Below are 55,450 nucleotides of genomic sequence, written 5' to 3'. Positions count from 1 at the left end.
CGTCGCATTGAAGCCGTGGCAGAGCAGGATGCCGGTCGGTCCTCCTGCGAGATAGAACGCTTCCGCTCCTTCGATGACGGGATAGGTCGTGTTGTGCATGTATGTTCCTCCTTGGGACTAGACTGACGCCTTAAAATAAAAAAGACTCCTTTTGGACGAAAAAAAGGAGTCGAAGCTCTTCTTCATCATCCAAAGCATACGCTTTGCTGGTCGGGAGCACCTTGCGGAATGCAGGTTGCCGTGGAGTCATGAAGCCAGGTCTCTCGTCCACTCTTGATAATATATAGGAATTGTCGGGATTGAAAATAGTATGGGAAGATGATACCAGTTCGGGGAGGAGGAAGTCAACTCCATGTCCGGCAAGCGAAGCCGAACAGTCGAACCAGACGGGCTTCAGGCAGGGCTGCCGTGAAAGCTTCCTTCTTCCCAGCATAATACCCACCTATTTTAAAAAGAGAGGAAATGGCGCGAATGCAAGCGATTTCGCAAGCTTGTTTTCTCAAAATAGTTTTGACAATATTGTAAATGTTCTGAAAAATAGAGAGGAACACATCTTTCATCATGCTAGAAAGTGGGGTCAGCACTTATGGATTTCGATAAGTTAATCGCGGACGTCTCCAACTTCGTTTGGGGACCGCCGCTCCTCGTCCTGATCGTCGGGACAGGGATCTATCTGACGGCACGGCTCGGGTTCATTCAGATCACGAAGCTGCCGTATGCTCTGAAGCTTGCCTTCTCGAAGCATCAGGACAAATCATCTGCAGGGGACATCAGTCATTTCCAGGCACTGATGACCGCACTCGCTGCGACCGTCGGTACGGGGAATATCGTCGGTGTCGCGACGGCAGTCGTGCTCGGGGGGCCGGGCGCCGTCGTCTGGATGTGGCTGTCCGGATTGTTCGGGATGGCGACGAAGTACGCGGAGGCGATCCTCGCCGTCAAGTACCGTGTCGTCGATGAGAAAGGACAGATGGCCGGGGGGCCGATGTACTATCTCGAACGGGGATTGAAACAGAAATGGCTCGCCGTCATGTTCGCCGTCTTCGCATCGGTCGCGGCGTTCGGAATCGGGAACGGGGTACAGACGAACTCGGTCGCGCTCGCGCTCAAGTCGACGTTCGACATCCCGCTCGTCGTCACGGCGATCACGCTCGTCATCCTGACGGGCGTCGTCATCATCGGCGGCGTCCACTCGATCGGACGCGTCGTCAGCTTCTTCGTTCCATTCATGATCATCTTCTACGTCGGAAGCGGTCTGCTCATCCTCGTGATGAACTACGACCTCATCCCGGGTGCGTTCGCGACGATCTTCTCGAGCACGTTCAGTGCGGAAGCGATCGCCGGCGGTGCGATCGGGGCAGCGATCCGTTACGGTGTCGCGCGAGGCGTCTTCTCGAACGAAGCGGGTCTCGGTTCGGCACCAATCGCAGCAGCTGCTGCGAAGACGGACTTTCCGGGACGCCAGGCGCTCGTGTCGATGACGCAAGTCTTCCTCGACACGCTCGTCGTCTGTTCGATCACGGGCATCACGCTCGTCATGGGGAAACAGTATGACAGCGGACTCGAAGGGGTAGAGTTGACGATGGCGACGTTCGAGATGTTCCTCGGACCTGCCGGCAAGTACATCATCACGATCGGACTCGTCATGTTCGCCTATTCGACCGTCCTCGGCTGGTCGTACTATGGCGAGAAGTCGATCTACTACCTGTTCGGTCAACGCTCGATCCTGCCTTACCGGATCGCGTTCGCACTCGTCGCGGGACTTGGCGCGATGACGACGAACCTCAACATGGTCTGGGCACTGTCTGACATCTTCAACGGCCTGATGGCCATCCCGAACTTGATCGGACTGGTCGGTCTGTCGGGCGTCGTCATCGCCGAGACAAGAATCTTCCGGGCACAGCTGAAGAAGGAAGAGGAAGAACGAAAACGCGTCTCCTGACGCAACCGGCCCCGTCGCATCCGTGCGCGGGGCTTTTTTGATGCGATGGGGAATGAAAAAGACTGCATGCTACGATGAATGAGGAGGGATGAAGATGACGAAATTGATATTGATCGAAGGGCTGCCGGGCGCGGGCAAGAGCACGATCTCAGAGGCGCTCGCGAGGCACTTGGCGAACGTCAGACACTATACGGAAGAGGCGCCGGATCACCCGGTCGACCTCGACGGCGTCGCCGTCCTGAGCCGGGAGGAGTGGGAAGCCGAAGAGCTTCCGGATTCGGCGATCCATGACGAAGGGAGTTACGGGCGCCTCGTCCGCTACGGTACGCTCGCTGAGGACCAGGCGAAACGGTTGTCGGAAAAGGACGCCTACAGCCTGCCGTTCGCGGCGCACGTCGAGCTGATGAAGGAACGATGGACGCGTTTCGCGGGTCGCGCCGCACAGGAGGAGGCGGTCTACCTGTTCGACTGCGCCTTCCTGCAGAACCCGCTGACGATCGGGATGATCTCGCAGGACGTCGAGGAGGAACTCGTCACGCGTTACATCGAGGACGTCAGCCGCCTGATCGAGGCGCTCGATCCCGTTCTCATATATATAGAAGAAAACGACGTCTCGGCCTCGTTCAGGCGCGCCTATGCAGAGCGGCCGGACGGGTGGAAACACGGCTTCGTCGACTACTACACGGGTCAGGCGTATGGCATCAAGCACGGGTTGACCGGGATCGAAGGGACGATCGCCGTGATGAAGGAGCGCAAGAAGCGGGAGCTCGCGCTGCTCGGGCGGCTCGGCGTCAAGTCGTTCCGGATCGTCAACGAGCGGGATGCGTCACCTGATGAACTTGCGTTGCGCATCGTGACGGACATCGGACTCAAGACCTCTGCTCAATGAGCAGGGGTCATTGTTTTGCAATCAGAAGCTGACAGAACGTTTACACTTCCTACAATTTCCCTTTACTTTCCTCCGCTAAAGTAAAAGACGGAAACGCCATTCACTTTAAGGGGGAAACAACCATGAACAAGAAGATGCTTAAAAAAGTCGTCCCGGTCGCCGCACTGTCGACGCTCGCGCTCAGCGCGATGATCGGAGCAGGTCAAGAGGCACCGGCTGAGGCAGGAGTGAAGGCGAAGAAAGGTCCTGAAATCCGCAACGTCATCTTCCTGATCGGTGACGGGATGGGCGTGTCGTACACGTCGGCTCACCGCTACATGACGGACGACGCGTCGACGAAGCACGTCGAGAAGACGGCGTTCGACCAGTACCTCGTCGGACAACAGATGACGTACCCGGAAGACCCGGCTCAGAACGTGACGGACTCGGCGTCAGCCGCGACGGCGATGGCGACGGGCGTCAAGACATACAACGCGGCAATCGCGGTCGACAACGACAAGACGCCGGTCAAGACGGTGCTCGAGGCGGCGAAGGAGAAGGGCAAGTCGACCGGTCTCGTCGCGACGTCGGAGATCACGCATGCGACACCGGCCTCGTTCGGTGCGCATGACGAGAGCCGCAAGAACATGAACGCGATCGCAGACGACTACTATAACGAACTCGTCAACGGCGGTCATAAGATCGACGTCATGCTCGGCGGGGGCAAGAGCAACTTCGTCCGGCCTGACGCGGATTTGACGAAGAAGTTCGCAGAGGACGGCTACAGCTACGTCACGGACAAGCAGTCGCTCCTGAAGGATAAGAACGAGCGTGTCCTCGGCTTGTTCGCGGACGGCGGCATGCCGAAGAAGATCGACCGCGAAGCATCGACGCCTTCGCTCGAAGAGATGACGAACTCCGCGCTCGACCGCCTGAAGACGAACAAAAAGGGCTTCTTCCTGATGGTCGAAGGCAGCCAGGTCGACTGGGCTGGGCATGACAACGACATCGTCGGCGCGATGAGCGAGATGGACGACTTCGAGAAGGCATTCAAGGCGGCGATCGCCTTCGCGAAGAAGGACAAGCACACGCTCGTCGTAGCGACGGCCGATCACTCGACAGGCGGCTACTCGATCGGTTCTGACGGCGTCTATAACTGGTTCGCGGGTCCCGTCCAGGCGGCGAAGAAGACACCGGACTTCATGGCCGATAAGATCGCGAAGGGCGCGGGCGTCGAGGAGACGCTGAAGACGTACATCGACCAGAACAAGCTCGCCCTGACGCAGGAAGAGATCGCATCCGTCGAGAAGGCGGCTGAGTCGAAGAAGGTACTCGATATCGATAACGCGATCGAAGCGATCTTCAACGAACGTTCACACACAGGCTGGACGACAGGCGGACACACAGGGGAGGACGTTCCGGTCTATGCATACGGACCGCAATCGGAACGCTTCGCAGGGCAGATGGACAACACGGACCACGCCCGCATCATCTTTGATCTGCTGAAAAAGTAAGGGGGATTTGACATGTTGAAACGGAAATGGCTCGGTCTCTCTGCACTCGCGCTCCTCTTGACGGGTTGCGCGGAGGAGCAGACGCGACCTGTCGCGAAGCAGGCGGAAGCGGCGCCGCTCGAGAAAAAGGACGTCTACGTCCCGAATCCGCAGGTGACGGACGATCGTAAGCTGCTGACTCCAGGTCAGTCGGTCGCGGACCGGAAAGGTGAGCTGACGCTGAAGAAGATCAATCAGACGGAACGAAAGATCACCGTCGGACCGGTCGAATTGACCGTCCATGACGAGAAGGTGTTCCATGCCCGGCCGGACTACGGGATGATCGATTTCTTCCACGGCTTCACGCACGACGAGTCGTTCGATGTCTGGAAGACGCGCGTCACCGTCCGCAACACGGGAGACGAGCCGGTCCGTTTCAACCCGGTCGCGCACGTGTTCCTCGGCAAGGAAGAGAAGACGCTCGAAGACGACATCTATCTCGAAGGACTCGGCAAGGAGCTCGCGCCGCACGAGAAGAGGACGGGCAACATCGGCTTCATCGTCGAGCAGGAACCGAAGACGGTCGAGTGGTGGACGAGCGACGCCGTCGACGGGTACAAGAAGAGCATCGAAAAAGGGAAACAGATTCCGGTGAAATGAAAAATTCCTCTCGAACGTCATGCGACGTAAGAGAGGAATTTTTTTGTTCATTCTGCCATTGCGTATGGTGCGTCTTCCTTCGGCGAAGGACCGTATGCGTTCGTCGAACGGTCGCCAGGCAAGCACATGAAGACGAGGACGACGATCCAGCCGACGAACGGGACGAGACCGATCAAGAGCCATGCCGCGCTGCGTCCCGTGTCATGGAGACGGCGGAACGAGAGGGCGAGCGAAGGCAGGAACGTTCCGAGCGCGTACAGCACTGAGAGCACAGGCGGAAGTTCGAGTGCGGTCTCGATTCCGGACAAGAAGAGTGTCACGAGCATCGAGATGAGTGTGAACATCCAGTATTCCTTGCGGCGTGCGCGTCCGCCGAAGCCGACGTAATTCTTGAGTACACTTAAATACCAATTCATGAAATGATTCCTCCAAATAAGTAAGTAACTGGATTATAGCACAGGAGGATTACCAAAATTCATTTTTTGTTGAATCGAATAGATGAAAAATCCATTATCTCAGTGCCGCCAGCCGACGAGACGACGGAAGGCCAGGAAGACCGGCCAGGCGAGAATCAGGACGGCGAGCCAGTAGAACATTTGCGTGATCATCCCTTGGAACGATGCGAAAAGGGAGACGAACGCGCCGAGCAACAGGACGGCGTAGAGCGAAAAAATCAGGACGATCGGCTTGCGCAATCGCGGGAAGACGGTGAAACGTCCTGTCATCTCGTTGTGGACGCGCGGGTAGAGATAGGCGGCGAGCAACGTCGCGACGAGCGTCAGACAGATGGCGTAGACGGCACTCGGTACCGTCGGGAAGTCCCTCTCGAAGATTGCCTGGTCGACGCCGAACAGAGTGAACAACGAGAACGTCGTCATCAGCGGCTCGACGAAGCGTTCGATCTGTTCATCCATCACGGAGTTGGGCTCGAGTCCTGCAGACACGACCGCAAAGATGACGCCGACCGTCAACAGGTTGAAGAAGACGAGGAACAGTCCGATCAGTAGCTGACCGATGACGTCGCCGGCGAGCGTCCCTGCAAGCAGGAACAGGCTGAAGACGGCGAGATCGAACAGGTAATGATAGGCGAACATCTCGGCGAGCTGAACTGGCGTCGTCCAGTCACCGAGCGGGATGTTGCCGATGACCTGGAGGAGGAAGGCCGAGACGCCGAGTCCGATCAACGGGATGACGAGGAGCAGACCTGCGCCGATCAGCCACTTGATGAAGAACAGGCTGCGGCGCGGGAACGGCAGTGCGTGCAACATTCCGCTCCGTCCGCTGCCGCGCTCCGCCCCGATCAGGAGGATGGAGAAGATCGCGATCAGGACGGCGGCGCCGCCCGTGAAGATCGGGTTGACGAGCACCTGGGTGATGAGATACGGTTCGGCGATCGCATCACCGTAGATTGATGAATCCTTCAGCGACTCGATCAGGTTGAAGGCGCCGAACCCGTAGGCGAAGACGGCGAGCAGGATGAAACCGATGATCGGGAAGACGGCTTGTTTCAGTTGATGGCGGAATAATTGCTTATACATCTTGATCCCCTCCGAATGTTCCTAGGAAATAGTCTTCGAGCTGGACTGGCAGCGGATCCTTCAGGAGCGGCTGCGTCTTCTCGAGATAGGCGGCGCCTGCTTCTGACAGGACGAGCACGTTCAGGACGCGTCCCGTCTGCCCGAGCACCTGGATGTCCTGATGGGCGAGCGCCGGGACTTCCTCATAGACGACCTGCCACTTCTGGATGCTCGACTTCGCATCCTCGAGCGTCTTCGGAGCTTTGACGACGTGGTGCTCGATCGTCATCACCCGGTCTGCGAGCGAGTCGAGTTCCTCGAGCTGGTGAGAGGCGATCAGGACGGCGGTCTGGCGCTCGGCGAGGAGCGAGACGAGCTGTTTGAGGTAGTCGCGCTTGTTGATCCGGTCGAGCCCGTCCGTCGGTTCGTCGAGCAACAGGACAGGGGCGTTCGTCGCGAAGGCGAGCTGGAGCAGGAAGAGCTGGGCTTGACCTTTCGACAGCGCCGTTACGCGGCGCGAACGGTCGAGGTTCGCAGAGCGACAGTAGTTCTCGATGTACGGACGGTCGAACGCCGGATAGAATGCCGCGTAGAAGCCGATCAGCTCGCCGAGCGACATCTGGCGATAATGGACGACCGAGTCCGGGACGAGGAAGATGTGACGTCGCGTCGCCGGCACATCATGAATCGACTCGCCCGCCCATTCGACACGTCCGCGCGTCGGCAGATACGTGCCGACGAGCGTCTTCAAGAGCGTCGTCTTGCCTGCCCCGTTCCGTCCGATCAAGGCCGTGATCGTCCCGGCCGGCAAGGTGAACGAGGCGTTCTCATAGATCATCTTCTGTCCAATTCGTTTCGTCAGGTGTTCAACGGTCAACATGTTTATGCTCCTCCTTGATTCGTTCCATCATCTGGCATAGCTCCTCGTCCGACACGTCGAGCTCTTTCGCGACGGCGCGGAGTTCGTACATCTTCTGCTTGAGCGCTTCTTCCCGCACGAGCGAAAGCGGCATGTCGGCGACGAACGAGCCCTTGCCACGCATCGTCGTAATGAAGCCGCGGCTCTCGAGCTCCTGATAGGCGCGCGCGACGGTGTTCGGATTGATGAACAGGCTGCCTGCGAGCTCGCGGACGGACGGCATCTGCTCGCCCGGACGTATCAGACCGCGGGCGATCGAACGGATGGTTTGTTCGATCAGCTGCTCATAGAGGGGAGAGGGACTTCGCGGATCGATGGTGAACATGGTGCATTCCTCCCTAAGTGTATTAATACGGTTGGTACATTCAGTATAATTCATTTACAGAACTTGTCAATCAGACTTAAGTCCGACGAAGGATAGGAAGGCGGACGGAGAGGCGTGTTTTTTGCTATACTTTTGGCAGAGTATATGTAGAGGAAGGAATGAAGCTCATCATGCTAGAGCGACTAAGTGCCCTCGAGGACCGATACGAGAAATTGAACGACCTCTTGTCGGATCCCGAGATCATCAACAACCCGAACCAATTACGCGAGTTCTCGAAGGAACAATCCCAGCTCGCTCCGACCGTCGAGGTCTACCGCGTCTATCGCGATCAGATGGAGGCGTATCAGGAGGCGCGCCAGATGCTGACCGACCCGGAGATGCGGGACCTCGCGAAGGAGGAGGTCGCCCATCTCGAGCCGGAGATCAAGGCGCTCGAGGCGAGGCTGAAGGCGCTCCTCCTTCCGAAGGACCCGAACGACGACAAGAACGTCATCGTCGAGATCCGAGGTGCTGCTGGAGGCGACGAGGCGGCGCTGTTCGCGTCCGATCTGTTCAAGATGTACGCGAAGTTCGCCGAGAAGCAGAACTGGAAGATCGAGGTCATCGAGGCGAGCCATACGGAGCTCGGCGGTTATAAGGAAATCATCTTCATCATCAAAGGGGCAGGCGCCTACTCGAAGCTGAAGTTCGAGAACGGGGCACACCGCGTCCAGCGCGTCCCGTCGACGGAGTCGGGCGGACGGATCCATACGTCGACTGCGACCGTCGCCGTCCTCCCGGAAGCAGAGGAGGTCGAGGTCGAGATCCACGACAAGGACGTCCGCGTCGACACGTTCACCTCGAGCGGACCGGGCGGGCAGTCGGTCAACACGACCCAGTCGGCCGTCCGCGTGACGCACGTGCCGACCGGAATCGTCGCGAGCTGTCAGGACGAGAAGTCGCAGATCAAGAACAAGGAGAAGGCGATGAAGGTCCTCCGGGCGCGCGTCTTTGACAAGATCCAGCGCGAGAGCCAGGCCGAGTACGATGAGAAGCGGAAGTCGGCCGTCGGGACGGGTGACCGTTCGGAGCGGATCCGGACATACAACTTCGCGCAGAACCGCGTGACGGATCATCGGATCGGTTTGACGATCCAGAAGCTCGACCGGATCCTGCAAGGGGAGATGGACGAGCTGATCGACGCGCTCGTCATGGAACATCAGGCGAGGGCATCGGAGGCGGCGAACTGATGCGGATCGCGAAACGACTGAACGAAGCACAGGCAAAATTTATCATGGCAGGACGGGAAGGCTCGAGTGCCGAATGGTTACTCATGCACGTCCTCGGCGTCGACCGGACGGGACTGCTCGTCCGCCTGTCGGACGAGCTGACGCCGGAGCAGGACCTGCTCTACAGCGAGTACCTGATGGCCCATCTGAACGGTGTGCCCGTCCAGCACCTGATCGGGACGGGTCCGTTCTACGGACGTGAGTTCGAGGTGACGCCCGCCGTCCTCATCCCGCGCCCCGAGACGGAGGAGCTGATCGAGTTCGTCGTCTCCCGCATTCAAGGGGAGACGTTCGAATCAGGGGAAATCGTCGACATCGGGACCGGCAGCGGAGCGATCTGTGTGACGCTGTCGCTCGAACTGAAGACGCCGGTGACGACGGTCGACATCTCGCCTGACGCGATCGCGGTCGCGAGGCGAAACGGCGAGCAGCTCGGAGCGGACGTGACGTTCCTCGAAGGGGACCTGCTCGCGCCGCTCTCGGACGAATCGGTCCGCGTCCTCGTCTCGAACCCGCCCTACATCGAGGAGGACGAACTGCTCAGCGAGGTCGTGTTCGACCATGAGCCGCACCTCGCGCTGTTCGGCGGGAAGGACGGCCTCGACTTCTATCGCCGTCTCGTCGAAGGCAGCGCGCGCGTCCTGAAACCGGACTGGCGTCTGATCGCCTTCGAAATCGGACACGCGCAAGGGCCGGACGTGCGATTGATGTTAAAAGAGCGTTATCCGGAGGCGGAAACGGGTATTTTAAAAGATATAAACGGGAAAGACCGTATCGTGTATGCGGAGCGAAAGGAATCGGACATGCAGACTGAGATGATCAACGAGAAGACGATGGACCGGGCAGTGAAGCTGCTCAAGGATGGGGAGGTGGTCGCCATCCCGACCGAGACCGTCTACGGGCTCGCGGGGGACGCGACGCGCGACGACGCTGTCGAACGCATATTCGAAGCGAAGGGTCGCCCTTCCGATAATCCTTTGATCGTCCACGTCGCCTCGATCGGACAGGCGGAGCAGTTCGCATCATTCGTCCCGGACGTCGCACGACGCCTGATGGAGGCGTTCTGGCCGGGACCGCTGACGATCATCTTGCCGTCCAGCGGCAAGGCGTCCGCCTTCGTCACGGCAGGGCTCGATACGATCGGCCTCCGGATGCCGGACCATCCGCTCGCGCTTCGACTGATCGAGGCGTCGGGACTTGGTCTCGCGGCACCGAGCGCCAACCGTTCAGGAAAGCCTTCCCCGACGTCGAGCGGACACGTCGCCCATGATCTGTCCGGGCGGATTGCCGGCATCGTCGACGGCGGAGAGACGGGAATCGGCGTCGAATCGACCGTCATCGACTGCACGGCGACACCTCCGGTCATCTTGCGGCCGGGCGGCGTGACGCGCGAACAGCTCGAAGCGGCGATCGGTCCGGTCGTACTCGATCCCGCCTTGAAGACGAGTGACGCCGCCCCGAAGGCGCCCGGGATGAAATATACCCATTACGCGCCGGAGGCGACGCTCTCGATCGTCGTCGGGGACCTCGCTTTCCTGCAAAAGACCATTGATGCGGCTCGCCAATCGGGATCAAAGACAGGTGTCATCCTCTTCGACGGCGAAGAAGTAGATGCTGACGTCCGCTGTTTCCTCGGGCACGACATGGAGACGGCAGCCCGGCGCCTTTACGATTGTTTACGACGCTTTGACCAAACGACGGTGGATCAGATTTTTGTACGAGACCTATCAGAGGAAGGTGTTGGGCTGGCAGTCCGCAATCGGCTCCACAAGGCAGCAGGTGGCCGGATCATTCGCCCGTCATGAAGGAGGAACCTGAGATGAGCACACGTCGCATTCTGTTTATCTGTACAGGAAATACGTGCCGCAGCCCGATGGCGATGGCACTTCTGCGTTCGAAGGTCGCGGAGCAGGAGTTCGACGTCCGCTCAGCCGGATTGCGCTCGATGCAGGGCTTCGACGCTTCAGAGAACGCGCTTCAGGTGCTCCGGGAACGGGGCATCGAGCTCGAACATTATACGCAAGTCTTCGACGACGTCCTCGGTCGCTGGTCGGACGTCATCCTGACGATGACCCGCGCCCATAAGCAGGAGGTCGGTGAACGATATCCGGAGCTGAAGGAGAGGACCTTCACGCTCTATGAGTACGTGACGGGACTCGAGCGCGACATCAACGATCCGTACGGCGGGTCGATGAACGTCTATCGCCAGGTCCGGAACGAACTCGAACCACTCGTCAACCGTCTTGTGTTAAAATTGACGCAGAACGGGAGCGGACGAAAGGCGTTAGACCGGAAGCTCCCGAAAAAACAACCAAGACAGACGGGAGAATAATTTTTATGAAAGTAGCAATCGGAGCAGACCACGGTGGATTCAAACTGAAGGCGGAGATCACGGATCTTCTGAACGAACTCGGCATCGACTTCACGGACTTCGGGACGTACTCGGCCGACTCGATCGACTATCCGGACGTCGCCATCCCAGTCGCTGAGGCGGTCGCGAACGGCGAGTTCGACCGCGGCATCCTCATCTGCGGCACGGGCATCGGCATCGGCATCGCGGCGAACAAGGTCAAGGGCATCCGCGCAGCACTCGTCCACGACACGTTCAGCGCGAAGGCGACACGCCAGCACAACGACTCGAACATCCTGACGATGGGCGAACGCGTCATCGGAGCGGGACTTGCGCGCGAGATCGCGCAGATCTGGCTCGAGACGGAGTTCGAGGGCGGACGCCATGAGAACCGGGTCTGCAAGATTTCGGACTATGAGGTGAGATGAATGGATCTCGAGCGGGTCAAACACGAGCTTGACGCGTCGCTCCAGGCGCTCGACGAACGTTTTCCGCTATCAGGCAAGCTCCTCGTCGTCGGCTGTTCGACGAGCGAGGTCATCGGCAAGCAAATCGGCAAGGCGGGGTCCCCTGAGGTCGCCTCAGTACTGTTCGACGTGCTCGAGGCGTTCAGCCGGAAGCGTCAGGTCGCGCTCGCCTTTCAAGGGTGCGAGCATATCAACCGCGCGTTGACGCTCGAACGCACGACGGCTGAGCGGCTCGGTCTCGATCCGGTCGGCGTCGTTCCGGTCCCGGAAGCAGGCGGGTCGATGGCGAGCGCGGCGTACAAGCGTCTCGAGGACCCGGTCGTCGTCGAATCGATCAAGGCGGATGCCGGCATCGACATCGGCGACACGTTCATCGGGATGCACTTGAAACCGGTCGCGGTACCTGTCCGCCTGCCTCACCGTGAAATCGGCGAGGCGCATGTGACGGCGGCGATCACGCGGCCGAAGCTGATCGGCGGCAGTCGTGCCAAATACGAATGATCACCAGAACGCACCCGTCCTCCTTCGTCTTGAAGGGAGTAGGGTGCGTTTTTACGTTCCATTTTTCCTGAGATTAACGGATACCGCATGAGGCAGCTTCATGTTACGATGAACGTATCGAAAACGAATGGGGGAATTGGGATGGAACAAACACCGCTTACGTATTTGAAACGACAGGACGAGGAACTCTTCTCGGCCATGCAGAAGGAACTCGGGCGCCAGCGCGACAACATCGAGCTGATCGCTTCTGAGAACTTCGTCTCACCGGCAGTCATGGAAGCGCAGGGAAGCGTCCTGACGAACAAGTACGCGGAAGGTTATCCGGGACGTCGCTACTACGGCGGATGTGAGTTCGTCGACCTCGCGGAGAACCTCGCGCGCGACCGTGCGAAGGAAATCTTCGGCGCGGAGCACGCGAACGTCCAGCCGCACTCGGGCGCACAGGCGAACATGGCGGTCTACTTCACGATCCTCGACCAGGGCGACACGGTCCTCGGGATGAACCTGTCGCACGGTGGCCACCTGACGCACGGCAGCCCGGTGAACTTCTCCGGTGTCCAGTACAACTTCGTCGAGTACGGCGTCGACAAAGAGACAGAGATGATCGACTATGACGTCGTCGCGAAGCTGGCTGAGGAACACAAACCGAAATTGATCGTCGCGGGCGCATCGGCGTATCCGCGCGTGATCGACTTCAAACGCTTCCGCGAGATCGCGGACAGCGTCGGTGCCTACCTGATGGTCGACATGGCCCACATCGCGGGTCTCGTCGCGGCCGGTCTCCATCCGAACCCGGTCGAGCACGCCCATTTCGTCACGACGACGACGCACAAGACGCTTCGCGGACCGCGCGGCGGGATGATCCTCTGCAAGGAGGAGCACGCGAAGGCGATCGACAAGTCGATCTTCCCCGGTATCCAGGGCGGGCCGCTCATGCACGTCATCGCGGCAAAGGCCGTCGCGTTCGGCGAGGCGCTCCGTCCGGACTTCAAGGACTACATCGCGCAGGTCATCGCGAACGCGAAGGTGCTCGGTGAGGAGCTGACGAAGCGCGGTCTCCGCATCGTCTCTGGCGGTACGGACAACCATCTTCTGCTCGTCGACCTCCAGCCGCTCGGCATCACGGGCAAGCTCGCGGAGCATGCGCTCGATGAGGCCGGCATCACGGTCAACAAGAACACGATCCCGTTCGACCCGGCAAGCCCGTTCGTCACGAGCGGCATCCGGATCGGGACGGCGGCGATGACGTCGCGCGGCTTCAAGGAAGCCGAGATGGTCGAGATCGCTGAGCTGATCGAGCTCGTCCTAAAGAACCCGGAGGACGAATCGACGCTCAAGAACGCGCACGGGCAGGTGCTCGCGCTGACGAAACGTTTCCCGCTCTACCCTGAGCGCGGCTGATAAGACTCTTCGTGTCCCGGGCGACCGGGGCACGTTTTTTTGAGGTGGGACGAATGGACAAACGATGGAAGTTACTGAAGGACGTGACGGGTGCGCTCAGGCAAGCGGGCATCCCGTACACGGTCGGCGGGAGCGCCTTGCTCGCGCTGCTCGGCCTGACGCAGGAGGTCAACGACTGGGACATCGCGACGGACGCCTATGCGCATGAAGTCGCCCGGGCGCTCGACGGCTTCGAGTTCAAGAAGGCTGAGAGCGGCGACGGGCCGTACGCGAGCCGTTACAAATGGGTGGTCACGGAAGACGGACATGCGCTCGAGCTGTTCGGACACTTTGCGATCAAGACGGACGAAGGCGTCTGTCACTTGCCGGCGCTCAACGGACCGGTCCGTGACGGCATCCAGTACGGGGCGCCGGAGGTCTGGTTCGTCGCCTACAGTCTGATCGGACGGACGGAGAAGGCGGCACTGCTCAAAGGTTGGCTCGCGCAAAACGGTGCTGACCAGGACATACTCGACCGGCTCAGGCAACAACCGCTCCCGCAAGCGATCCGGGCGGAACTCGACTTTGGAGGTGTGCGATGAAGATCTTGATCGCAGAGGACGACGCGATGATCCGGAACCTGATCGCTGACACGTTGACGGCAGCGGGCCACGCGGTCACGGCTGCACGGACAGGAAGCGAGGCGAGCCGTCTGATCGCGTCGGAGACGTTCGAGGCGGCCGTCCTCGATGTCATGTTGCCCGGGAAGGACGGGCTCGCGCTCTGTCAGGAGTTGCGAAAGACGCAGGAGATCCCGATCATCCTGCTGACCGCGCTCGGGGCGCTCGACGACAAGCGGGCCGGATTCGACATCGGCGCGGACGACTACATGACGAAACCATTTTTGCCGGAGGAGTTGCTCTTCCGCCTGCAGGCCGTCGCAAGGCGTTACCGGAAGGCGGCGCTCCCGGTCCTGTCGCTCGGCGGCGTGACGATCGACAAGACGAGCTATCTCGTCAAGCAGGCAGATCAAACGATCCGCCTTCCCCGCAAAGAGTTCGAGTTGCTCTATCAGCTCGCGAGCTTCCCGGGACGCGTGTTCAGCCGTGACGAGCTGATCGAGCGGATCTGGGGGATCGATTTCGAGGGGGACGACCGGACGATCGACGTCCACGTCAAGCGGCTGCGGGAGCGTTTCCTTGACGCCGGGTTCGAGATTTTGACGGTACGCGGGCTCGGCTACCGGCTGGAGGTGCGCTGATGCGGACGCTCTATACGAAGATCGTCGCGACGGTCAGTCTCCTCCTGCTCGTCTCGGCCCTGCTGTCGCTGCTCGTCAGCAACGTCATCTACTATCTCTACTGGCAACGTGAGTACAGCGCGAAGGTCGAGCGGACGGTCGACACGGCGATCTCTTACTATGAGGCGCATGGCGACAGCGAGCCGGACGCCTTCTACGAGATGCTCAGCCGGACCGGTTATCAGCTGCACGTCGAGGATGTGGAAGGGAGCGTCAAGCGGTTCGGCAATCCGTTCCGGGATGAGTCGATCGGACGGGACGTCGTCGAGCGGGTCAAGGGCGGCGAGCCGTACCACGGGATGCGTGACTACCCGTTCCATCTGTTCCTGCTCGGTTTGTTCGACAATGAGGTCATCAATACGTACGGTGTCGCGCTCGAGAACGAGCGCGGGACGGACGCCGTCTTCATCCGGCCGGACCTCAGCCGGCAGATTCGCGAGCTCCACTTGTTCGTCGGGCTGTTCCTCGCGCTGCTCGTCGTGATCAGCTTCCTCCTGCTCGTCTTCGCCGCGCGATACATCGTCAAACCGCTCAAGACGCTGACGAGCGCGACGAAGCGGATGACGGAAGGGGATTACACGGTCGAGCTGCCGACCCGGTCGCGCGATGAGATCGGTCAGCTGTCCCGCCAGTTCAACGAGATGGCGATTGCCGTCTCACGGACGGACGAGGAACGGAAGGCGTTCGTCGCGAACGTCTCGCACGAGTTCCAGTCGCCGCTCGCTTCCTTGAAAGGGTATGCGCGGAAACTTCGTCAGCCGCTCTCTGAAGCAGAGCGGGACCGGACGGCCTCGATCATCGAGCAGGAGGCGGACCGGATGTCCGAGCTGACGCGCCAGCTCCTGACACTCGCCCGTCTCGATGAGGGGGCGTCGGTCAAACGGACGCGCGTCCTGCTCGCCCCGTCGATCGAGCGGACGCTGATGAGTCTCGAATACGAGCTCGACGAGAAGGGGATCGCTGTCGTAAGCGGCGTCCCGAGCCATCTCGCGCTGTTCGCGGACGAGGCGCTGCTCGAGCAGGTGTGGCATAACGTCCTGCGGAACGCGATGCGGGCGTCGAGTCCCGGCAGTACCATCTGCGTCAAGGCGTCCGAGACGGTCCATGCGATCGAGGTCGAGATCCGCGACGAAGGCCACGGCATGTCGGATGAGACGAAGGAGCGCCTGTTCGAACGTTTCTATAAGGGTGACGTCTCGCGTGCCTCGGTCGGATCTGGGCTCGGTCTGTCGATCGTCGCCGAGATCCTCGTCCGGCTCGAGGCCTCGGTCGAGGTCGATTCCGTCCTCGGTCAAGGGACGGTGTTCCACTTCCGCTTCCCGAAAATCTGACCTTGTTCATATTCCGTTCATCTTTCGTCCCCATACTGAAAGACGAGAAATGAATGGAGGCGAAAATGATGAGACTCGGATGGCTTGAGCTCAGACGCTCGAAGAAACGATTCATGATGATTGGCGGTGTGACGACACTGATCCTGCTGCTCGTCTGGATGATCTCCGGACTCGCGGATGGGCTTGCCTATGACAATGGTTCCGTCTACCGGCTGATGCCTGACGCGAGGTTCACCCTCGAAGCGGACGCGAAGGGAGACGTCACCCGCTCCTTTCTGACGGATGACGCGCCGGCTGGGACGGAGAAGCTCGGGGCGCAGATGGTGACGCTCGAGACGCGTGACGGGACGAAGACGGACGCCGCGGTGTTCGCGCTCGCAGGCGGCTCCCGCTATGCGCCGAAAGAAGCAGCACGGCTTCGAAAAGGCGAGGTCCTCGTCGATACGAGCCTGCTCGCTGAAGGTGGTGCGAAGGTCGGCGACGCGGTCACCGACTTCCGGACGAAGCAGGAGTTTCGGATAACAGGGACCACGCCGGGCAGGTACAGCCACGCTCCGGTCCTCTGGATGACGTGGGAGACGTGGCAGGATTGGCAGGAGACGATCGGTGTCTCGTACGCCTCCGCCTTCATCGGTGAGAGCGGGAAGTATAGTCTACGGGACGTCATCGAGAGCGTGCCCGGCTATTCGGCGGAACAGAGCTCGTTTCAGATGATGCGGCTGTTCCTCGTCCTGATCGGGGCGCTCCTGTTGTCTGCCTTCTTCTACTTGACGACGATGGAGAAGCTGCCGCAGCTCGGTATCCTGAAGGCGATCGGACTACAGAATCGCCGGATGGGCGAGGCGCTCCTGCTGCAGGTTGTCTTCGTCGCCGCTGCGGCGGCCGTCTGCAGCTTTGCGCTCGCTCTCGTCCTGAAGAACATCCTCCCGGCGGACATCCCGTTCCGGCTTGAGGCGGGCGGCTTCCTTTACGCCGGGATTCTGCTGGCCTCGGCGTTGATCGGCGCCCTCTTCCCGCTCCGTCTGCTCGGGCGGGTCGAGCCGGCCGACGTGATCGGGGGTGTGCGCGGATGATCGAATTGACTGACATCACGAAACGATACGGCGAGACAGAGATCCTGAGCGGAATCTCATTGACGGCGAAAGCGGGCGAGATGACGGCGCTCGTCGGACCGAGCGGAAGCGGCAAGAGCACGCTGCTGCAGGTGATCGGTCTGCTCCAGCGGCAGACGTCCGGCAGTTTCCGGATCGACGGACGGGACACGGGCGACCTGTCGGAAGAGGAGCGCCGTAAATTGCGGCTCGCGTCGATCGGCTTCATCTTTCAGGAGGCCCATCTCGTCCCGTTCCTGACAGCGAAGGAGCAACTGATGCTCGTCGAGAGGGAGCATGGGGTGCGCGAGAGCCGGGCCGAACGGCTGCTTGAACAGTTCGGTCTCGCAGGACGGGCGGACCATCTGCCGGCAACACTTTCCGGCGGGCAGCGCCAGCGCGTCGCGATCGCCCGTGCGCTCGTCAACGAGCCGCGGCTGATCCTCGCTGACGAACCGACGGCGAGCCTCGACTACGCGAACGGGCGAAGCGTGATGGAGATGTTGCGCAGCGAGGCCGACACGGGGAAGAACGTCCTCTTGATCACACATGACGAGCGGATGCTCGATTTATGTGACAGCGTGTTCCGGCTCGAGGACGGCCGATTGAGAAAATGAGACGGGAGAGCCTCTTTCTGCTGAAAGGGGCTCTTCGTCGTGAAAATACTCCCATATGTTTGGAAATGGATGGAGTCGGACCTCTTTGAATTTGGTAAAATATGTACATGCAGATTTGAGGGGGATACATATGTTCAACAAGTTAGACTTTCGTAAAAAAATCGGCGCCCGCATCACGGTCGCCTTTCTCGCGACGATACTCGTCCTGACGAGTGCGCTCGCCTTCATGATGTACAGGGAGAGTCAAAACCTCTTCATGGGAAACCTCGGCAAGGAAAGCGAACGGACGATGGAGCAGGCGGTGAAACGGATCGACGTCGAGGCGTTCAAAGGAATCGAGACGACGTCCGACGCGGACGCCTCTTATGAAGAGATGCGGACGGAGCTGAACGAGCTGCGCGAGACGGTCGGAGCGAAGTATTTGTTCACGCTCAAGAAGACGGCTGACGGCAAATACATCTACGTCGTCGACGGGATGGACATGTCGGCTGAAGATGCTTCACAGATCGGTGACGAGGCGGAAGTCGACGCGGAAGCGCTGCGGGCGGTCTATGCCGGAGAGACGGTCATCGGGGAGACGATCGACGTCTCGGAGTGGGGTACGCTCCTGACGTCATACGCGCCGATCAAGGACGCAAGCGGCGAGGTCATCGGTGTCGTCGGTGTCGACGCCGACGTCAAGGCTGAGCATGCGGCCTTCGAGAAGATGAAGACCGATGTGCTCGTGATGACGCTCATCGCGATCCTGCTCGGCGCACTCATCGCGTGGCTCGTCTCGCGCAACATCTCGAAATCGATCAAAGGGACGACGCGGTTGATCGAGAAGATCGGCGCGCTCGACTTGTCGGATGATGAGGCATACGCACGCATCGCGAAGAATAAGGACGAGACCGGGACGATGGCAGCTTCACTCGGCGAGATGCGCGTGTCACTCGAAGGGATCGTCGGCAGCATGCGTTCCTCTTCAAGCGAGGTGAGCGGGCAGTCGGCAGGATTGCTTGAGGTCTCGAGACAGATGGAGGTCGCGACGACGACGATCTCGGAATCAGTCAAGGAAGTCACGGGCGGTGTCGTCGCGCAGGCAGAGGAGTTGACGACGATCTCCGAGATCCTCCGCCGCTTCAACGAGCAGATCGACCAGATGTCGTCCGAAATCAAGACGATCGACAGCGAGTCGAAACGGATCGAAGGACAGGCAGGCAAGGGCGAGGAGGACATGCGCAAGCTGACCGTCTCGGTCGAGGCGGCAGAACAGGCCTTCCGCGGGTTCTCAGGGAAGATCGGGATCCTCGAAGCGCGCCTGCTCGACATCCAGGCGATCACCGGCATCATCAACGGCATCTCGGACCAGACGACGCTCCTGTCCTTGAACGCCTCGATCGAATCGGCACGGGCCGGAGAAGCGGGACGGGCGTTCGCCGTCGTCGCAGAAGAGGTCAAGAAGCTCGCGGTCCAGTCGAAGCAGTCGGCGATCGAGATCGACGCACTCATCCGCGATGTCACGCTCGAGACGGCGGCGATGGTCGAGATGACCGGCCTGCTCGGAACGGAGCATGACAAGCAAGGTGCGGCGATCGACGCCGCGATCGACTCGTTCGGAGATATCCTGAACGGCATCAGCGGAATCGTTCCGCGGATCGAGGCGATCAGCGAGGCAGCCACGTCGGTCCGGACGGAGAAGGAGAACTTGAGCGAGAAGCTCGAGTCCGCCTCGATCGTCGCCGAGGAAGTCGCGGCCTCGTCCGAAGAGATCGCAGCATCGCTCGACGGTATGAGCTCGTCAAGCGGTGAAGTCGCGACCGCAGCCTCATCGCTCGCCGCGATGACGCAGGAGATGACGGGGCAGGTCGAGCTGTTCCGAGTTCACGAGGACGAAACGAAATAAGGAACCTGAAAGCGACGGAACGGATCAGAGATGATGCGGTCCGTCGTTTTCTCATACGCGATTTTCAGCGGACGATCGGCTGGTCGGCGGACATCCCTTCAAGTAAAGTAGGGGAGTAGGAAGATAAGGGGGCTGTTGACATGAGGAAGGAAATTTTGCTGGAACGGCTCGACCGGATCGGGGCGAGCCTCGAGGAGACGGGGGATGCCTTGCTTTTGCTCGGGCTCGGCTCGGTCGGGGCGGAACTTGCGCGCCTGGATGAATATTCGGATCTCGACTTCTTCGTCATCACGAAGACGGGGGCGAAGGCGAGGTTCATCGAGCGTCTCGACTGGCTCGAAGCCGTCCATCCGCTCGCGTATATATTCCGGAATACGGAAGACGGATACAAGATATTGTTTGCTGACGGCGTATACGGCGAATTCGCCGTGTTCGAGGCATCAGAGATGACGGACATCCTGTTTACGCCAGGTCGCATCGTCTGGAAGGATCCGGCATTCACCGACGAAAGGATCGCGTCGCCGGTCAAAGAGCCGGCTTCTCTGCGCCGGGATTCGCTCGATTTCGCAGTGAACGAGGCGCTGACCAACCTGTACGTCGGCCTGTGCCGGTATGCGCGGGGGGAGAAGCTGTCCGGCATGCGGTTCGTCGAAAGCCATGCGATCGACAACATCCTGTCCGTACTCCATCTCATCGAGCAGGAAGTCGCGTACTACCCGGACGTCTTCGGGAACGAGCGCAGACTCGAGAAACGGTTTCCGCAGTTCACGAGACGGATGGGGGCGATGCTGCAAGGGTACGGACAGGTCCCGGCTTCCGCGCTGAACATCCTCGCGTACCTCGAGGAATCCTATCCGCTGAACGCGGAGATGGGCAAGGAGATCAGAAGGATGGCCGAAACTTGCAGGCAACTCGATGAATCGTGAACAACGTTTCGAAAGTCGGCGCTCGCCGGCTTTTTTTTCTTGGTATACTAGTCCTTAGTGAAACGAGTGAAAGGAAGAGGGACATGGCGACATCGGTGAAAGAACTGGCGAACAAGGAAATCCGGGCGAACGACACGCGGCAGATCGTCGAGTGGCTCCGGAAAAAAGGAGAGACGAAGCGGGCGTATGCGAAGTATGCGGACGACTTCGAGGCGATCCTCATATTAGTAGAGGCAGGTTTCCATGAACAGGCGGACCAGCGCTTCGCTTCGTGGAAACAAGTCCCGCTGCCTGCGGAACTCCTCCGCTTCCGCCTCGCCGTCGCGACGCTTGCCGGAGGGAAGAAACGGGCGAAGCAACGCTTCAACGAGCTCCCGGCAGCAGCGAAGAACCATGCCCAGCTCGAGCCGTGGCGCAAATCGCTCAAGTCGAGCCCGCTTGCGTTCGCGGCGCTCGCCGCAGGTCTCCTCGCCGTCGGTCTGACGCAGGTCGACTGGTCGCAGGAGAAGGTGGCGACCCGGGTCGAGACGCCTGCCGAGAAGGATGACGTCGCGCAGAAGCTCGCCGCCCTCGAGAAGGAGGTCGAGCAGCTGAAGCAGGAGAACGACTCGCTGAAGGAAGAAGAGAAGCCTGCGCCGAAGCCGGTGAAGGAAGAGAAGCCGGTGAAGGAAGAGAAGCAGGAGACGAGTGAGGCATCCCCGAAACAGACGCTCGAATCGGCGATCGAAGCCGTCCAGTCGAAGGATTATGCGAAGGCGGACGGTCTGCTGACCGGGAAGGTGCTGACGAGTGACGAGACGGCCGGGATGGCACGGTTCTACCAGCTGATCGCGCGCGACAAGCTGAAGAAGACGAAACAGTCGGACTACGTCGCCTACCGAAACGACTTCCCGGAATCCGGCTATACGAGCGACGTCCTCTGGATGCAGGCCGTCCATGAGCAAAAGCAGGGAGCGGACTACAAAGCGACGCTCCGCGAGCTCGCGAAACAGCCGGATAACGAATGGTCGATCGCGGCGAAGGCGATCCTCGCCGGCAAGAGCACGCTCGGGGATTGAGTAAAAAAACAGTTCCCAAGCAACAGCATTTTAGAGTACAATGCGAAAAGAGATTTGAGAGGAGATGCATACCATGAGCAAAGTACACGTATTTGATCACCCGTTGATCCAGCACAAGATGACGATCATGCGCAAGGCAGAGACAGGCACGAAACAATTCCGGGAACTCGTCGACGAAGTGGCTTCATTGATGGCATACGAAATCACACGCGACCTTCCGCTTACGGACGTCGAGATCGAGACACCGGTCACGAAGACGACGCAGAAGATGATCGAAGGCAAGAAGCTCGGGATCGTCCCGATCCTTCGTGCAGGTCTTGGAATGGTCGACGGCATGCTCCGCATGATGCCGAACGTCAAGGTCGGACACATCGGTCTGTACCGTGACCCGGAGACGCTCGAGCCGACGGAATACTACTTGAAGCTCCCGACGGACGTCGCAGAACGCGATTTCGTCGTCGTCGATCCAATGCTCGCGACAGGCGGTTCTGCTGCTGACGCGATCTCCTCTTTGAAGAAACAAGGCGCACAAAGCATCAAGCTCGCTTGCCTCTGTGCGGCACCTGAAGGCGTGGCGCGCGTCCAGAAGGAACATCCGGACGTCGACATCTACCTCGCGGCGCTCGACGAGAAGCTCAACGACCATGGCTACATCGTCCCTGGCCTCGGCGACGCAGGCGACCGTCTCTTCGGAACGAAATGATATCCAGGCATCTCTCCTTCGACGGGGAGATGCTTTTTTTCGTTTCGCTGTGCTTTAATTGAGAAGAGATACGAAAAAAGAGGGGGATATCCATGCCAATCAAAGTCATGCCGATCTTCGGCACGCGTCCGGAAGCAGTCAAGATGGCGCCGCTCGTCAAGGTGCTGAAAGCGAACCCGGCGTTCGACGTCCACGTGACGATCACGGCGCAACACCGCCAGATGCTCGATCAGGTGCTCGAGCTGTTCGAGATCACGCCGGACACCGACCTGAACATCATGAAGGACCGCCAGACGCTCGCCGAGATCACGACGCGGGCGCTCTCGGGACTTGACGACGTGATGAAGAAAGTGAAGCCGGACCTCGTGCTCGTCCACGGTGACACGACGACGACGTTCGTCGGCAGCCTCGCCGCCTACTACAACCAGATCGCGGTCGGACACGTCGAGGCGGGTCTTCGGACGCATGACAAATACTCGCCGTTCCCGGAAGAGGTCAACCGGCAGCTGACGTCGGTCCTCGCCGACCTGCACTTCGCGCCGACGCCGCAGGCCGAGGAGAACCTCGCGATGGAACACCGGATGAAGGGAGTCTTCGTCACGGGAAACACGGCGATCGACGCGCTCCAGACGACCGTTCGCGCCGATTATACGCATCCGGTCCTCAACGCCATCGGCGATAGACGTCTCGTCCTGATGACGGCCCACCGACGCGAGAACCACGGGGAGAAGATGCGCGGCATGTTCCGGGCGATACGGCGTCTCGTTGACCGCCACGACGACATCCACGTCGTCTACCCCGTCCATTTGAATCCGGTCGTCCAGGAGGTTGCCCGGGAAATATTCGAGGGGATCGAGCGTGTGACGCTCATTCCGCCGCTCGACGTGTTCGATTTCCACAACTTCGCGAGTCGGGCCTATCTGATCATGACGGACTCAGGGGGCGTCCAGGAAGAGGCGCCATCGCTCGGCGTCCCGGTGCTCGTCCTGCGGGACACGACCGAGCGTCCGGAAGGGATCGCTGCCGGTACGCTCAAGCTCGCAGGAACGGATGAAGAGACGATCTATCGCCTCGCGGATGAACTGCTGACGGACGCGGACAAGCACGACCGGATGGCGAAGACGTCGAATCCATACGGGGACGGGAAGGCGTCGGAACGGATCGCCGGGGCGATCCTGCATCACTTCAATCAAGGAGCGGCACCGGACCGGTTCGAAGGGTGAGCTGAACGCACCGAGTGATCAAGAATGGAATTTTCGAACGGACTCCGTCTTGACGGGGTCCGTTCCTTTTCCTGCAGAAGATTTGTGACGCGAGGTGAACGAAACACGGCCCCACTCCTGCAGGAAAAGCAAGCAGGGGATGACCCTGCAGCTTGCGAAGCAAGTAGAGCGGCATCCCGCTTGCCTGCGGAAAGGGGACCGTGGGCAGTTCACCAGGATCAGCACGGATGGCAGTTCACCGATACCGATGCAGGCGACTAGGACGCCGTCGGTCGGACCTGAAAAGCGGAAAATGTCCGTTTCGATAACCGACTCTTTCGCTGTGTGCCCGCTCACAACCGATGCCTACGACGCGAGCTGGAAATCCTTGTTACGTCTACATTTCAAAGGAAATCCACAAAAAGAAAAGGAAGCGCTTGCACTTGTGAACGAAAATCATTTTTTCACAAAATCGACACAACTCCTCATTTCGCCCGTTGCGTAGAAAGCGGGGACGCGATATAACGTTACTGTCAGATGGTTTTGTTCACTTCATTAAGCATCTCGATAAGCGTTGATAGCACTACATATTTTCTTCACAACTTCGTGAAAAACAACTCGTCCATACCCTGTGTGAAAACCTTATCATTCGTTGGTGGACAATGGTTTGAGAGCCCTAAATCCATTGTGAATTCATTTGACTGTAAAACGGTTCTCATTGTATTCTTATCTAGTATGAAAATCCGTAAATCGTGGGAAAGAGAAAACCGCCCATGATGGAAAAAAAGGGGGAGATGTCCATGCGCAAAAGCTTTGCTGCGAGCATGATGATGGCTTCCCAAATTTCGACGGCACTCGCTGCACCGATCGTCCTCGGATTCCTTGTCGGCCGCTACGGCGAACTGCAAGGGTGGTTCGGAGACATGGGGTCGACGGCATGTGTGTTCATCGGGATTTTCATCGGGATACTCAGCATGATCGCGACGATCAAGCACTTGTTAGGAGACAAGACATGAAGCAAATCCTGCAAGATGCGCTCTATCGCGCGTACTTACGATGGTTTGGAGCGTTGTTCGTACTCCTTGCGATCGGCATTCTCGTCGACCCGGCGCGGCAAGCCCTTTGGGGGGGACTGCTTCTTGGGACGGGCGGGAGCTTGATGATCTTGACGCTGCAACGACTGAGCGTCGACCGGATGTACCGGGTGATCGAGACGGGGCGCAAGCCGATGTCTCGCGGGACCGTATCACGCATGGCGGTCGCGGTACTCTGCGTGATGATTGGCCTCAAGTACGAGGCGCAATTGTCATTGACTGCGGTGGTAATAGGCCTTCTCGCCGGCCACGTCATACAATTTTGTGAGTTCTTGACTCACGAACTCAAGCGGGAAAAGAGGTGAATAGTCAAATGAACCACGAAATGCCACTTTACGAAATCCCACTCTGGGGCGACTTCGTTCTGTACGGTAGCTGGACGAACTTGATCACGGTGCTGATTGCAGCCGCTCTCGTTTTCCTGATTGCCGTGGCCGGTACGCGACGTCTCGCGATGAAGCCATCCGGTATGCAAAACACGCTCGAGTGGTTCCTCGAGTTCGTTCGTGGAATCATCAGCAGTACGATGGACTGGAAAACAGGAGGTCGCTTCCTCACTTTCGGAATGACGCTGTTCCTGTTCATCCTGGTGTCCAACTTGATGGGTCTTCCCTTCAACGTTGTGACGGGTCACTACATTTGGTTCAACTCACCAACTGCGGATCCGTACGTGACACTGGCGCTTTCATCCATGGTAGTGGTCATGAGCCATTACTACGGTGTGAAGATGCGTGGATTCGGTGCATACGCTAAAACGTTCATGACACCGATGTTCATCATCACCATCATCGAGGAGTTCGCGAATACGTTGACACTTGGTCTTCGTCTTTACGGTAACATCTTCGCTGGTGAGATCATGATTGGTATCATCCTTTCGATCGGTATCATCTCTGGGACGAACGATTTCCAATTCCTCGGACCAGTCGGTGTGTTCCTGTCGGCAATACCAATGCTGATCTGGCAAGGATTCTCGCTCTTCATCGGGGCAATCCAAGCGTATATCTTCCTTATCCTGACGATGGTCTACATCGGACATAAGGCAGCGCACGACCATTAATTCTAAGGTGAAGCATCCGCTTTTCCGATAGTCAAAAAACTAAGAACTCAATCTAGGGAGGCAATTCATAATGGAACTTATTGCAACAGCGATCATCATCGGACTCGGCGCACTCGGCGCAGGTATCGGTAACGGTCTTATCGTAAACGGTACAGTACTCGGACAAGCACGTCAGCCAGAACTCAAAAACGAACTTCGTCAAACGATGTTCATCGGTATCGGTCTCGTCGAGGCACTCCCGATCATCGGCGTAGCGGTCGGTTTCCTTCTCCTCAACTCTTAATCCATATTGGAACAGACTACATAGGGCGCATTCGTTCGAACAGGGTGAAACGTCATGAGGGCAGCGTCCCTCTTATGTAGAGAGAACAGAAGAAGAACCAACCACGAGGGGAGTGTATCGGATGGAACTCATGTACCGTGCCGCTGAGTCGGGTGCTGAAGGCAACCATTTACTCATCGGTAACATGATCGTCACGATCGTCGTTTTCCTCTTGCTCCTCGTCCTCTTGAAGAAATTCGCATGGGGCCCGCTCATCAACATGATGAAAGCGCGGGAAGAGCATGTGGCTAGCGAGATCAACGCGGCTGAGAAAAGCCGTAAAGACGCTGAAGTCTATGTAGAACAGCAGCAAACAGAACTTTCGAAGGCACGTACGGAAGCACGTGATCTTCTTGAATCTGCTCGCCGCCAGTCGGAAGCAGAACAAGCGCGCGCAATGGAGCAGGCACGCGTAGAAGCAGAGATGAGCAAGGAAGAAGCACGCCGTGAAATCGAACGTGAACGCGCGGAAGCACAAGCTGCCCTGAAGGACGAAGTCGCCCTTCAAGCAATCGCTGCCGCTCGCCACGTCATGAAGACACAGCTTGCGTCGGATGAAGCGGCTCAAAAAGCCCTCGTCCAGCAATTCCTTGCCGACACGAAAGGCTCGAACTAATGCGTGACCACGTAGCAGCACGCTACGCGAAAGCGCTCTTCGATCTCTCGCTCGAACATCATGTGCTCGAGCAGGCGGAATCTGATGTGCGGACGCTCGGCGAAGTGCTCCACAACACACCGGAGCTCGCATCGGTTTTAACGAACCCATCGATTTCGGCAGAAGAGCTGAAGCAGATCCTCGTGACGAGCTTCACTGGATTCAACACGATCGTCCTCAACACGATCCTCGTCATGGTCGAGAACGACCGTGCGGGTGAAATCGTGTCGTTAACGGAGAACTTCATCACGCTTCTGAACGACCATCGCAACATCGCGAACGCGGTCGTGACGAGCGCGTACAAACTATCGGATGCTGAACTCGCGGAAGTGAAGGAGACATTCGGTCAAAAATCAGGCAAAACGCTTGAAGTAGAAAACGTCGTCGACCCGAGCGTAATCGGCGGACTCCGTGTCCGTATCGGTTACACGACATACGACGGCACGATCGAAACGAAACTGACGCGCCTCGAGCGTGAGCTGTTAAAAGCGTAAGAAAATAGGGGTGAAACGCATGAGCATTAGAGCTGAAGAAATCAGCGCCCTGCTTAAAGAGCGAATCGCGCAGTACGGTTCGACGATGGAAGTGAACGAAACGGGTACAGTCATCCAGGTGGGTGACGGGATCGCACGCGTTCACGGACTCGACAACGTCATGTCGGGAGAACTCGTAGAATTCGCGAACGGCGCAATGGGCTTGGCGCAAAACTTGGAAGAAGGCAACGTCGGTATCATCATCCTCGGTGACTACATTGCCATCAAAGAAGGCGACTCTGTTCGCCGTACGGGCCGTATCATGGAAGTACCGACAGGCGACGCATTGCTCGGCCGCGTCGTGAACCCGCTCGGCCAACCGATCGACGGCCTCGGCCCGATCGAAACATCGCACTACAACCCGATCGAGCGGAAAGCTTCTGGCGTCATGGCACGTAAATCGGTCCATGAGCCGCTCCAAACAGGGATCAAAGCGATCGATGCCCTCGTCCCGATCGGACGCGGACAGCGTGAGCTCATCATCGGTGACCGTCAGACGGGTAAGACGTCGATCGCCATCGATACGATCATCAACCAAAAAGACCAAGATATGATCTGTATCTACGTCGCGATCGGACAGAAGGAATCGACTGTCCGTGGCGTAGTAGAGACGCTCCGTAAACAGGGCGCGCTCGATTACACGATCGTCGTATCTGCGGCTGCTTCGCAGCCCGCACCGCTCCTCTACCTCGCGCCGTTCGCCGGTGTCTCGATGGGTGAGCACTTCATGGACCAAGGCAAACACGTCCTTGTCATCTATGATGATCTCTCGAAACAAGCAGCGGCTTACCGTGAGCTTTCGCTTCTCTTGAAGCGTCCTCCAGGCCGCGAAGCCTACCCAGGTGACGTCTTCTACCTCCACTCACGCCTTCTTGAGCGTGCGGCGAAGTTGAACGACGAGCTCGGCGCAGGCAGCTTGACTGCACTTCCGTTCATCGAGACGCAAGCGTCGGATATCTCGGCTTACATCCCGACGAACGTAATCTCGATCACGGATGGCCAGATCTTCCTTCAATCGGATCTCTTCTTCTCAGGTGTCCGTCCCGCGATCAACCCGGGTCTCTCGGTATCGCGTGTAGGTGGTTCGGCTCAGGTGAAGGCGATGAAGAAGGTAGCGGGTACGCTCCGTCTTGACCTCGCATCTTACCGTGAGCTCGAAGCATTCGCACAGTTCGGATCGGACCTCGATAAAGCGACTCAATCGAAGCTTAACCGTGGTGAGCGTACGGTAGAAGTCCTGAAACAGGACCTCCACCAGCCGCTTACGATCGACAAGCAAGTCATCATCATCTATGCCCTCACTCGTGGTCACCTTGATGATGTTGCTGTGACGGACATCCGTCGTTTCGAGAAGGAACTCAACCTGTGGCTCGATCAGAACCGCAAAGCACTTTGCGATGAGATCAAGAAGACAGGTAACCTTCCGGCAGACGAAGAACTCGTAGCAGCAATCTCTGAATTTAAGAAAACGTTCCAGCCGACGGTCTAAGGGCATCCGCCCTTCGACCCGTCGCTAGACGGTCTTGAAACTAACAAGGTGGTGAATCGAAATGGCATCGTTGCGCGAGATTAAAACGCGGATCAACTCGACGAAAAGTACCAAGCAAATCACGAAAGCGATGAACATGGTCTCGGCGTCGAAACTGAACCGCGCTCAAGCACATAGCGCACAGTTCCAGCCTTACATGCTGAAAATGCAGGAGGTCCTCGGAACCATTGCGAATGGCACGACAGGTGCGAGCCATCCGATGCTCGAGAAACGCCCGGTCCAAAAGACGGGATACATCGTCATCACATCGGATCGCGGCTTAGCTGGTGCATATAACGCCAACGTGCTGCGTGAAGTCTACCGGGAAATCAAAGAAAAGCATACTGCGAACAGTTACGTTCTGTTCGTGGTCGGTAAAGTCGGTGTCCAGTTCTTCCGCTCACGCGGAATCACGGTCACGGACGCGATCACGGGCCTGAACGATTCTCCTTCGTACGTCGACGTCGCTGAGATCGTCAAACGCACAGTGAGTGCGTTCACGACAGGCGAGATCGACGAGCTCAAGCTGTGCTACAACCACTTCCTGTCTGTCATCAGCCAAGAAGTGAAGGTCGAGACGCTTCTCCCACTCGGTGAGATCGAAGCATCATCTTCAACGACCTACGAGTACGAGCCAAGCGAGGATATGATCCTCTCTGAACTCCTTCCGCGTTACGCGGAGAGCTTGATCTACGGTGCGCTTCTTGACGCGAAAGTAGCGGAACATGCGTCACGTATGACAGCAATGCAAAGTGCGACAGATAACGCAGATGACTTAATCGGTCGATTGACACTCGTCTACAACCGAGCACGACAAGCTGCGATCACGCAAGAAATCACAGAGATCGTCGGCGGAGCTGCAGCGCAGCAATAAGCCGGTAATCGATAAGTAGGAGGAAACACGATGAACGAACTCGGTTTAAAAGGCCGCGTCGTCGCGGTCATGGGGCCGGTCATCGACGTCAAGTTCGAAGAGGGACACTTGCCGAACATCTACAACGCGCTCCGTATCCAGTATGCGGCGCAAACTGTAGAAGAAGTGTCGATCGATCTGACGCTTGAGGTCGCTTTGCACCTCGGTGACGACGTCGTCCGTACCATTGCGATGGACTCGACAGATGGTGTACGCCGTGGAATTGAAGTAATCGACACGGGCGCTCCAATCTCGGTACCAGTCGGTGAAGCGACACTCGGTCGCGTATTCAACGTACTCGGTAACCCAATTGACGAAAAAGAAGTGGCTGCTGATGTGGAACGTCTTCCGATCCACAAGAAAGCACCAACATTCGATAACCTTTCGACGAAAGTCGAAATCCTCGAGACAGGGATCAAAGTCGTCGACCTTCTCGCTCCTTACATCAAGGGCGGTAAGATCGGTCTCTTCGGTGGTGCCGGTGTAGGTAAGACCGTCCTCATCCAGGAATTGATCAACAACATCGCGCAAGAGCACAGCGGTATCTCGGTATTCGCAGGTGTCGGTGAGCGTACGCGTGAAGGAAACGACCTCTTCCACGAGATGACGGATTCAGGCGTAATCAAGCAGACGGCGATGGTCTTCGGTCAGATGAACGAGCCGCCGGGCGCGCGTCTTCGCGTTGCCTTGACGGGTCTTACGATGGCGGAATACTTCCGTGATGAGCAAGGACAAGACGTTCTTCTCTTCGTCGACAACATCTTCCGCTTCACGCAAGCGGGTTCTGAAGTATCGGCCCTCCTCGGCCGCATGCCTTCGGCGGTAGGTTACCAGCCGACGCTCGCGACGGAGATGGGTATGCTTCAAGAGCGGATCACGTCGACAGCCAAAGGTTCGGTTACTTCGATCCAGGCTGTATACGTACCTGCCGATGACTACACTGACCCGGCTCCTGCTACGACGTTCGCTCACCTTGACGCGACGACGAACCTTGAGCGCCGTCTCTCTGAGATGGGTATCTACCCTGCGGTCGACCCGCTCGCTTCTACGTCACGCGCGCTCTCTCCTGAGATCGTCGGCGAAGAGCACTACGCGGTCGCTCGTCAAGTACAGGAAACACTCCAGCGCTACAAAGAACTTCAAGATATCATCGCGATCCTCGGTATGGACGAGTTGTCTGAAGACGACAAGTTGACTGTACACCGTGCGCGTCGTATCCAGTTCTTCTTGTCGCAGAACTTCCACGTAGCTGAGCAGTTCACAGGACAAAAAGGTTCGTACGTCCCGGTTAAGGACACGATCCGCGGCTTCAAGGAAATCCTCGACGGTAAGCACGATGACCTCACGGAAGAAGCATTCCGTCTCGTCGGCCCGATCGAAGATGCGATTGAAAAAGCGAAGACGCTTGTCTAAGTGACAAAGCATAAGGGGGACTTGAGATGAACACGCTTCATGTCAATATCGTCACCCCGGATGGCGAAGTGTATGATGGCGATGTCCGGATGGTAGTAGCGAAGACGATCACTGGTGAGATCGGGGTTCTCCCGCACCACGTGCCGCTCGTCACACCTCTCGACATCAGCATCTTGAAGTTGCGCCACGAAGATGGCGGACGCACGTTGATCGCTATCAGCGGTGGCTTTATGGAAGTGCGCCAGGACACAGTGACGGTACTCGCCGAGACAGCGGAGCCAGCGGACAAGGTCGACTACGACCGTGCCGCGGCTGCGAAGGTCCGTGCGGAGCGTCGCCTCCAGGACACGAAACTATCAGAACTCGAATTCAAACGCGCCGAGCTTTCGCTCAAACGGGCAATCAACCGTCTGAGCATGAAGGATTACGGCCGCGACTGACTTCTTCCGGTGACGGACTGAGTGAGAAGGACCAGGGACCCTTGCGAGGGGACCTGGTCCTTTTTGCGTCTTGAATGGATCGGGGGAGTCTTTATCTCTCGATCGTCAGGCCGCTCTTCAGAGAGTCGGCCTGCCCGTTGATCGGTCGTATGCCTTCGTCAGGCGGCTTTAGCCCGGACCGAAGAAAGCGCGGATGACGACATCGACCGTCTTTCCGTGAATCGGACACCGTCGCGGCTGCGTACGCTCCGTCTTAGAACCAGCCCATTCCTGCGTCTTTCGTCCTGTTTCCGGACTGTCAAGACCTGAAAAGGTTTAACAACCCCCGATTTCGTTAAAGTACTAGTGTAGACCTTGACGTTCACGGTTCTTTCACAACCGGCACCTAGAAAAAGACAAAAAAACCTTCATAATTTATATTTTTTACGCTAGAATGGACTAATCGTACGTCTTTTTATTTGCGTAAACGACCAGAATGTGAAATCATAAGAAGGTTGAGGAAAACCCTGAAGAAGAGGTGCGATCAGTGACAGCAATCGGTTTAAGTGCTTTGGCGAGCATGATCGTCTATCTGCTCTCCGTCGTTTTTGCCTGGTGGGCCATGCTCCCAGTAAAATGGGATAAAATCCTGCAATTTCCGCGTGGCCCGCAAGCGCTCGCGCTTCGGGCGCTCCTCGCGGTGGCGCTCGGCTCACTCGTCGCCCGTTTCCTGCTCGACTATGCGGGATTCGCCCAGCGACTGTCGTTCCTAGTCGGATAGTACTGTCTTTCAATTCATATGAACTTGTAACTTGATTGTAAACCTTGCTGCAGGGGTTGTGGATTAGTATAGTAACGGACGGGTTCGGCCCGTCGTAAGCGGACACAACACCGCAGCGAGGAAGAACGAGGACCAGAAGACGGAAAGAAAATCATATGTTTCTCTTCTATTGGAGGTACTCCACTCGCCCACTTAAACGACACAGCAATCACGGAATCGATACGAAATAGAACAGAAACAAAGTAGAGGAGTAGGGATGATGGAAAAGATTATTGTCCGCGGCGGACGTAAATTAGCTGGTACAGTCAAAGTAGAAGGCGCGAAGAACGCGGTCCTTAAAACACTCGTCGCGACGCTGCTCGCATCAGAAGGAAAGTCAGTCCTTCAGAACGTGCCGCGTCTCGCAGACGTCTACACGATCAACAACGTTCTCCGCAACCTGAACGCGGAAGTCGAGTTCGACGAGGCGAACAACACAGTCATCGTCAACGCGGAACCGGACCTTAAAGACGAAGCACCGCTCGAATACGTCCGCAAGATGCGGGCATCGATTCTCGTCATGGGGCCGCTCCTCGCCCGTCTTGGCCGCGCACGTGTCGCGATGCCGGGCGGTTGCGCAATCGGCTCACGTCCGATCGACCTTCACCTGAAGGGCTTCGAGGCGATGGGCGCGAAGACGATCATTGGCAACGGGTTCGTCGAGGCGCAAGTCGACGGTCGCTTGAAGGGCGCGAAGATCTACCTTGACTTCCCGTCGGTCGGCGCGACTGAGAACATCATGATGGCAGCGACGCTCGCTGAAGGCACGACGATCATCGAGAACGTCGCGAAGGAGCCTGAGATCGTCGACCTCGCGAACTTCCTGAACGCGATGGGCGCGAAGGTCCGCGGTGCCGGCACGGAGACGATCCGCGTCGAGGGCGTCGAGAAGCTCTTCGGCGGCAACCACTTCGTCATCCCTGACCGGATCGAGGCAGGCACGTTCATGATCGCAGCGGCGATCACGGAAGGTGACGTCGAAGTCATCGGTGCTGAGCGCGAGCACCTCCGTCCCCTCATCTCGAAGATGGAGGAGATGGGCGTCAAGATCACGGACACGGAGGAAGGCCTCCGCGTCGTCGGTCCTGAGAAGCTCGTAGCGGTCGACGTCAAGACGATGCCTCACCCGGGCTTCCCGACGGACGTGCAGGCGCAGATGATGGCTCTCGTCCTCAAGGCGGAAGGCACATCGGTCATCACGGAGACGGTATTCGAGAACCGCTTCATGCACGTCGAGGAATTCCGCCGCATGAACGCGGATATCAAGATCGAGGGACGCTCGTCGATCATCACGGGCGGCGTTCAGCTCCAGGGCGCAGAAGTACTCTCGACGGACCTCCGTTCAGGTGCTGCTCTCGTCACGGCTGGACTCATCGCTGAAGGCGAGACACGCGTCGGTGCGCTTCACCACATCGATCGTGGCTATGTCGACTTCCACATCAAGCTCCAACAGCTCGGTGCGGACGTCGAACGTATCACAGAGGAAACATCGGTCATCGAAGAGACAGCTGCGACAGAGCTTTGAGCCATCATTCCTAATACTATGAATACATGAATCATAGACGACTTTCTCAAAAAGAAAGTCGTCTATTTTTGTGCACCGTGCTAAAATTGAATGGCATGTGTGTACAGAAAATGGGTTAGACGTCCGAATGACGTCAATAGCATGGGAATATGAACCAGTCAAAGGAGCCAAAGCGGGATGTTTTCAAAAGATATCGGGATTGACTTAGGGACGGCGAACGTCGTCATTCATGTGAAGGGGAAGGGGATCGTCCTCGACGAGCCGTCTGTCGTCGCGATGGACAAGGCGACCGGCAAGATCCATGCCGTCGGAGAAGAGGCGCACAAGATGGTCGGGCGGACGCCCGGCAACATCGTCGCGATCCGGCCGCTCCGGGACGGCGTCATCGCCGATTTCGCGATGACGGAGGCGATGCTTCGCCACTTCATCGACAAGATCGAGGTACGGGGCATGTTCGGCGGGGTGCGGATGCTGATCTGCACGCCGGCGAACATCACGTCGGTCGAGGCGAAGGCGATCCGCGAAGCGGGCGAGAAGTCAGGCGCGAAGACCGTCTACCTCGAGGTCGAGCCGAAGGTCGCGGCAGTCGGTGCCGGGATGGACATCTGGATGCCTGCCGGGCACATGGTCATCGACATCGGCGGCGGGACGACGGACGTCGCCGTCCTCTCGATGGGGGACATCGTCTGCGGTGAGACGATCAAGGTCGCGGGCGACCGGTTCGACCACGACATCACGCGGGCGATCAAGGACAACCATAAGCTGATCATCGGGGAACGGACGGCGCAGACGGTCAAGATGACGGTCGCGACGGTGTCGGAGTCAGGACGGAGCGAGGCGATGGACATTCGGGGCCGCAACCTCGTCACAGGACTCCCGCACAACATCACGGTCACGTCGGAAGAGATCCGCACGGCACTCGCCGAGTCGGCGATGGAGATTGTCGAGGCGACGAAGCGCGTGCTCGAGAAGACGCCGCCGGAGCTCGCTGCCGACATCATCGACCGCGGCATCATCTTGACGGGCGGCGGCGCGCTGCTCGACGGGATCGACGAGCTGCTCGCGCAGGAGCTCGGACTTCCGGTGCTGATCGCGGAAGACCCGATGCTGTGCGTCGCGCGCGGAACGGGCATCATGCTCGACAACTTAGGGAAATGACAGAACGGACCATCCGAGAAGATGGTCCGTTTTTGTTTGCTTAATGAGCGGGTCATGACGATGTTCGCTTCAGATCACATGATAAGTCGTCTTCGGTCCGCTTCCTCTCCGCTCGATGATACGCCGGTCGACGAGCTGCGCAAGAACGGAACGCACGGATGATTTGCTCTTTCCGAGGTATTCCTCGAGTTCTCGGCTCGTGAAATCCGCATGGTCGGCCAACCAGGCATCAAGGGGCGAGTGGTCATGCGGGGTAGGGAACGTAAGCTTCGGCAGCGTGACGACGAAGGCGTTCGCCGATACGTGCCAAGAAGGCTGCTGCTCGCTGCCACGATAGCTCTCGCGAATCCGTTGCAGACCCGTGCCATAGCTCTCAATCCATTTGATTTTGTAAAAACAGTTGGCAAGCCGAGGGTTTCGGCTTTCCGATACACCGAGCTCGATGTCTTCGACGGTCAGTCCGTGGACGAGGCCGCCGACCGAAACGATTTCAATCCGGTCGTCGAAGAGGTGGACGAGGATGCTTCCGGTATATCCATAATCGCGGTGGACGACAGCGTTGACGAGTGCCTCGCGAATGGCAGCTTCAGGATAGGTGGAACGTTCGACCCGTGTGAGTCCCTCGAACGTGACGGATCTCGAGTTGTGGAGATCGATATAGGCGTAGGCATCGTTCACCTGTCGAATGACCGAGCCCGTCCACTCCCTGCGATCCTGGAATGCGAGTTTCGTCGTCCCTTCGTACCGGGCACATTTGATGGAGTGTTCACACTGATCTGACAGCAGGAGTCCGAGATTCGTGAAATATCCGTCCTGATCGACCATGCCGAGCGTCCGCATCTGGCTCTTCGCAAGCTTCAGCTTCTCGGAGTCGAAGACAGGTGTCGTCTCCGAGAAGGTGAGCGATTGGTTCAAGCAACGCATCCTCTCGTATTCTGTTCCATCCGACGCGATGATCATCTGACGAATCGCCTCTTCCGTGGCCATGCTGACCGTCGTTCCGTGACGCAGGTAGACACCAGAAGGCTTCAAGCCTTTCGCGGCGAGATGATAAGGGCGGCGTGGTCCACGAGTGACCTCGAGTTTGATGACATCACCTTCGTCATGTTCGACGATTTGTAAGGATGTACAGATCAGGATATCTGGACGGATGTTGTCCCGAAGCATGTTGCTGATGGATTCCATATCCTGTTTGGCATGGGCGAGACCGATGACCGTCCCATCATCATCTATGCCGATGTAAATCTCGCCTCCAGAAGTATTCGCCATCGCGATGACCTCCTTCTTCAGCCCCTCTGTGACTTCACGTTTCAATTCGAGCATCTGACTCTCGACGAACATCGGAGTGCCTCCTATCGATTAATTTCATTATAATCGATTGTAATCGATTATAATCGATTAATCAATCCGTTCGGTTCATTCCTTTGACATTTCACTTTATGAAGCGTATATTGGAGGTTGTTGCAATCATCCGGCATTCCACAAAAAGGAAGTGACGCCAGAATGCCATTATGGAAAAGAAACCTATACGTAGTCTGGATCGGCAGTTTTCTGACCGCTGCCGCGCTCAGTCTCGTCCTCCCGTTCATGCCTCTCTTCATCGAGGAGCTCGGGGTGACGGACCGTCAAGACATCACCACCTGGTCAGGTGTCGCCTTCGGGGCGACGTTCCTCGTCGCGGCGATCGTGTCGCCGATCTGGGGACGGCTCGCCGACCGGAAAGGGCGCAAGCTGATGTTGCTCCGGGCGAGTCTCGGCATGTCGATCGTCATGTTCGCGATCAGCTTCGTCCAGGACGTCTATCAACTCGTCTTCCTCCGCCTCCTGATGGGGGCAGTATCCGGATTCATCTCTGCAGGCATCACGCTCGTCGCCTCGCAGACGCCGAAAGAGAAAAGTGGCTGGGCGCTCGGTACGTTGTCGACCGGCGGTATCGCCGGCGGCCTCCTGGGACCCCTGATCGGGGGATTCCTCGCCGACTGGATTGGGCTCCGACCCGTTTTTCTCTTTACGAGCATTCCGCTGTTCCTGACGTTCCTCGTCACGTACTTCTTCGTCAAGGAAACGTTCGTCCCGGTCAAGAAGGAGAACCTCGCTTCAGCGAAGGAGATCTTCGCCTCGCTTCGCCATCCTGAACTGATTCTCAGCCTATTCCTGACGACGTTCATGATCCAGTTCGCGGCACAGTCGATCGGACCGATCCTGACGTTGTACGTGCGTGAACTCAGCCCGAACACGGACAGCCTCGCGCTGCTCGCCGGCATCGTCGCCTCTGCGCCAGGGCTCGCCGCCCTGCTGTCGGCACAGAAGCTCGGCAGACTGTCGGACAAAATCGGCCCGGAACGTGTCCTGTTCTGGGCACTGCTCCTGTTCGCGGCGTTCCTGATTCCGCAGGCGTTCGTCACCGACACGACGCAATTGATCATCCTGCGCATGGGGATCGGCCTTGCGACCGCGGCGCTCATGCCGTCCGTCCAGTCGCTCCTGCGCAAGCACACGCCGCAAAGGGCGTCCGGGCGGATCTTCGGCTACAACCAGTCGGCGCAGTTCCTCGGCAACGTATTCGGGCCACTCGTCGGCGGACAGATCGCCGGACACTTCGGCTTCCAAGCCCTGTTCCTGTTCACGGCCCTGTTCGTCGTCACGAACGCCGTGCTCGAACGGACGCAGACCGCTGTCCTGTCGAAAAACAACTTATAAGAAATCAGCAAGGGAGCGTCGCGAAAAGTGCGATGCTCCCTTTGCCATCAGAAAATCCCTCTCTTCTCAATAGAAGAAAGGGATTTTCATCATGACTCGGACAGGTCGAACACCTGGACCGGGTCTTTTTTCTTTGCCTTCTGCAGCGCGTCGATGACGAGCGGCGCCTGTGCCATCTCGAGATAGGCGGCCTCGTACTGGAACAGGCCGTTGTCGAGCTCGATGATCGACACCGGTGTCAGGCGGACCTGGTGATTCGCCTGATTGAGCTGGAGCGTCAGGCAGAGCTCGATCTGCTTGTCGACCGGGAGACGGATCGACGAGTAGAAGAAGACGTTCTTCAAGTTCGTCTTCGTCACGAGGACCGGCGACGAACCGACGTGGATCTCCTTCGCGTTCAGCTTCGTCACCGTCAGCTCGGCCTCGACGGACGGCGTCGATCCCGTGCCGCCGTTGTAGGTCTCGATCGGCTGGAGGACACCTTGCGTCAGGTAGACGGCGAACATGTCCTTCGGGACCGGCTTGCTGAAGAGGTAGCCTTGGATGATGCCGCACTCGAGCTCGCGGAACTCGTCGAGCTGGGCGAGCGTCTCGACGCCTTCCGCGACGACCGACATGCCGAACTCCTTCGCCATGAACAGGACGCTCTTGACGATCGACTTCGACTTCTTGTCGTCGTGGATGTGCGTCGCGAACAGGCGGTCGATCTTGATCGTGTCGATCGGGAAGCGGTGCAGGTACGAGATCGACGAGTAGCCCTTGCCGAAGTCGTCGAGCGAGATCTTGACGCCCATCAGGTGGATCCGGTGGAGCGTCTCGTTGATCTTCGGGTTCTCGTACAGGATGTCCGTCTCCGAGATCTCGATCTCGAGCAGGTGCGGATTGATCGAGTAGCGGCGCAGGACGCCCGCGACGACCTCGGCGAAGTCGCCGTAGAACAGGCGTTTCGGCGAGACGTTGATCGAGACCGGGACGACGGTCTTCTTGTCGTCGATCCACTGGCGGAGCATCCGGCACGCCTCGACGAGCACCCAGTCGCCGATCGCGATGTGGACGTCGCTCTCCTCGGCGAGCGGGATGAAGTCGTTCGGCGGGATCCGGCCCCATTCCGGGTGTGTCCAGCGGATGAGGGCCTCGGCCCCGACGATCTTGCCGGTCCAACTGTCGACCTTCGGCTGATACTCGAGGAAGAGCTGGTCGCGGCTGACGGCGCGGCGGAGATCCGTCTCAAGCTGATAGCGGCGGAACACCTCGATGTCGAGGTTCGACGAGTAGAGGTGGTATGAGCTCTTCTCCTGTCCCTTCGCCCGGCTGAGCGCCGTGTAGGAATTCTTCAGGAGCGTGTGCGGGTCGACGGCGTCGACCGGGTAACGGGCGACTCCGACGGATACTTTCGAGAACAGCTCATACGACTGGACGACGAACCGTTTCTTCGAGAGGGTGAGCAGCTTTTCGCACGCCTTCGTCAACATATTTTCGTCGGAGAAGGCCGGCAGGATGACGATGTACTGGTCGCCGCTCAAGTGACCGCAGTAGGAGCCTTGCGGCAGCGTGTCCTGAAGGATCTCGCTCGTCGTCACCATCCAGGCGTCGCCGATCTCGTAGCCGAACGTCTCGTTCACCTCGGCCAGCTGATTGAAGCTGAGCGACAGGACGGTGAATGGATGATTGAGTTCGGTCAGGCGGGCGATCTCCTCGAGCAGGAGCGTCCGGTTCGGCAGTCCCGTGATCGGGTCGTGCATGGCGAGCTTCCAGATTTCCTGCTGTTGTTCCTTGATCAGCGTGATGTCGTTCGCGACGCTCTGGAAGGCGACGACCTGGCCCGATTCGTCGAAGTTCGGGACCCGTTTCTCCTCGACCCATTTGATCTGTCCGTTGATGCGGATGCGGTAGATGACTTGGGTGACCTCACCTTTTACTACCCGTTCATGGGCACGGACGAGGTCCGGGACATCGTTCTGATGGATGATTTTCTGCCAAAACGCGTGGTCGGCGTTGAACCGTTCCGTCGGGATGCCGAACAGGTCGAGGAAGCCTTTCGAGTAGAACTCGACCTCCTCCGTCACGAGATTCTTCTTATAGATGGCCGAGTTGACCGTCTTGTAGATCTCAAGCAGTTTCTGGCGCTCGGAGTCACGCTCCTCCGTGACGACCTTCAGCTCGGTCAGGTTGTGGAAGGCGTAGCTGATGATCGGTGATTCCGGGTTCTCGTTATGAAGCATCGCCTTGCAGATCACGTGCTGGTCGCCGTTATGGAGATGGCGGATCCGCAACGCGATCTCGAACTGGTCAACGTCGCCTGTGGCGAGCATCGCGGCGTTGCTGAGGAACAGTTCGCGGTCGTCCTCGTGGACGCGCTGCATCAGCTCCTCGTTCGACATGCCTTCCATTCGCTTTTCGGACAGGCCGAGCAGGTTCGCGAACGAGGCGGAGAACTCGAGCCGGTCCTCGGCCGGATAGAAATCGAAGAACGAGACGCCAGGGATCTCTTCGGTCATCGTCTGTTTCAGCTTCAGATGGGTGTACTTCTGGCGGAGCTCGGTCTGTTTCGTGATGTCACGGGCGACACCGTACATGCCGATGATCAGGTGATCATGGAAGATCGGGATGTTCGTGAAGGCCATCATGATCACATGGCCGTCTTTGTGGCGTATGTAAGTGTTGTAGTGGACGGTCTCGCCATTCAGGACACGCTGGAAGTAGCCGGCGATTCGCGTACGTTCCGCAGGGTTCAGGAACAGCGAGTAGTGCTGTCCGAGTATCTCCTTTTCGGTCGCACCGAGAATCAGGGAAACCTTCTTGTTGAATGAAACGAGATGTCCTTCCAAGTTAAGTGAATAGACCGGATCCGGGTGATCCTCGAAGAAGTTCGCGATGCCTTTGAATTCATTGAAATCGAGCGTCGCGGGTCCTCCGGGCGGTTTGGACTTACGTTTGAACAATGACATAAGGGCCCCCTCATAATAGTGATAAATGTCACACCTCAAGTATAACGTCGTCGGAGTCAACTTGGAATATGGTATGAACCAAAAATGTTGAATAATGAAAATATTTTAATCTAACAGTAAAAATATTACATTTGTAATGGGGTGTATTTTTCTTGAATGTTCCGAAACTATTCCCTTTTTTTGAAAAAACGTTAATAAACGAGTTGAAACGTGCCGATATACTGAGAAGAGAAATCGAAAAAAGAGTCAATGAGGAGACGAGAAAGCATGTTACGAGGAATGTATACCGCAGCAGGCGCCATGCAGGCGCTGCAGCGTCAGCAAGAGATGTTCAGCAACAACCTGGCGAACGTCCGGACACCGGGCTACCGTGCCGACAGCGCCTCGCTGCGGACATTCCCGGAGATGCTGATCAGCCAGACGGCCGTCAACGAACGGACGGGGGCACGCATGAAGTCGACGGTCGGGACGATCGCGACAGGCGTCTACCTGCAGTCGGCGACACCGAACTTCGCGCTCGGGTCGGTCACGGAGACAGGGAACAAGACGGATCTGCAACTGATGTCGGACGGAGGCGTCCCGCTCTTCATGGTCCGCCACGGCGATCCGCTGACGGGTGAGCTCGAGGAAGAGGTGACCTACTCGACGAACGGGCAGTTCAATGTCGGCATCGACGGGCTGCTCCGGACATCCGAAGGCGACCTCGTGCTCGGCGAGGACGGACAGACGCTGAACGTCGGCAGCGAGGACTTCACGGTCCGTGGAGACGGACAGGTGACGGATGCGGACGGCGAGGTCGTCGGCCAGCTCGGGATCCGCGTGACGAACCTGCCGGAGACGCTCGAGCGTCTCGGCGGTTCGCGCTTCGGCGCGACGGAAGAAACGGAGTTCTCGGACGTCAACGAGGTCAACGTCCGCCAAGGATTCCTCGAGCTCGGGAACGTCTCGGTCGAGGAGACGATGGCACACATGAACGCCGCGCTCCGCCAGTTCGAAGCGAACCAGAAAGTCATCCAGGCCTACGACCGGACTGCCGAGAAGGCCGTCACGGAAGTCGGACGCCTACGTTAAGGAGAATCATTCATGCAATCATTCCATACATCAGCAAGCACGATGGCGCAGCTCCAGAAGATGCTCGACGTCACGGGACAGAACCTCGCGAACGCGAACACGAACGGCTATAAACGCAAGGAAGGGCAGTTCAACGAGCTGCTCGTCCGGAACATCGAGAACGGGCGCGGTGCGGAAGGTCCGCAGACGACACCTCCCGGACTGCGCCTCGGCACCGGGGGATATGTCGCAAGCGAGGTGACGCGTTTCGCGAGCGGCTCGTTCCGCGAGACGGGACGCGCGCTCGACCTCGCGCTCAAGAACAAGAACCACTTCTTCGGCGTCATCGACGCGGACGGCGAGACGAAGCTGACACGTGACGGCAACCTTCAGCTGATGCCGACAGGGAACGGACAGGTTCTCCTGACGGACGACGCGGGACGCGCCGTCGCGAACACGAACAACGAACGGATCGAACTGCCGGAGACGGCGTCGAACATCCAGATCGGCAGTGACGGGAACGTCTCAGGCGTCGTAGGCGGCGAGCGCCGGATCTTCGCCCGGATCGGCGTCGGGGTCGTCGAGAACCTCGCCGACCTCGAACCGGTCGGAGGCGGACTGTTCACGGCTGTCGGTCCGTATGATGTCGCGACAGGCAACCCGATCATGGTCGGCGGACTCGAGTCGTCGAACGTCGACATGGGGCAGGAGATGACCGAACTGATGCAGATCCAGCGCGCCTATCAGTTCAACTCGCGGGCGCTCTCGACATCGGATCAGATGATGGGGATCGTCTCTTCCTTGAAATAAGCTAAAAATCCTCAGCAGTCAGGCGTTGACCTGATTGCTGAGGATTCTTCAGTTTGCGAAACATCTCTGTCGCTCTCGCCACTGTTTCGATGATACAATCGGTGCAAGGGCAGGGGAATCTCCCTTGCGAATTCAACGAGAAGGACGTGGCATGCATGGGATTGAATTTTCACAAGAGTTTCCGTCTGACGAAGAACATCCACCTTCATCTGTCGAAGCACGGGCCGAGCCTGTCGATCGGCAAAGGGCGGCTCCGCCACTCGATCAGCCGGCGCGGCATCTCGAGCAGCGTCCGTCTGTTCAAAGGACTGAGCTGGCGCAAGAAATGGTGACGGTATGGCCTCTCGCACGAGAGGCTTTTTGTATGGAGTGAGGGACACGATTGTACCGCGAGACGGAAAAGAGGAGGGAGGTCGGGTGGTGTGATGGTCGCCTTGATTAACGACGCGGAACAAAAAAGAAGTCAGGGAAAATAGATCCCTGACTTCTTCACGAGGTGGGCGATGCAACATTGAAAATGACTGTGTCTGCCTTTAGGTTGTCGAACCTGGTCAACGTAACCAGAGGGTGAGACTTCCTGTCATAGGGTTATATGACGCTTTGACCTTGAATCGGTTAGCTGTGAAGCTTTCCGGAACGTCGCCTCGATTAAAGTAGTTCCAAACCTTCATAGCATCACTGCCAAAGTACAATTTGAACAGTTCTTTCGCAACAATTGGCACTCGATATGAACTTGGCAGGGCAACATCTTGCCAGAAGTAGAATGAAAGAGCCACGATCTTGTCTTCTTGCCAGACATGAATCGCACCTTGCGGGTATTCAGGAAGAGTATATACATGGCCGCCATCTCTAAATCCTAATTCGTTTTGAAGAGTTTGTAAGTTTTTTTCATGATCAGAATTCCACGAAGACTTCAAGACGGGCGCTGTCCAACCGTCAGGATAGGGTTTCCCGGCTGCGGGTTTTGAGACATACGTTCCGATTTTGAAGTGTTTTGCGACGACCCAACCATTCTTCCCGCCAGATAGCACTCTATACCACCCGGATTGCGAACTCAGTACATATACATTTTGGTTTTTATTGACTTTTACAAGACGTTTTGACTTCGTGCTTTGCGACGTATAGACGTACTGAGTGGATGTGGCATACGCCCCTTTATCGATCGCTATGACTGGCTTCCCGAGCTTCAGCTTCGTTTTCGCGACCCAACCCTTCGTCTTGCCGTACTTGATTTGCGACCAGCTACCCTTGTTGACATAGATAGAGACTGTTTGATTCTTCTTCAAGGAACCGACCGTCTTCGACTTCGTGCTTGCAGAGGCATAGACCTTTTGGGCGGTGATGGAATAGCCCTCCTTCGCGCCGGCAGCGAAAGTCTTCTCGACAGGAGTCCACAGTACCGCCATCGCGAACGTGAGTGCCATGCCGATTCGCATCATTTTTTGTATCGTACTCATTGAAATCCTCCGTTCATATCATACTTGTAAAATTATCCAATATCCCTGTCAGTATACCTTCTTCAGGGGAGAAGTTCCTGTTGAGCGTTCATGAACAGGTAAATGCGCTCGCTGAGTCATCCTTGCCCCCTGTATTTACTGAGATTGCGACCATTTTTTGTCGTTCGAGGCATAGGAGGGATGGGGAAGTGGTATAGATAGGAGACATTGAATCGAATGAGGGGGAATGGGTATGGCATCAACGACAAGACGAGTGGAGGTGAACCGAGCGGATCATGCGAAGCGCAATCTCTGGTCCGGCTTCCTGTTCGGTGTCGGTCTCGTCGCTTTCTTCGACGAGGTCGTCTTCCACCAATTGCTCCATTGGCATCACTTCTATGATAAATCGACGACGGACGCCGGGCTCGTCTCGGACGGACTGTTCCACGCCTTCAGCTGGTTTGCGACGGTCGGGTCGCTCTTCATGCTCGCTGATCTGAGACGACGCCTCGCCTGGTGGAAGGAGCGCTGGATAGCGGGCGTCTTCCTTGGCGTCGGCGTCTTCCAGCTCTACGACGGGATCGTCCAGCATAAGCTGCTCGAACTCCATCAGATTCGCTACGGCGTCGAGATCCTGCCGTACGACCTCGCATGGAACATCTCGGCCTTCCTGCTGATCATCATCGGCATCGTCCTGCTGAGACGCTCGGGTGTCGCACATGCATCATGAGCACGGGTTCGACTGGATGCTGCTTTTGCCGCTGCCGTTCATCGGTGGATTGATGCTTTACGTCGGGCTGCTGCTTGCGACGAAGCGACCATGGCCGCTTCACCGGACGCTCTTCGCCGTTCTCGGCACGCTCAGCGCCGTCAGTGCGGTGACTGGACCGATCGCTGAACTGGCGCATACGAACTTCGTCTATCATATGCTCGGACACCTGCTGCTCGGCATGCTCGCGCCGCTCCTGTTCGTCCTCGCGGCACCGATGACGCTCTGCTTGCGGACGATGCCTGTAAGGTGGGCGAGAAGGCTGTCTGCCGTCTTGCGGAGCGGTCCTTCCCGTCTTGTGACGAATCCGGTCGTCGCGTCGCTGCTGAACGTCGGCGGTCTTTGGGTTCTGTATAAGACGGGTCTTTACCATCTGATGCAGACGAACATGCTGATCCACCTGCTCGTTCACCTGCATCTCTTCCTCGCGGGATACGTCTTCACGCTGTCGATGATCTCGCTTGATCCGGTCGCGCATAGGACGAGCTATCGCTTTCGCGCCGTCGTCTTCCTGCTGGCGTTCGCGGCGCACAGCATCCTTGCGAAACATCTCTACGCGAGTCCGCCGGCCGGTGTGCCGCTTGAGCAGGCGCGGAGCGGGAGTCAGCTGATGTATTACGGCGGGGATTTGATTGAGCTCGTCATCATCGCCGTCCTCTGCCTGCAATGGTACCGCGCGGCGCGTCCACGAACCTCGTACAATTGAAACAGAAGACCTCCCGAACTTGCGTCGGGAGGTCTTCTTACGCTTGATCACTTGTCGAGCTTCTCCTCGATCAGGGCGAGCGAGAGCTCGAACGCGGCGATCCGCCGCTTCGCCAAGGTGATTTGTGCTTTGTAGCGCTCCGGGCGTTCCTTCGCCTCGAGCGTCTTGACCGTCTCCTTCAGCTTATGGACGGTCGAGGCGATTTGGCGCTTCGCTTCCGTCAGTTCTGCTTCTGAGTACATGTCACTGGCCTCCCTTCTAAAAAAGCGCCTCCTTTCGGCCAGTCGGCTTCAGGAGGCGCTTGTAATTTCAACTCATTTGATGACTTGGTCGATGACGACCATCGTCTCCGTCTCGGTCGAGATCGGGAAGCGGATCGAGAAGCACGTGCCTTCTCCGAGCGTCGATTCGACGTCGATCGTACCGCCGTGGTGCTTGACGATCTCCTTACAGATCGACAGGCCGAGTCCCGTACCGCCGATCTGGCGCGTCGCTGAGTTGTCGACGCGATAGAACTTGTCGAACAGCTGCGGGAGCGCTTCTTTCGGGATACCGATCCCTTCGTCGATGATGTCGATCTGCGACCATTCCGCGTCCTGCGAGAGGCGGACGGTGACGGTCCCGCCTTCAGGCGAGTACTTGATCGCGTTCGACAGCATGTTGTTGATCAGCTGCTTGATCTTCTCCTCATCCGCGTGGATGTGGACGGCGCAGTCCGCTTCGACCTTGAGGACGTGCCGGTCGGTCGAGGCGTCGTAGAACTCGGTCAGCTCGCTCGCGAGCGTCGCGAGGTCGAACGTCGACAGATGGTAGCGTTGTTCGCTCGACTCCATGCGCTGGACGTCGAGGAAGTCGTTGACGAGCGTCGTCAGGCGCCCCGTCTCCGAGTGGATCGTCTGGAGATACTTGCGCTGGCGTTCCGTGTCGAACTCCTTGTTGAGCATCAGCTCCGTGAAGCCGTAGATCGACGAGAGCGGTGTCCGCAGCTCGTGCGAGACGGTCGAGACGAACTCTTCCTTCATCCGGTCGGATTCGGTCTCCTTCGTCACGTCGCGCAGGACGAGCATCGTACCGACCCATGCATGGTCGATCTCGATCCGTTCCGCGTACACCTGGATGTAGGAGGCATGGTCGCGCATCGAGACGAGCAGGCTGTCGCCCGGCAGGTCCCGTTCCATGACGCGCTCGACGTACTGCTCGAACTGTTCCGGCTGGTCGATGATCGAAGACAGCTTCGTCATCGCCTGTTGGAACGTCTTCAGGCCCGTCTCCTCCTCGTCGTCCGTACGGGCGACTTCAGGGAACAGCTTCATGAGCGGCTCGTTGACGAGCAGCTCGCCGGAGTGGTGCTCGATGTAGACGACCGCTTCGCGGATCGAGTTCAGGAGCTGACCGGTCTTGACCTTCTCGTGCTCCATCGCCTCGTAGACGCCCATCCGGAGCAGCGAGAGCGAGAGCTGGTTCGAGAACGACAGGATGTCGGCCATCTGTTCGTTCGAGAAGCTGTCGCGATAGCGGATCAGGTAGACGCAGGCGATGATGTTCCCTTCCGGATCGAGCACCGGCACTGCGACCTCGTACATATAGTACGGGTATGGAAGCGGGTGGTCGTGCGCGACCTGCTTCGACGAGTGGACCGGTTTCTTCAGGAGGCGTGACCGGTGGAAGAGCGATTGCTCGTCCGCGATCAGGCGCTCGATCATCTCAGGCGACATCCCGTACTCGATCGTCGAGCGGACGTTGTCTTCTGTGTCGAGGAAGAGGATCGCCCCGATCTCCGAGTTCGTGATCGAGACGAGCTTTTCGATGATCTCCGGATAGGCCGTCAGCGTCTCGCGTGAGGCGAGCACTTCCGTCAGCTCGTTCCGGTACTGCAGATGTTTCTCGCTGCGGAGCGTGATCTCGAGCGCTTCCTCGAGTTCCTCCTGCTGCGCCTGGAGTTCCTCCTGCTGGGCGACGAGCTCCTCTTGCTGCGCCTGGAGCTCCTCGTTCTTCGCGATCATATGAATCTTGTTGTCGGCGATCGCCGCCGCCATCTGGTTGAACGATCCGGTCAGGATGTAGAGCTCGTCCTTGCGCGCAGGGAGCGGGATCGGCTCGACGTCGTCGCCGGTCGTCAGACGCTGGCTGTCGCGCGAAAGGGCGTTGATCTGACGCGTGACGCGTCCGACGAACGGACGGACGAGCGTCAGGAGGACGAGGGCGAGCACGATCAGGTTCGACAGCCAGATGATCTGGGCCGTCCGCATCTCGTCGACGAGGGCTTGCTTCGCCTTGTTTTCCTCTTCACGCACCTTGTCGCGGTACTTCGTCAGCAGGATCTCGATACCGGATGTCTTCGTGCTGACATCGACACGCGTGTCGCTGCCCTTCGTCGTCCCGTCGCGTTCGAACAGCACTTTGCCCGATTCGAGCGTCGCGAGCGTCGCCGGGTCGAGGAAGTCCTCGTTGATGTCACCGGACTGCTTCTTCGCGACATATTCGCGGACGATTGGCGTCACGGTCGCGAAGTAGGCGTCGTACAGCTCACGCGTATCCTTCGCGTACTTCTTGCCTTCCGTGAAGATGGCGTTCTTCTCGAACCATTTCGTCTGCTCGTCGATCTTCGCCTGGCGCTTCTCGACGAGGCTGTACTTCTCCTCCGTCCCGAAGACGAGATAGGAGTTGATGTCACTCTGGACGGCCTGCCACTCTTCCCATAGCGCCGTCGCCCGGCCGCGCCGGTCGTTCAGGTCGTCGAGCCGTTCGCTCGTCGATTCGATTTTATTTTCGGTATAGAAGTAGACGATGAGCGACGTCAAGCTGAGCGCGATGAAGACCGTGTAGAAGGCGAACATCAGCTGGCGGCCGATCTTTTCGTTGATCCATTTCAATTTCGTGTTCCTCCGCTTCGTATGTGAACTATGTCGTATGCTTCGTAGTTTGCAGTATTTTATATGCAGATTTAATTTTACACATTCCGCACGCGAAACGGCAAATTTTATTATTGAAAAGGCCATAAAATATACATGTTTCTACTATAGCTTTTGCACTTCCATCAGATACCGCGATGGGTAACGAGTTCTTGAACCCGAAGTTCCATGCGGGAAAGAGGATTAGGGAGTACGGGAAAGAGGGAAGATAGAACGGTACGCACTTATTTTTCTATGGTAAGGAAGTGTCTTCATGCAAAGAATGTTCGAGAACAAATGGTACCGCTACGCCTGGTGGGCGCTGACGCTGCTGTTGATCGTCTGGATCGGGGACCACGTCAAGTTCCTCTTCCGCCCGCTCGTCGTCCTGCTTCAGATGGTCGTCCCGCCGCTCGTCATCGCCGGTATCTTCTATTATGTATTGCTGCCGATCGTCGGTATGCTGCAGCGGCGTGTCAAGAGCAGGCGGAACGCCGTCCTGCTCGTCATCGTCGCCCTCGGGATCATCCTGACGCTGATCGGGGTCATCCTCGGGCCGATCCTCGCCGAGCAGGTGACGTCGCTCGTCAAGGCGCTCCCGAATATCGCGAGCGAGTTCCAGCGCCAAGCGACCGCGCTCCGTGAACAACTCCAGTCGAATCCGATCCTTGCGCGTTTCAGCGGCGGGGACGATTTGTTCGAGAAGGTGTCGAAGAGTGTCTCCGACTATGCGAGCTCGTTCCTGAAAAACGTCGGGACGGGAATCGGCACGGTCGTCTCGGCGATCACGGCGACGGTCATCACGATCCTCATCGTCCCGCTCATGCTCATCTACATGCTGCTCGACGGGAACAAGCTGTCTGACACGCTCGCGCGCTGGATGCCGCTCGAGTATCGTCCGGAGACGAAGAAGATCCTCGGCGACGTCCATGAGACGATCATGAGCTATGTACGCGGACAGGTCATCGTCAGCATCGGGGTCGGTCTGATCGCGCTCGTCGGCTACTACATCATCGGGATCGACTATGCGCTCCTGCTCGCCCTGTTCGCGACGCTGACGAACATCATCCCGTTCCTCGGTCCGGTCATCGGCGTCATCCCGGCTGTCATCGTCGGCTTCATCCAGGACCCGGTCCTCGCGCTCTACGCGATCATCGTCATGACGGTCGCACAACAGATCGACTCGCATATCATGTCGCCGCTCGTGCAGGGACGGACGCTCCACGTCCACCCGCTGACGATCATCGTCGTCCTGCTCGTCGCGGGGAATATCGCCGGATTCTTCGGCGTCCTGCTCGGCGTGCCGTTCTATGCGGTCATGAAGGTGCTGATCACGAACTTCCGCCGCCTCTACCGCTTGCGTTCGCAGCAGAAGATGGTCATCGCGGAGGAGACGAAGATCGTCCTGCCGGAGCAGCGCGATCCACACCAGTGAGACCATGCCTCGTCCCTCGCGGACGGGGCATTATTCTTTTTCGCAATCTGCTTTTGATTAACGGAACGAGTTGCTTCATAATAGAAGGGAACATGGACCTGCAGCTGCTTTTTGTGGAAGGGGAAGCTTTGATGGAACAGAACCGGTTAAGCGAACAAGAGGATCTACTCGCACTTCAGAAGTTTCAGCACAATTTCGAGAACAGCATCAAATCGAGCGTCATCTATCTCCTGCGGGAGGGGGCGCTTGCGATCGGCGAGATCGAACAGCGGATCAATGAGCCGCACGCGTCGATCATGGAGCAGCTCCAGGAGCTGATCGAGGACGGCCTCGTCGTCCAGCAGAAGGCGGAGAAGGTAAACGGGCTCGCCTATCACCTGACGCCTCCGGCGATGGAGCTCGTCGAACAGTTCAAGACGTCGATCGCCTGGAGCAAACAGCACATCACCTATTGAACATCTTCGCACGCGGACCCCGGTCTGCGTGTTTTTTCGTGATGTAAAAGATGGATTGAGTGATCGAAAGAGAAGGAAAGATTAGGAAGGGGTGGCGCGATGATTGCGCAGGCGATCGTGATACAAAAGGACAAGATACTGATGGTGAGGCAGTATGTGCAGCGAGGAGACGTCGTCTGGAATTTTCCTGGCGGCGGAATCGAAGCGGGTGAGACACCGGAGCAGGCTTGCCTCCGGGAAGTGAAGGAAGAGACCGGCTATGACGTCAGGATCAAGCACCGGCTGATTCTGACGCCAAAGAAGCATACATTCATTGCCGAAGTCGTCGGCGGGAAGCTCTATCTCGACCGGGGCATGAAGGAGAACAGTGACATCATCGACGTGGCCTGGGTCGCACTTACAGACTTCGACAAGTTCGACAGCTTCACGCGTCCGATGCTCCTGTTGCTCGACAAGAGCGGGGCTAAGTGACGAAAGCATAAGAGACGCATGAAGCCCGGGAGCGCTTTGCCCCCGGGCTTTCATCATGCATTGATCGTGTTGCGCAGCTCCGCCTGATCGACGCCGAGCGCACGGATCGCGATCGCGTTCAAGGCGAGCTCCATCTCCGGCCGTGTCAGGTGGTCGATCAGTTCGGCGATTGTCAGCGTCGTCCGTCCGTTGTAGAGCTGGACGACGAGTTGCGTCTGGACGAAGAGCGAGCGGTCGCTCCGCTCGTCCTCGAGCATTTCCTTGAAGAAGAACTCCCCGGTCTCCGGGAAGAAGTAATCGTTGAAGATTTTCAGCAGTTCGATGTTTCCGGTCGTCAGGTACAGGATGCTTTGGATGGACGGGACGTGACGCATCCGCTTGTTCGCCCGGTTGAGCAAGGCAGCGAAGCGCTTTTTGTGAAGGTCGTCCCGGAACGTGATCGGGTGCATGGGTCTGCTCCTTTCTGGAAAAAAAGAATTTACTGGTAATATCAGTATTATTCCTTTTTTGTTAAAAAGGTAGACTTGATTTTTAAAAAAGGGTTCGAATGAACCAGATGAAGTCTGACGACAGCGGCGTATGGTGGAAAAAGTGAAGCATTCAGAAACTGAATAAATAATTAAGTTTATTTCAAGCGACGAGTGGAATAAATCCCAAGAATGCCATGAAAAATACATTTCTTGAGGAGGACCATGATGTTCAGACACCAAAAGGAATTACAATTCGAGGTAAAGGTCGACCGGCCGGACGCGAAGCTCGCGCGGGCTGTCCAGGAAGTGCTCGGAGGTCAGTTCGGTGAGATGACGGTCATGATGCAGTATCTGTTCCAGGGCTTCAACTTCCGGGGAGAAGAGAAGTACAAGGACATGCTGATGGACATCGGGACGGAGGAGATCGGGCACGTCGAGATGCTCTGCTCCCTCATCTCGCAACTGCTCGACGGCGCGGCGCCGGAGGATCAGGTCGAGGCCGGGAAGGATCCGGTCACGGCAGCGATCCTTGGCGGCATGAATCCGCAGCATCTGCTCGTCAGCGGACTCGGAGCGCTTCCGTCGAACTCGAACGGCGTCCCGTGGAACGCGGGCTACATCGTCGCGAGCGGCAACCTGCTCGCCGACATGCGGACGAACTTGAACGCGGAATCGCAAGGGCGCCTGCAAGTCGCGCGCCTCTATCATATGACGAAGGACGAAGGGGTCCGCTCGACTCTACGAAAGATGCTCGCGCGCGACCGGTATCACCAGTACCAATGGATGGCGGCGATCGAGGAACTCGAGGCGAAGAATGAAATCTACGTGCCGGCGACGTTCGGACCGAAGGACGAGATGGAGGCGGAACAACACGCCTACGAATTCTGGGATCTGTCGGACGGAAACGAGTCGGGCGAAGGACCGTGGGCAAAAGGAAAAGCGCCGGACGGGACGGGAGAGTTCGTCTACCTCGAACATCCGGAACCGATCGGCCAGAAGCCCGATCCGGAGATTCCGGCGGAGACGCTCTATCACGACCTTGATGGAAAGAAGAAGAGTGTCAAAAAAGCACCCGCGAAGAAGAGCACTGCAAAAAAGAAGACGAAATAAGGAAAATGCTCCCTGCTCAAGGGAGCATTTTTCGTCCTCTTCGTCTAATTTGGCGGAGACGTATCGAGCGAGAGCGGGAAAGAATCAGCTTGTCGGTCGTATTGGCAGAGGAAGCGTTCGACACCCGGATACTTCTCGCCAAGCGACTTCCCTTGATGGGCAGGCGCGACGGCGATCTGGAGGATCGTCGCCTCGTCCTGCGTCAGGCGGATGCCGATCAGGGCGACGGTCTCGCCCGCCTCGCGGATCGTATGAAGATGGTGGTCGTCGCGCTGATAGAAGGCGAGTGCCTCGGCGGGCCGTGAGGTCGCAAGGCGGAGCAAATCAAGCAAGGGATCATTCATTCGGGAGCACCTTCCTTTCTGCAGATAACATTCTGCGGGCGAGGCGGATTTCCCGTCTGTCCGACATAGTTCGTCAACTGAATTTTTTTGCCGGGGAAAGGAAGCGACGTGTTACACTAGCGATAGCGAAACAATAATCCGGCAGATACTTGTGACCAGGTACTAATGTGGTATACTGATGCAAGACTGAACCAAACGAAAGGTGATTCAAGATGGTACAAAACCAAGCCGAAATGGAACGTCCTAATCGCGAACGCGCGAACCGTGACAAGAAGGAGAAGAAGCCGAAGAAACGGATGCGCCACTATACGGCGCGCCGCGTCCCGGTCGTCGTCCGCCTTCTGCTCGTCCTCCTCTTCGCCCTGATCGCGCTGATCGTCGGCGCGATGGTCGGATACGCCGGTCTCGGCGGCGGTGAAGCCCTTGACGTGCTCGACCCTTCGACGTGGACGCACATCACCGATTTTTGGACTACCACTTAAACTATCTGAACTAGGAGTGACGCCCATGTACACGATCGAACAAATCAAAGAAGTGATCCCGCACCGCTATCCGTTCCTGCTCGTCGACCGCATCCTCGAGGTCGAGGAGGGCAAGCGGGCCGTCGGCATCAAGAACGTCTCGGCGAACGAGGAGTTCTTCAACGGCCACTTCCCGGACTATAACGTCATGCCGGGCGTCCTGATCGTCGAGGCGCTCGCCCAGGTCGGCGCCTTCGCCGTCCTCAAGATGGAACAGAACCAGGGGAAGCTCGCCTTCTTCGCAGGGATCGACAACTGCCGCTTCAAGCGCCAGGTCGTCCCGGGCGACCAGCTCCGGCTCGAGGTCGAGCTGACGAAGCTGCGCGGGCCGATCGGCAAGGGCGTCGCCACTGCGACGGTCGACGGGGAAGTCGCCTGTCAAGCGGAACTCACCTTCGCGATCAAGTGAGCGGGCGATGAGAAAACTGCTCCTCCCCCTAGCTATCCTGGCGTTGCTCGTACCGGGCTGCGCGCGCGGTGAACAGCCGGTCTCGACGACGACTTCCCCCACGGTCGTCGAGGAACCGATCAAGCGCGCCGGTCAGACGCAGAGCATCGCAGCGGAGATCAAGATCGCCGAGAACGACCGGATGGTCCTGACGATCCGCACGTCGAACGACGTCCGGCTCGACGACCAGCGCGTCGACATCCGGCTCGAGGTCGCGAACCAGTCGATCCCGTTCCCGTTCGTCGCCTTCAAGGCGAACCGGATGGGGGAGATCCGCACCTACACGGCGGAGACGACGCGCGAAGACGCCCTGTTCGAGGACGACCGCCTGCCGGTCCTCGTCATCGACGCCGGCGCCGGCCGCGGCATCGAGATCCCGCTCGAAGTCGTCAAGTGAACATGCAACGTCCTTCCTGACCGTGAACTGCCCCATAAAAGTTGGACATGAAAATCCAACTTTTATGGGGTGTTTTTTATGGTCAAACATACGAAGGCGTTCAAAGTCCAGGTCGCCGAGCGTCATCTGACGGGACGAGACGGATACCAAAGTTTGGCGAATGAATTCGGGATAGCGCGTGAACTGGTCCGTGAGTGGTCGCGTCTCTATGAGCGATGGGGGGAGACGATCTTCGATCCTTCCTATACAGCCCACTCGCTGCCGTTTAAACTGGAGGTATTAAACGACATGGCGACCAATGGGCTGTCACGCATGGAGGCGGCCCTGAAATACCGAATCTCCTCCCCGGGTATGATCTCCAACTGGCGATCCACATACGAACGGGAAGGGGTCGAGGGGCTGGCCGCCAAACCGAAAGGACGTGCCCCGATGGCGAGACGCAAGAAGAAGGATCCTGAAGAGATGACGGAGGTCGAGAAGCTCAAGGAGCGGGTCGAGTACCTCGAGATGGAGAACGCCGCGTTAAAAAAATTGAGAGCCTTGGTTCAAGAAGAGAATGCGCGACGAACCGGATCAAGGCGCAAGTGATCGAGGAGTTGCGGGCGACCTATCCCGTCCCGGGACTCCTTCGCGTGCTCGGTATGGCCCGGAGCGTCTATTACTATTGGCGGACGCGCCTGACGGCCGAGGACAAGTATGCGGAGGTGAAGGCGGCCATCCATGCCCTCTTCCACGAACACGAGGGACGATGTGGCTATCGTCGCATCCACGCGCTCCTCGAGCGCCAAGGCTTCCGACACGACCCGAAGACCGTGCGCCGCCTCATGGGTGAGCTCGGCCTCAAGTGCCTCGTCCGCATGAAGCGATACCGCTCCTACAAGGGGCGGGTCGGGGAGGTCGCGCCGAACCTTCTCCAACGGGACTTCAAGGCCTCCGGCCTGAACCAGAAATGGGTGACTGACGTCACCGAGTTCCACCTCTTCGGGGAGAAGCTCTACCTCTCGCCGATGATGGACCTGGGGAACCGGGAGATCATCGCCTATACCGTGTCGGACCGCCCCACCTATCATTTCGTCGGCGAGATGTTGGACCAGGCGATCGGGAGGCTCGACGGGCAGGCACGGCCGATTCTTCACTCCGATCAAGGTTGGCATTATCAATACCGGCCATTCATCGGTACGCTCCGGGAGCACGGCATCACTCAAAGTATGTCCCGTAAGGGCAACTGTCTCGACAACGCAGCCATCGA

Annotated in this window: 60 protein-coding genes and 1 riboswitch (1 of these 61 cut by a window edge); of the genes, 48 read left to right on the top strand and 12 right to left on the bottom strand. The window is 58.0% G+C overall.

Translation table 11 applies throughout. The features are described from left to right. A protein-coding gene (locus DFG60_RS11115; protein ID WP_114571845.1) for an alpha/beta hydrolase crosses the window boundary here: on the bottom strand, positions 1-99 show its beginning. It extends 660 nt beyond the left edge of the window; 99 of the gene's 759 nt are visible here — the first part of the coding sequence; its start codon is at positions 97-99; its stop codon lies beyond the left edge, outside the window. An 80-nt stretch (positions 100-179) separates the two neighbouring features. Next, a riboswitch (SAM riboswitch) is annotated at positions 180-283 on the bottom strand. Between the two features lie 303 nt (positions 284-586). Between DFG60_RS11115 and DFG60_RS11110 the strand changes: the two genes are divergently transcribed. From DFG60_RS11110 to DFG60_RS11095, 4 genes are all read left to right on the top strand, one after another. After that, positions 587-1,942, top strand: coding sequence for an alanine/glycine:cation symporter family protein (locus DFG60_RS11110; protein ID WP_198661588.1), 1,356 nt, complete (start codon positions 587-589; stop codon positions 1,940-1,942). Positions 1,943-2,036: 94 nt separating this feature from the next. Further along, positions 2,037-2,831: a P-loop NTPase family protein gene (locus DFG60_RS11105; RefSeq protein WP_114571843.1), complete on the top strand. Its 795-nt coding sequence runs from the start codon at positions 2,037-2,039 to the stop codon at positions 2,829-2,831. 122 nt (positions 2,832-2,953) lie between these two features. Beyond that, positions 2,954-4,324 carry an alkaline phosphatase gene (locus DFG60_RS11100; protein ID WP_114571842.1) on the top strand — a complete coding sequence of 457 codons (1,371 nt, stop codon included), beginning with the start codon at positions 2,954-2,956 and terminating at the stop codon, positions 4,322-4,324. A 12-nt stretch (positions 4,325-4,336) separates the two neighbouring features. Next, positions 4,337-4,963 (top strand): DUF4352 domain-containing protein, encoded by a 627-nt coding sequence (locus DFG60_RS11095; RefSeq protein WP_114571841.1) that lies wholly within the window; start codon positions 4,337-4,339, stop codon positions 4,961-4,963. Between the two features lie 47 nt (positions 4,964-5,010). Here the strand turns inward: DFG60_RS11095 and DFG60_RS11090 are convergent, their stop codons facing one another. The 4 genes from DFG60_RS11090 to DFG60_RS11075 form a co-directional block, all read right to left on the bottom strand. After that, positions 5,011-5,379, bottom strand: coding sequence for a DUF805 domain-containing protein (locus DFG60_RS11090; protein WP_114571840.1), 369 nt, complete (start codon positions 5,377-5,379; stop codon positions 5,011-5,013). A gap of 99 nt (positions 5,380-5,478) precedes the next feature. Further along, positions 5,479-6,501 (bottom strand): ABC transporter permease subunit, encoded by a 1,023-nt coding sequence (locus tag DFG60_RS11085; protein ID WP_114571839.1) that lies wholly within the window; start codon positions 6,499-6,501, stop codon positions 5,479-5,481. Next, positions 6,494-7,360, bottom strand: a complete 867-nt coding sequence (locus DFG60_RS11080) for an ABC transporter ATP-binding protein (RefSeq protein WP_114571838.1) — start codon at positions 7,358-7,360, stop codon at positions 6,494-6,496. Before DFG60_RS11080 ends, DFG60_RS11085 begins: the two co-directional genes overlap by 8 nt. Continuing rightward, the gene (locus DFG60_RS11075) at positions 7,347-7,724 is read right to left on the bottom strand and encodes a GntR family transcriptional regulator (RefSeq protein WP_114571837.1); all 378 of its coding nucleotides are present in this window, start codon (positions 7,722-7,724) and stop codon (positions 7,347-7,349) included. Before DFG60_RS11075 ends, DFG60_RS11080 begins: the two co-directional genes overlap by 14 nt. Before the next feature lie 170 nt (positions 7,725-7,894). On the opposite strand from DFG60_RS11075, the gene prfA reads away from it, so the two are divergent. The 29 genes from prfA (at position 7,895) to mreB (ending at position 35,240) form a co-directional block, all read left to right on the top strand. Continuing rightward, positions 7,895-8,953, top strand: a complete 1,059-nt coding sequence (gene prfA, locus DFG60_RS11070; protein ID WP_114571899.1) for a peptide chain release factor 1 — start codon at positions 7,895-7,897, stop codon at positions 8,951-8,953. After that, positions 8,953-10,797: a peptide chain release factor N(5)-glutamine methyltransferase gene (gene prmC / locus DFG60_RS13815; RefSeq protein WP_114571836.1), complete on the top strand. Its 1,845-nt coding sequence runs from the start codon at positions 8,953-8,955 to the stop codon at positions 10,795-10,797. The genes prfA and prmC overlap by 1 nt, the downstream gene beginning before the upstream one ends. 14 nt (positions 10,798-10,811) lie before the next feature. Then, a complete protein-coding gene (locus tag DFG60_RS11060) occupies positions 10,812-11,324 on the top strand; it encodes a low molecular weight protein arginine phosphatase (RefSeq protein ID WP_114571835.1) in 513 nt (170 codons plus the stop codon). Positions 11,325-11,329: 5 nt separating this feature from the next. Further along, positions 11,330-11,770: a ribose 5-phosphate isomerase B gene (gene rpiB / locus DFG60_RS11055; protein WP_114571834.1), complete on the top strand. Its 441-nt coding sequence runs from the start codon at positions 11,330-11,332 to the stop codon at positions 11,768-11,770. Beyond that, entirely contained in the window at positions 11,771-12,310 is a 540-nt protein-coding gene (locus DFG60_RS11050; RefSeq protein ID WP_114571833.1) for a TIGR01440 family protein, read from the top strand. Between the two features lie 141 nt (positions 12,311-12,451). Next, the gene (gene glyA, locus DFG60_RS11045; protein ID WP_114571832.1) at positions 12,452-13,711 is read left to right on the top strand and encodes a serine hydroxymethyltransferase; all 1,260 of its coding nucleotides are present in this window, start codon (positions 12,452-12,454) and stop codon (positions 13,709-13,711) included. A 53-nt stretch (positions 13,712-13,764) separates the two neighbouring features. Next, the gene (locus tag DFG60_RS11040; RefSeq protein ID WP_114571831.1) at positions 13,765-14,292 is read left to right on the top strand and encodes a hypothetical protein; all 528 of its coding nucleotides are present in this window, start codon (positions 13,765-13,767) and stop codon (positions 14,290-14,292) included. Further along, entirely contained in the window at positions 14,289-14,951 is a 663-nt protein-coding gene (locus tag DFG60_RS11035) for a response regulator transcription factor (RefSeq protein ID WP_114571830.1), read from the top strand. The genes DFG60_RS11040 and DFG60_RS11035 overlap by 4 nt, the downstream gene beginning before the upstream one ends. After that, entirely contained in the window at positions 14,951-16,321 is a 1,371-nt protein-coding gene (locus tag DFG60_RS11030; RefSeq protein WP_114571829.1) for a HAMP domain-containing sensor histidine kinase, read from the top strand. The genes DFG60_RS11035 and DFG60_RS11030 overlap by 1 nt, the downstream gene beginning before the upstream one ends. Positions 16,322-16,389: 68 nt before the next feature. Further along, positions 16,390-17,394: an FtsX-like permease family protein gene (locus DFG60_RS11025; protein WP_114571898.1), complete on the top strand. Its 1,005-nt coding sequence runs from the start codon at positions 16,390-16,392 to the stop codon at positions 17,392-17,394. Continuing rightward, complete coding sequence (locus DFG60_RS11020) at positions 17,391-18,029, top strand: ABC transporter ATP-binding protein (protein ID WP_114571828.1); 639 nt, start codon at positions 17,391-17,393, stop codon at positions 18,027-18,029. The genes DFG60_RS11025 and DFG60_RS11020 overlap by 4 nt, the downstream gene beginning before the upstream one ends. Positions 18,030-18,159: 130 nt before the next feature. Next, positions 18,160-19,914, top strand: coding sequence for a methyl-accepting chemotaxis protein (locus DFG60_RS11015; RefSeq protein ID WP_157964537.1), 1,755 nt, complete (start codon positions 18,160-18,162; stop codon positions 19,912-19,914). Between the two features lie 140 nt (positions 19,915-20,054). Next, positions 20,055-20,840 (top strand): hypothetical protein, encoded by a 786-nt coding sequence (locus tag DFG60_RS11010; RefSeq protein ID WP_114571826.1) that lies wholly within the window; start codon positions 20,055-20,057, stop codon positions 20,838-20,840. A gap of 83 nt (positions 20,841-20,923) precedes the next feature. Beyond that, the gene (locus tag DFG60_RS11005) at positions 20,924-21,898 is read left to right on the top strand and encodes a hypothetical protein (RefSeq protein WP_114571825.1); all 975 of its coding nucleotides are present in this window, start codon (positions 20,924-20,926) and stop codon (positions 21,896-21,898) included. A gap of 73 nt (positions 21,899-21,971) precedes the next feature. After that, complete coding sequence (gene upp / locus DFG60_RS11000) at positions 21,972-22,601, top strand: uracil phosphoribosyltransferase (RefSeq protein ID WP_114571824.1); 630 nt, start codon at positions 21,972-21,974, stop codon at positions 22,599-22,601. Positions 22,602-22,693: 92 nt separating this feature from the next. Beyond that, the gene (wecB, locus tag DFG60_RS10995; protein ID WP_114571823.1) at positions 22,694-23,824 is read left to right on the top strand and encodes a non-hydrolyzing UDP-N-acetylglucosamine 2-epimerase; all 1,131 of its coding nucleotides are present in this window, start codon (positions 22,694-22,696) and stop codon (positions 23,822-23,824) included. A gap of 779 nt (positions 23,825-24,603) precedes the next feature. After that, positions 24,604-24,819 carry an AtpZ/AtpI family protein gene (locus DFG60_RS10985; RefSeq protein WP_114571821.1) on the top strand — a complete coding sequence of 72 codons (216 nt, stop codon included), beginning with the start codon at positions 24,604-24,606 and terminating at the stop codon, positions 24,817-24,819. Further along, positions 24,816-25,202: an ATP synthase subunit I gene (locus DFG60_RS10980; RefSeq protein WP_114571820.1), complete on the top strand. Its 387-nt coding sequence runs from the start codon at positions 24,816-24,818 to the stop codon at positions 25,200-25,202. Before DFG60_RS10985 ends, DFG60_RS10980 begins: the two co-directional genes overlap by 4 nt. An 8-nt stretch (positions 25,203-25,210) precedes the next feature. Then, positions 25,211-25,954 (top strand): F0F1 ATP synthase subunit A, encoded by a 744-nt coding sequence (gene atpB, locus DFG60_RS10975; protein ID WP_114571819.1) that lies wholly within the window; start codon positions 25,211-25,213, stop codon positions 25,952-25,954. A gap of 70 nt (positions 25,955-26,024) precedes the next feature. Beyond that, the gene (gene atpE / locus DFG60_RS10970; RefSeq protein WP_012371545.1) at positions 26,025-26,237 is read left to right on the top strand and encodes a F0F1 ATP synthase subunit C; all 213 of its coding nucleotides are present in this window, start codon (positions 26,025-26,027) and stop codon (positions 26,235-26,237) included. Positions 26,238-26,358: 121 nt separating this feature from the next. Next, positions 26,359-26,892 carry a F0F1 ATP synthase subunit B gene (gene atpF, locus DFG60_RS10965; RefSeq protein WP_114571818.1) on the top strand — a complete coding sequence of 178 codons (534 nt, stop codon included), beginning with the start codon at positions 26,359-26,361 and terminating at the stop codon, positions 26,890-26,892. After that, entirely contained in the window at positions 26,892-27,425 is a 534-nt protein-coding gene (locus DFG60_RS10960; RefSeq protein ID WP_114571817.1) for a F0F1 ATP synthase subunit delta, read from the top strand. The genes atpF and DFG60_RS10960 overlap by 1 nt, the downstream gene beginning before the upstream one ends. Positions 27,426-27,444: 19 nt before the next feature. Beyond that, the gene (atpA, locus tag DFG60_RS10955) at positions 27,445-28,953 is read left to right on the top strand and encodes a F0F1 ATP synthase subunit alpha (RefSeq protein ID WP_114571816.1); all 1,509 of its coding nucleotides are present in this window, start codon (positions 27,445-27,447) and stop codon (positions 28,951-28,953) included. A gap of 61 nt (positions 28,954-29,014) precedes the next feature. Further along, entirely contained in the window at positions 29,015-29,866 is an 852-nt protein-coding gene (gene atpG / locus DFG60_RS10950; protein WP_114571815.1) for an ATP synthase F1 subunit gamma, read from the top strand. 30 nt (positions 29,867-29,896) lie between these two features. Beyond that, a complete protein-coding gene (atpD, locus tag DFG60_RS10945; protein WP_114571814.1) occupies positions 29,897-31,318 on the top strand; it encodes a F0F1 ATP synthase subunit beta in 1,422 nt (473 codons plus the stop codon). A 26-nt stretch (positions 31,319-31,344) separates the two neighbouring features. Next, on the top strand, positions 31,345-31,758 hold the full coding sequence (locus DFG60_RS10940) for a F0F1 ATP synthase subunit epsilon (RefSeq protein ID WP_114571813.1): 414 nt from the start codon (positions 31,345-31,347) through the stop codon (positions 31,756-31,758). Between the two features lie 526 nt (positions 31,759-32,284). Further along, positions 32,285-32,518 carry a DUF1146 family protein gene (locus DFG60_RS10935; RefSeq protein WP_114571812.1) on the top strand — a complete coding sequence of 78 codons (234 nt, stop codon included), beginning with the start codon at positions 32,285-32,287 and terminating at the stop codon, positions 32,516-32,518. 259 nt (positions 32,519-32,777) lie between these two features. Further along, complete coding sequence (murA, locus tag DFG60_RS10930; RefSeq protein WP_114571811.1) at positions 32,778-34,082, top strand: UDP-N-acetylglucosamine 1-carboxyvinyltransferase; 1,305 nt, start codon at positions 32,778-32,780, stop codon at positions 34,080-34,082. A gap of 177 nt (positions 34,083-34,259) precedes the next feature. Next, entirely contained in the window at positions 34,260-35,240 is a 981-nt protein-coding gene (gene mreB / locus DFG60_RS10925; protein WP_114571810.1) for a rod shape-determining protein MreB, read from the top strand. Between the two features lie 69 nt (positions 35,241-35,309). Here the strand turns inward: mreB and DFG60_RS10920 are convergent, their stop codons facing one another. Beyond that, entirely contained in the window at positions 35,310-36,581 is a 1,272-nt protein-coding gene (locus DFG60_RS10920; RefSeq protein ID WP_232818700.1) for an ATP-binding protein, read from the bottom strand. A 162-nt stretch (positions 36,582-36,743) separates the two neighbouring features. Here DFG60_RS10920 and DFG60_RS10915 point away from each other — a divergent pair, with 162 nt between their 5' ends. Beyond that, the gene (locus DFG60_RS10915) at positions 36,744-37,940 is read left to right on the top strand and encodes a multidrug efflux MFS transporter (RefSeq protein ID WP_114571809.1); all 1,197 of its coding nucleotides are present in this window, start codon (positions 36,744-36,746) and stop codon (positions 37,938-37,940) included. Positions 37,941-38,029: 89 nt separating this feature from the next. Here the strand turns inward: DFG60_RS10915 and DFG60_RS10910 are convergent, their stop codons facing one another. Then, on the bottom strand, positions 38,030-40,882 hold the full coding sequence (locus DFG60_RS10910) for a sensor domain-containing protein (RefSeq protein ID WP_232818699.1): 2,853 nt from the start codon (positions 40,880-40,882) through the stop codon (positions 38,030-38,032). 273 nt (positions 40,883-41,155) lie between these two features. Between DFG60_RS10910 and DFG60_RS10905 the strand changes: the two genes are divergently transcribed. The 3 genes from DFG60_RS10905 to DFG60_RS13660 all read left to right on the top strand — a co-directional run bounded on the left by DFG60_RS10905 (position 41,156) and on the right by DFG60_RS13660 (position 43,080). Continuing rightward, on the top strand, positions 41,156-41,959 hold the full coding sequence (locus tag DFG60_RS10905) for a flagellar hook-basal body protein (protein ID WP_114571807.1): 804 nt from the start codon (positions 41,156-41,158) through the stop codon (positions 41,957-41,959). Positions 41,960-41,971: 12 nt separating this feature from the next. Continuing rightward, positions 41,972-42,748: a flagellar hook-basal body protein gene (locus DFG60_RS10900; protein WP_114571806.1), complete on the top strand. Its 777-nt coding sequence runs from the start codon at positions 41,972-41,974 to the stop codon at positions 42,746-42,748. 155 nt (positions 42,749-42,903) lie between these two features. Continuing rightward, positions 42,904-43,080, top strand: coding sequence for a DUF4236 domain-containing protein (locus DFG60_RS13660; RefSeq protein ID WP_157964536.1), 177 nt, complete (start codon positions 42,904-42,906; stop codon positions 43,078-43,080). A gap of 219 nt (positions 43,081-43,299) precedes the next feature. Here the strand turns inward: DFG60_RS13660 and DFG60_RS10890 are convergent, their stop codons facing one another. Then, entirely contained in the window at positions 43,300-44,205 is a 906-nt protein-coding gene (locus tag DFG60_RS10890) for an SH3 domain-containing protein (RefSeq protein WP_114571804.1), read from the bottom strand. 232 nt (positions 44,206-44,437) lie between these two features. On the opposite strand from DFG60_RS10890, the gene DFG60_RS10885 reads away from it, so the two are divergent. Both DFG60_RS10885 and DFG60_RS10880 read left to right on the top strand, forming a co-directional pair. Beyond that, positions 44,438-44,914, top strand: coding sequence for a DUF2243 domain-containing protein (locus DFG60_RS10885; protein ID WP_114571803.1), 477 nt, complete (start codon positions 44,438-44,440; stop codon positions 44,912-44,914). Beyond that, positions 44,904-45,659 (top strand): cytochrome c oxidase assembly protein, encoded by a 756-nt coding sequence (locus tag DFG60_RS10880; RefSeq protein WP_114571802.1) that lies wholly within the window; start codon positions 44,904-44,906, stop codon positions 45,657-45,659. Before DFG60_RS10885 ends, DFG60_RS10880 begins: the two co-directional genes overlap by 11 nt. 47 nt (positions 45,660-45,706) lie before the next feature. Here DFG60_RS10880 and DFG60_RS10875 read toward each other — a convergent pair whose 3' ends face one another. Both DFG60_RS10875 and DFG60_RS10870 read right to left on the bottom strand, forming a co-directional pair. Continuing rightward, positions 45,707-45,901 (bottom strand): hypothetical protein, encoded by a 195-nt coding sequence (locus DFG60_RS10875; protein ID WP_114571801.1) that lies wholly within the window; start codon positions 45,899-45,901, stop codon positions 45,707-45,709. 72 nt (positions 45,902-45,973) lie between these two features. Further along, positions 45,974-48,532 (bottom strand): HAMP domain-containing sensor histidine kinase, encoded by a 2,559-nt coding sequence (locus tag DFG60_RS10870; RefSeq protein ID WP_114571800.1) that lies wholly within the window; start codon positions 48,530-48,532, stop codon positions 45,974-45,976. 292 nt (positions 48,533-48,824) lie between these two features. Between DFG60_RS10870 and DFG60_RS10865 the strand changes: the two genes are divergently transcribed. From DFG60_RS10865 to DFG60_RS10855, 3 genes are all read left to right on the top strand, one after another. Then, on the top strand, positions 48,825-49,985 hold the full coding sequence (locus DFG60_RS10865; protein ID WP_114571799.1) for an AI-2E family transporter: 1,161 nt from the start codon (positions 48,825-48,827) through the stop codon (positions 49,983-49,985). Positions 49,986-50,116: 131 nt separating this feature from the next. Beyond that, positions 50,117-50,440 carry a winged helix-turn-helix transcriptional regulator gene (locus tag DFG60_RS10860; RefSeq protein ID WP_114571896.1) on the top strand — a complete coding sequence of 108 codons (324 nt, stop codon included), beginning with the start codon at positions 50,117-50,119 and terminating at the stop codon, positions 50,438-50,440. Positions 50,441-50,539: 99 nt separating this feature from the next. Next, positions 50,540-50,911, top strand: a complete 372-nt coding sequence (locus tag DFG60_RS10855) for an NUDIX hydrolase (RefSeq protein WP_114571798.1) — start codon at positions 50,540-50,542, stop codon at positions 50,909-50,911. 53 nt (positions 50,912-50,964) lie between these two features. On the opposite strand, the gene DFG60_RS10850 is transcribed toward DFG60_RS10855, so the two are convergent. Continuing rightward, a complete protein-coding gene (locus DFG60_RS10850) occupies positions 50,965-51,360 on the bottom strand; it encodes a hypothetical protein (protein WP_114571797.1) in 396 nt (131 codons plus the stop codon). Between the two features lie 246 nt (positions 51,361-51,606). Between DFG60_RS10850 and DFG60_RS10845 the strand changes: the two genes are divergently transcribed. Next, positions 51,607-52,491: a manganese catalase family protein gene (locus DFG60_RS10845; RefSeq protein WP_114571796.1), complete on the top strand. Its 885-nt coding sequence runs from the start codon at positions 51,607-51,609 to the stop codon at positions 52,489-52,491. A 44-nt stretch (positions 52,492-52,535) separates the two neighbouring features. On the opposite strand, the gene DFG60_RS10840 is transcribed toward DFG60_RS10845, so the two are convergent. Then, the gene (locus DFG60_RS10840; RefSeq protein WP_114571795.1) at positions 52,536-52,835 is read right to left on the bottom strand and encodes a GNAT family N-acetyltransferase; all 300 of its coding nucleotides are present in this window, start codon (positions 52,833-52,835) and stop codon (positions 52,536-52,538) included. Positions 52,836-53,047: 212 nt separating this feature from the next. On the opposite strand from DFG60_RS10840, the gene DFG60_RS10835 reads away from it, so the two are divergent. The 5 genes from DFG60_RS10835 to DFG60_RS10815 all read left to right on the top strand — a co-directional run. Next, a complete protein-coding gene (locus tag DFG60_RS10835; protein WP_114571794.1) occupies positions 53,048-53,317 on the top strand; it encodes a DNA-directed RNA polymerase subunit beta in 270 nt (89 codons plus the stop codon). 25 nt (positions 53,318-53,342) lie between these two features. After that, on the top strand, positions 53,343-53,765 hold the full coding sequence (gene fabZ / locus DFG60_RS10830; protein ID WP_114571793.1) for a 3-hydroxyacyl-ACP dehydratase FabZ: 423 nt from the start codon (positions 53,343-53,345) through the stop codon (positions 53,763-53,765). A 7-nt stretch (positions 53,766-53,772) separates the two neighbouring features. Beyond that, on the top strand, positions 53,773-54,201 hold the full coding sequence (locus DFG60_RS10825; RefSeq protein WP_114571792.1) for a hypothetical protein: 429 nt from the start codon (positions 53,773-53,775) through the stop codon (positions 54,199-54,201). A 78-nt stretch (positions 54,202-54,279) separates the two neighbouring features. Next, entirely contained in the window at positions 54,280-54,789 is a 510-nt protein-coding gene (locus DFG60_RS10820) for a helix-turn-helix domain-containing protein (protein ID WP_114571791.1), read from the top strand. Then, positions 54,786-55,450, top strand: a 665-nt coding sequence (locus tag DFG60_RS10815) for an IS3 family transposase (RefSeq protein WP_114571790.1), incomplete at its 3' end; no start/stop codon positions are given. The genes DFG60_RS10820 and DFG60_RS10815, both read left to right, overlap by 4 nt.

Origin of the sequence: Exiguobacterium flavidum (assembly GCF_003344535.1) — a bacterium.
Classification (GTDB): Bacteria; Bacillota; Bacilli; order Exiguobacteriales; family Exiguobacteriaceae; genus Exiguobacterium_A; species Exiguobacterium_A flavidum.
This window is presented reverse-complemented; position numbering and strand designations above follow the sequence as displayed.

What these genes read in the sequence shown, in the direction of transcription:
- DFG60_RS11110 (WP_198661588.1), top strand. Translation starts at nt 587, where the DNA reads ATGGATTTCGATAAGTTAATCGCGGACGTCTCCAACTTCGTTTGGGGA.
- DFG60_RS11105 (WP_114571843.1), top strand. Translation starts at nt 2,037, where the DNA reads ATGACGAAATTGATATTGATCGAAGGGCTGCCGGGCGCGGGCAAGAGC.
- DFG60_RS11100 (WP_114571842.1), top strand. Translation starts at nt 2,954, where the DNA reads ATGAACAAGAAGATGCTTAAAAAAGTCGTCCCGGTCGCCGCACTGTCG.
- DFG60_RS11095 (WP_114571841.1), top strand. Translation starts at nt 4,337, where the DNA reads ATGTTGAAACGGAAATGGCTCGGTCTCTCTGCACTCGCGCTCCTCTTG.
- DFG60_RS11090 (WP_114571840.1), bottom strand. Translation starts at nt 5,379, where the DNA reads ATGAATTGGTATTTAAGTGTACTCAAGAATTACGTCGGCTTCGGCGGA.
- DFG60_RS11085 (WP_114571839.1), bottom strand. Translation starts at nt 6,501, where the DNA reads ATGTATAAGCAATTATTCCGCCATCAACTGAAACAAGCCGTCTTCCCG.
- DFG60_RS11080 (WP_114571838.1), bottom strand. Translation starts at nt 7,360, where the DNA reads ATGTTGACCGTTGAACACCTGACGAAACGAATTGGACAGAAGATGATC.
- DFG60_RS11075 (WP_114571837.1), bottom strand. Translation starts at nt 7,724, where the DNA reads ATGTTCACCATCGATCCGCGAAGTCCCTCTCCCCTCTATGAGCAGCTG.
- prfA (WP_114571899.1), top strand. Translation starts at nt 7,895, where the DNA reads ATGCTAGAGCGACTAAGTGCCCTCGAGGACCGATACGAGAAATTGAAC.
- prmC (WP_114571836.1), top strand. Translation starts at nt 8,953, where the DNA reads ATGCGGATCGCGAAACGACTGAACGAAGCACAGGCAAAATTTATCATG.
- DFG60_RS11060 (WP_114571835.1), top strand. Translation starts at nt 10,812, where the DNA reads ATGAGCACACGTCGCATTCTGTTTATCTGTACAGGAAATACGTGCCGC.
- rpiB (WP_114571834.1), top strand. Translation starts at nt 11,330, where the DNA reads ATGAAAGTAGCAATCGGAGCAGACCACGGTGGATTCAAACTGAAGGCG.
- DFG60_RS11050 (WP_114571833.1), top strand. Translation starts at nt 11,771, where the DNA reads ATGGATCTCGAGCGGGTCAAACACGAGCTTGACGCGTCGCTCCAGGCG.
- glyA (WP_114571832.1), top strand. Translation starts at nt 12,452, where the DNA reads ATGGAACAAACACCGCTTACGTATTTGAAACGACAGGACGAGGAACTC.
- DFG60_RS11040 (WP_114571831.1), top strand. Translation starts at nt 13,765, where the DNA reads ATGGACAAACGATGGAAGTTACTGAAGGACGTGACGGGTGCGCTCAGG.
- DFG60_RS11035 (WP_114571830.1), top strand. Translation starts at nt 14,289, where the DNA reads ATGAAGATCTTGATCGCAGAGGACGACGCGATGATCCGGAACCTGATC.
- DFG60_RS11030 (WP_114571829.1), top strand. Translation starts at nt 14,951, where the DNA reads ATGCGGACGCTCTATACGAAGATCGTCGCGACGGTCAGTCTCCTCCTG.
- DFG60_RS11025 (WP_114571898.1), top strand. Translation starts at nt 16,390, where the DNA reads ATGAGACTCGGATGGCTTGAGCTCAGACGCTCGAAGAAACGATTCATG.
- DFG60_RS11020 (WP_114571828.1), top strand. Translation starts at nt 17,391, where the DNA reads ATGATCGAATTGACTGACATCACGAAACGATACGGCGAGACAGAGATC.
- DFG60_RS11015 (WP_157964537.1), top strand. Translation starts at nt 18,160, where the DNA reads ATGTTCAACAAGTTAGACTTTCGTAAAAAAATCGGCGCCCGCATCACG.
- DFG60_RS11010 (WP_114571826.1), top strand. Translation starts at nt 20,055, where the DNA reads ATGAGGAAGGAAATTTTGCTGGAACGGCTCGACCGGATCGGGGCGAGC.
- DFG60_RS11005 (WP_114571825.1), top strand. Translation starts at nt 20,924, where the DNA reads ATGGCGACATCGGTGAAAGAACTGGCGAACAAGGAAATCCGGGCGAAC.
- upp (WP_114571824.1), top strand. Translation starts at nt 21,972, where the DNA reads ATGAGCAAAGTACACGTATTTGATCACCCGTTGATCCAGCACAAGATG.
- wecB (WP_114571823.1), top strand. Translation starts at nt 22,694, where the DNA reads ATGCCAATCAAAGTCATGCCGATCTTCGGCACGCGTCCGGAAGCAGTC.
- DFG60_RS10985 (WP_114571821.1), top strand. Translation starts at nt 24,604, where the DNA reads ATGCGCAAAAGCTTTGCTGCGAGCATGATGATGGCTTCCCAAATTTCG.
- DFG60_RS10980 (WP_114571820.1), top strand. Translation starts at nt 24,816, where the DNA reads ATGAAGCAAATCCTGCAAGATGCGCTCTATCGCGCGTACTTACGATGG.
- atpB (WP_114571819.1), top strand. Translation starts at nt 25,211, where the DNA reads ATGAACCACGAAATGCCACTTTACGAAATCCCACTCTGGGGCGACTTC.
- atpE (WP_012371545.1), top strand. Translation starts at nt 26,025, where the DNA reads ATGGAACTTATTGCAACAGCGATCATCATCGGACTCGGCGCACTCGGC.
- atpF (WP_114571818.1), top strand. Translation starts at nt 26,359, where the DNA reads ATGGAACTCATGTACCGTGCCGCTGAGTCGGGTGCTGAAGGCAACCAT.
- DFG60_RS10960 (WP_114571817.1), top strand. Translation starts at nt 26,892, where the DNA reads ATGCGTGACCACGTAGCAGCACGCTACGCGAAAGCGCTCTTCGATCTC.
- atpA (WP_114571816.1), top strand. Translation starts at nt 27,445, where the DNA reads ATGAGCATTAGAGCTGAAGAAATCAGCGCCCTGCTTAAAGAGCGAATC.
- atpG (WP_114571815.1), top strand. Translation starts at nt 29,015, where the DNA reads ATGGCATCGTTGCGCGAGATTAAAACGCGGATCAACTCGACGAAAAGT.
- atpD (WP_114571814.1), top strand. Translation starts at nt 29,897, where the DNA reads ATGAACGAACTCGGTTTAAAAGGCCGCGTCGTCGCGGTCATGGGGCCG.
- DFG60_RS10940 (WP_114571813.1), top strand. Translation starts at nt 31,345, where the DNA reads ATGAACACGCTTCATGTCAATATCGTCACCCCGGATGGCGAAGTGTAT.
- murA (WP_114571811.1), top strand. Translation starts at nt 32,778, where the DNA reads ATGGAAAAGATTATTGTCCGCGGCGGACGTAAATTAGCTGGTACAGTC.
- mreB (WP_114571810.1), top strand. Translation starts at nt 34,260, where the DNA reads ATGTTTTCAAAAGATATCGGGATTGACTTAGGGACGGCGAACGTCGTC.
- DFG60_RS10920 (WP_232818700.1), bottom strand. Translation starts at nt 36,581, where the DNA reads ATGTTCGTCGAGAGTCAGATGCTCGAATTGAAACGTGAAGTCACAGAG.
- DFG60_RS10915 (WP_114571809.1), top strand. Translation starts at nt 36,744, where the DNA reads ATGCCATTATGGAAAAGAAACCTATACGTAGTCTGGATCGGCAGTTTT.
- DFG60_RS10905 (WP_114571807.1), top strand. Translation starts at nt 41,156, where the DNA reads ATGTTACGAGGAATGTATACCGCAGCAGGCGCCATGCAGGCGCTGCAG.
- DFG60_RS10900 (WP_114571806.1), top strand. Translation starts at nt 41,972, where the DNA reads ATGCAATCATTCCATACATCAGCAAGCACGATGGCGCAGCTCCAGAAG.
- DFG60_RS13660 (WP_157964536.1), top strand. Translation starts at nt 42,904, where the DNA reads ATGGGATTGAATTTTCACAAGAGTTTCCGTCTGACGAAGAACATCCAC.
- DFG60_RS10890 (WP_114571804.1), bottom strand. Translation starts at nt 44,205, where the DNA reads ATGAGTACGATACAAAAAATGATGCGAATCGGCATGGCACTCACGTTC.
- DFG60_RS10885 (WP_114571803.1), top strand. Translation starts at nt 44,438, where the DNA reads ATGGCATCAACGACAAGACGAGTGGAGGTGAACCGAGCGGATCATGCG.
- DFG60_RS10880 (WP_114571802.1), top strand. Translation starts at nt 44,904, where the DNA reads ATGCATCATGAGCACGGGTTCGACTGGATGCTGCTTTTGCCGCTGCCG.
- DFG60_RS10875 (WP_114571801.1), bottom strand. Translation starts at nt 45,901, where the DNA reads ATGTACTCAGAAGCAGAACTGACGGAAGCGAAGCGCCAAATCGCCTCG.
- DFG60_RS10865 (WP_114571799.1), top strand. Translation starts at nt 48,825, where the DNA reads ATGCAAAGAATGTTCGAGAACAAATGGTACCGCTACGCCTGGTGGGCG.
- DFG60_RS10860 (WP_114571896.1), top strand. Translation starts at nt 50,117, where the DNA reads ATGGAACAGAACCGGTTAAGCGAACAAGAGGATCTACTCGCACTTCAG.
- DFG60_RS10855 (WP_114571798.1), top strand. Translation starts at nt 50,540, where the DNA reads ATGATTGCGCAGGCGATCGTGATACAAAAGGACAAGATACTGATGGTG.
- DFG60_RS10850 (WP_114571797.1), bottom strand. Translation starts at nt 51,360, where the DNA reads ATGCACCCGATCACGTTCCGGGACGACCTTCACAAAAAGCGCTTCGCT.
- DFG60_RS10845 (WP_114571796.1), top strand. Translation starts at nt 51,607, where the DNA reads ATGTTCAGACACCAAAAGGAATTACAATTCGAGGTAAAGGTCGACCGG.
- DFG60_RS10840 (WP_114571795.1), bottom strand. Translation starts at nt 52,835, where the DNA reads ATGAATGATCCCTTGCTTGATTTGCTCCGCCTTGCGACCTCACGGCCC.
- DFG60_RS10835 (WP_114571794.1), top strand. Translation starts at nt 53,048, where the DNA reads ATGGTACAAAACCAAGCCGAAATGGAACGTCCTAATCGCGAACGCGCG.
- fabZ (WP_114571793.1), top strand. Translation starts at nt 53,343, where the DNA reads ATGTACACGATCGAACAAATCAAAGAAGTGATCCCGCACCGCTATCCG.
- DFG60_RS10825 (WP_114571792.1), top strand. Translation starts at nt 53,773, where the DNA reads ATGAGAAAACTGCTCCTCCCCCTAGCTATCCTGGCGTTGCTCGTACCG.
- DFG60_RS10820 (WP_114571791.1), top strand. Translation starts at nt 54,280, where the DNA reads ATGGTCAAACATACGAAGGCGTTCAAAGTCCAGGTCGCCGAGCGTCAT.